Source organism: Bartonella sp. F02, assembly GCF_026929975.1.
GTDB lineage: Bacteria > Pseudomonadota > Alphaproteobacteria > Rhizobiales > Rhizobiaceae > Bartonella.
The window spans coordinates 115343-173013 of record NZ_JANHOK010000004.1; the positions used below are offsets into that span (position 1 = coordinate 115343).

General features: G+C 35.8%; 48 protein-coding genes, 1 tRNA gene and 1 pseudogene (2 of these 50 running past the window's edge). 29 read left to right on the forward strand and 21 right to left on the reverse strand.

Annotated features, from left to right (window positions below; all coding sequences use genetic code 11):
* The 3 genes from carB to NPY00_RS04465 form a co-directional block, all read left to right on the forward strand.
* Positions 1 to 1072, forward strand: partial view of a carbamoyl-phosphate synthase large subunit gene (carB, locus tag NPY00_RS04455; protein WP_269020867.1) — the 3' portion only. Its footprint begins 2414 nt before the window's first position; 1072 of the gene's 3486 nt are visible here — the last part of the coding sequence; its start codon lies off the left edge, out of view; the stop codon is at positions 1070 to 1072.
* 245 nt (positions 1073 to 1317) lie between these two features.
* Positions 1318 to 1527: a cold-shock protein gene (locus tag NPY00_RS04460; protein ID WP_269020868.1), complete on the forward strand. Its 210-nt coding sequence runs from the start codon at positions 1318 to 1320 to the stop codon at positions 1525 to 1527.
* A gap of 666 nt (positions 1528 to 2193) precedes the next feature.
* Positions 2194 to 3396, forward strand: coding sequence for a pyridoxal phosphate-dependent aminotransferase (locus NPY00_RS04465; RefSeq protein ID WP_269020869.1), 1203 nt, complete (start codon positions 2194 to 2196; stop codon positions 3394 to 3396).
* A 604-nt stretch (positions 3397 to 4000) separates the two neighbouring features.
* Here NPY00_RS04465 and NPY00_RS04470 read toward each other — a convergent pair.
* Entirely contained in the window at positions 4001 to 4906 is a 906-nt protein-coding gene (locus NPY00_RS04470) for a LysR family transcriptional regulator (RefSeq protein ID WP_269020870.1), read from the reverse strand.
* 59 nt (positions 4907 to 4965) lie between these two features.
* Positions 4966 to 5919, reverse strand: coding sequence for a thioredoxin-disulfide reductase (trxB, locus tag NPY00_RS04475; protein WP_269020871.1), 954 nt, complete (start codon positions 5917 to 5919; stop codon positions 4966 to 4968).
* A 286-nt stretch (positions 5920 to 6205) separates the two neighbouring features.
* Between trxB and NPY00_RS04480 the strand changes: the two genes are divergently transcribed.
* Positions 6206 to 7600, forward strand: coding sequence for a TrkH family potassium uptake protein (locus tag NPY00_RS04480; protein ID WP_269020942.1), 1395 nt, complete (start codon positions 6206 to 6208; stop codon positions 7598 to 7600).
* Between the two features lie 264 nt (positions 7601 to 7864).
* On the opposite strand, the gene NPY00_RS04485 is transcribed toward NPY00_RS04480, so the two are convergent.
* Together NPY00_RS04485 and greA are read right to left on the reverse strand one after the other, a co-directional pair.
* Positions 7865 to 8923, reverse strand: a complete 1059-nt coding sequence (locus tag NPY00_RS04485) for a glycosyltransferase family 4 protein (protein WP_269020872.1) — start codon at positions 8921 to 8923, stop codon at positions 7865 to 7867.
* Positions 8924 to 8937: 14 nt separating this feature from the next.
* Entirely contained in the window at positions 8938 to 9411 is a 474-nt protein-coding gene (greA, locus tag NPY00_RS04490) for a transcription elongation factor GreA (protein WP_269020873.1), read from the reverse strand.
* A 312-nt stretch (positions 9412 to 9723) separates the two neighbouring features.
* On the opposite strand from greA, the gene NPY00_RS04495 reads away from it, so the two are divergent.
* From NPY00_RS04495 to NPY00_RS04515, 5 genes are all read left to right on the forward strand, one after another.
* The gene (locus NPY00_RS04495) at positions 9724 to 10062 is read left to right on the forward strand and encodes an SH3 domain-containing protein (RefSeq protein WP_269020874.1); all 339 of its coding nucleotides are present in this window, start codon (positions 9724 to 9726) and stop codon (positions 10060 to 10062) included.
* Between the two features lie 324 nt (positions 10063 to 10386).
* On the forward strand, positions 10387 to 12924 hold the full coding sequence (locus NPY00_RS04500) for a hypothetical protein (protein WP_269020875.1): 2538 nt from the start codon (positions 10387 to 10389) through the stop codon (positions 12922 to 12924).
* Positions 12925 to 13537: 613 nt separating this feature from the next.
* Positions 13538 to 15727: an excinuclease ABC subunit UvrB gene (gene uvrB, locus NPY00_RS04505; RefSeq protein WP_442864030.1), complete on the forward strand. Its 2190-nt coding sequence runs from the start codon at positions 13538 to 13540 to the stop codon at positions 15725 to 15727.
* Between the two features lie 641 nt (positions 15728 to 16368).
* A complete protein-coding gene (locus NPY00_RS04510; RefSeq protein ID WP_269020877.1) occupies positions 16369 to 16584 on the forward strand; it encodes a cold-shock protein in 216 nt (71 codons plus the stop codon).
* A 181-nt stretch (positions 16585 to 16765) separates the two neighbouring features.
* A complete protein-coding gene (locus NPY00_RS04515; RefSeq protein WP_269020878.1) occupies positions 16766 to 17308 on the forward strand; it encodes a BA14K family protein in 543 nt (180 codons plus the stop codon).
* Positions 17309 to 17353: 45 nt separating this feature from the next.
* On the opposite strand, the gene NPY00_RS04520 is transcribed toward NPY00_RS04515, so the two are convergent.
* Positions 17354 to 17998, reverse strand: a complete 645-nt coding sequence (locus NPY00_RS04520) for an MBL fold metallo-hydrolase (protein ID WP_269020943.1) — start codon at positions 17996 to 17998, stop codon at positions 17354 to 17356.
* A gap of 154 nt (positions 17999 to 18152) precedes the next feature.
* On the opposite strand from NPY00_RS04520, the gene NPY00_RS04525 reads away from it, so the two are divergent.
* On the forward strand, positions 18153 to 18857 hold the full coding sequence (locus NPY00_RS04525; RefSeq protein WP_269020879.1) for a response regulator: 705 nt from the start codon (positions 18153 to 18155) through the stop codon (positions 18855 to 18857).
* Between the two features lie 52 nt (positions 18858 to 18909).
* Positions 18910 to 20205: an ATP-binding protein gene (locus NPY00_RS04530; protein ID WP_442864029.1), complete on the forward strand. Its 1296-nt coding sequence runs from the start codon at positions 18910 to 18912 to the stop codon at positions 20203 to 20205.
* 31 nt (positions 20206 to 20236) lie between these two features.
* Here NPY00_RS04530 and NPY00_RS04535 read toward each other — a convergent pair whose 3' ends face one another.
* Both NPY00_RS04535 and NPY00_RS04540 read right to left on the reverse strand, forming a co-directional pair.
* Positions 20237 to 20737 (reverse strand): YbjN domain-containing protein, encoded by a 501-nt coding sequence (locus NPY00_RS04535; protein WP_269020880.1) that lies wholly within the window; start codon positions 20735 to 20737, stop codon positions 20237 to 20239.
* Positions 20738 to 21154: 417 nt separating this feature from the next.
* The gene (locus tag NPY00_RS04540) at positions 21155 to 21394 is read right to left on the reverse strand and encodes an accessory factor UbiK family protein (RefSeq protein WP_269020881.1); all 240 of its coding nucleotides are present in this window, start codon (positions 21392 to 21394) and stop codon (positions 21155 to 21157) included.
* Between the two features lie 259 nt (positions 21395 to 21653).
* Here NPY00_RS04540 and lgt point away from each other — a divergent pair, with 259 nt between their 5' ends.
* The 6 genes from lgt to pth all read left to right on the forward strand — a co-directional run bounded on the left by lgt (position 21654) and on the right by pth (position 27294).
* Positions 21654 to 22511, forward strand: a complete 858-nt coding sequence (lgt, locus tag NPY00_RS04545) for a prolipoprotein diacylglyceryl transferase (RefSeq protein WP_269020882.1) — start codon at positions 21654 to 21656, stop codon at positions 22509 to 22511.
* Positions 22511 to 23605: a class I SAM-dependent methyltransferase gene (locus NPY00_RS04550; RefSeq protein ID WP_269020883.1), complete on the forward strand. Its 1095-nt coding sequence runs from the start codon at positions 22511 to 22513 to the stop codon at positions 23603 to 23605. The genes lgt and NPY00_RS04550 overlap by 1 nt, the downstream gene beginning before the upstream one ends.
* Positions 23606 to 23666: 61 nt before the next feature.
* Positions 23667 to 24452, forward strand: coding sequence for a peptidoglycan editing factor PgeF (gene pgeF / locus NPY00_RS04555; protein ID WP_269020884.1), 786 nt, complete (start codon positions 23667 to 23669; stop codon positions 24450 to 24452).
* Positions 24453 to 24571: 119 nt separating this feature from the next.
* Complete coding sequence (locus tag NPY00_RS04560; protein ID WP_269020885.1) at positions 24572 to 25504, forward strand: ribose-phosphate pyrophosphokinase; 933 nt, start codon at positions 24572 to 24574, stop codon at positions 25502 to 25504.
* A 506-nt stretch (positions 25505 to 26010) separates the two neighbouring features.
* Complete coding sequence (locus NPY00_RS04565) at positions 26011 to 26637, forward strand: 50S ribosomal protein L25/general stress protein Ctc (RefSeq protein WP_269020886.1); 627 nt, start codon at positions 26011 to 26013, stop codon at positions 26635 to 26637.
* 78 nt (positions 26638 to 26715) lie between these two features.
* Positions 26716 to 27294 carry an aminoacyl-tRNA hydrolase gene (pth, locus tag NPY00_RS04570; protein ID WP_269020887.1) on the forward strand — a complete coding sequence of 193 codons (579 nt, stop codon included), beginning with the start codon at positions 26716 to 26718 and terminating at the stop codon, positions 27292 to 27294.
* Positions 27295 to 27995: 701 nt separating this feature from the next.
* Here pth and NPY00_RS04575 read toward each other — a convergent pair.
* Positions 27996 to 28694, reverse strand: a pseudogene (locus tag NPY00_RS04575) (L,D-transpeptidase); the annotation flags it as partial.
* A 300-nt stretch (positions 28695 to 28994) separates the two neighbouring features.
* Here NPY00_RS04575 and ychF point away from each other — a divergent pair.
* Positions 28995 to 30098 carry a redox-regulated ATPase YchF gene (ychF, locus tag NPY00_RS04580; RefSeq protein ID WP_269020888.1) on the forward strand — a complete coding sequence of 368 codons (1104 nt, stop codon included), beginning with the start codon at positions 28995 to 28997 and terminating at the stop codon, positions 30096 to 30098.
* 124 nt (positions 30099 to 30222) lie between these two features.
* Here ychF and NPY00_RS04585 read toward each other — a convergent pair whose 3' ends face one another.
* Positions 30223 to 30663, reverse strand: a complete 441-nt coding sequence (locus NPY00_RS04585) for a PRC-barrel domain-containing protein (protein ID WP_269020889.1) — start codon at positions 30661 to 30663, stop codon at positions 30223 to 30225.
* Between the two features lie 733 nt (positions 30664 to 31396).
* Between NPY00_RS04585 and NPY00_RS04590 the strand changes: the two genes are divergently transcribed.
* Positions 31397 to 31861: a tRNA (cytidine(34)-2'-O)-methyltransferase gene (locus NPY00_RS04590; protein WP_269020890.1), complete on the forward strand. Its 465-nt coding sequence runs from the start codon at positions 31397 to 31399 to the stop codon at positions 31859 to 31861.
* Positions 31862 to 31914: 53 nt separating this feature from the next.
* Here the strand turns inward: NPY00_RS04590 and NPY00_RS04595 are convergent, their stop codons facing one another.
* On the reverse strand, positions 31915 to 33168 hold the full coding sequence (locus NPY00_RS04595) for a CCA tRNA nucleotidyltransferase (RefSeq protein ID WP_269020891.1): 1254 nt from the start codon (positions 33166 to 33168) through the stop codon (positions 31915 to 31917).
* Positions 33169 to 33419: 251 nt separating this feature from the next.
* Between NPY00_RS04595 and NPY00_RS04600 the strand changes: the two genes are divergently transcribed.
* From NPY00_RS04600 to NPY00_RS04620, 5 genes are all read left to right on the forward strand, one after another.
* Positions 33420 to 34451: an AAA family ATPase gene (locus NPY00_RS04600; protein ID WP_269020892.1), complete on the forward strand. Its 1032-nt coding sequence runs from the start codon at positions 33420 to 33422 to the stop codon at positions 34449 to 34451.
* Positions 34451 to 35362 (forward strand): DUF58 domain-containing protein, encoded by a 912-nt coding sequence (locus tag NPY00_RS04605; protein WP_269020893.1) that lies wholly within the window; start codon positions 34451 to 34453, stop codon positions 35360 to 35362. Before NPY00_RS04600 ends, NPY00_RS04605 begins: the two co-directional genes overlap by 1 nt.
* Positions 35359 to 38163 carry a DUF4159 domain-containing protein gene (locus tag NPY00_RS04610; RefSeq protein ID WP_269020894.1) on the forward strand — a complete coding sequence of 935 codons (2805 nt, stop codon included), beginning with the start codon at positions 35359 to 35361 and terminating at the stop codon, positions 38161 to 38163. The genes NPY00_RS04605 and NPY00_RS04610 overlap by 4 nt, the downstream gene beginning before the upstream one ends.
* On the forward strand, positions 38163 to 40259 hold the full coding sequence (locus NPY00_RS04615; protein WP_269020895.1) for a glutamine amidotransferase: 2097 nt from the start codon (positions 38163 to 38165) through the stop codon (positions 40257 to 40259). Before NPY00_RS04610 ends, NPY00_RS04615 begins: the two co-directional genes overlap by 1 nt.
* 404 nt (positions 40260 to 40663) lie before the next feature.
* Positions 40664 to 41566 (forward strand): metallophosphoesterase family protein, encoded by a 903-nt coding sequence (locus NPY00_RS04620; protein ID WP_269020896.1) that lies wholly within the window; start codon positions 40664 to 40666, stop codon positions 41564 to 41566.
* A 211-nt stretch (positions 41567 to 41777) separates the two neighbouring features.
* Here NPY00_RS04620 and NPY00_RS04625 read toward each other — a convergent pair whose 3' ends face one another.
* On the reverse strand, positions 41778 to 42686 hold the full coding sequence (locus NPY00_RS04625; RefSeq protein WP_269020897.1) for a cation diffusion facilitator family transporter: 909 nt from the start codon (positions 42684 to 42686) through the stop codon (positions 41778 to 41780).
* 910 nt (positions 42687 to 43596) lie between these two features.
* Positions 43597 to 44823, reverse strand: coding sequence for a tRNA 2-thiouridine(34) synthase MnmA (gene mnmA, locus NPY00_RS04630; protein WP_269020898.1), 1227 nt, complete (start codon positions 44821 to 44823; stop codon positions 43597 to 43599).
* 337 nt (positions 44824 to 45160) lie between these two features.
* On the opposite strand from mnmA, the gene sciP reads away from it, so the two are divergent.
* Positions 45161 to 45436, forward strand: a complete 276-nt coding sequence (gene sciP / locus NPY00_RS04635) for a CtrA inhibitor SciP (protein ID WP_269020899.1) — start codon at positions 45161 to 45163, stop codon at positions 45434 to 45436.
* A gap of 154 nt (positions 45437 to 45590) precedes the next feature.
* Here the strand turns inward: sciP and NPY00_RS04640 are convergent, their stop codons facing one another.
* Positions 45591 to 45977: a flagellar export protein FliJ gene (locus tag NPY00_RS04640; RefSeq protein ID WP_269020900.1), complete on the reverse strand. Its 387-nt coding sequence runs from the start codon at positions 45975 to 45977 to the stop codon at positions 45591 to 45593.
* Between the two features lie 509 nt (positions 45978 to 46486).
* Between NPY00_RS04640 and ctrA the strand changes: the two genes are divergently transcribed.
* Positions 46487 to 47188, forward strand: a complete 702-nt coding sequence (ctrA, locus tag NPY00_RS04645) for a response regulator transcription factor CtrA (RefSeq protein ID WP_269020901.1) — start codon at positions 46487 to 46489, stop codon at positions 47186 to 47188.
* Positions 47189 to 47389: 201 nt separating this feature from the next.
* Here the strand turns inward: ctrA and chpT are convergent, their stop codons facing one another.
* A complete protein-coding gene (gene chpT, locus NPY00_RS04650; RefSeq protein ID WP_269020902.1) occupies positions 47390 to 48028 on the reverse strand; it encodes a histidine phosphotransferase ChpT in 639 nt (212 codons plus the stop codon).
* A 221-nt stretch (positions 48029 to 48249) separates the two neighbouring features.
* On the opposite strand from chpT, the gene NPY00_RS04655 reads away from it, so the two are divergent.
* Positions 48250 to 48846 carry a DUF1134 domain-containing protein gene (locus tag NPY00_RS04655; RefSeq protein WP_269020903.1) on the forward strand — a complete coding sequence of 199 codons (597 nt, stop codon included), beginning with the start codon at positions 48250 to 48252 and terminating at the stop codon, positions 48844 to 48846.
* Between the two features lie 26 nt (positions 48847 to 48872).
* Positions 48873 to 49535, forward strand: coding sequence for a hypothetical protein (locus NPY00_RS04660; protein WP_269020904.1), 663 nt, complete (start codon positions 48873 to 48875; stop codon positions 49533 to 49535).
* 326 nt (positions 49536 to 49861) lie between these two features.
* Here the strand turns inward: NPY00_RS04660 and NPY00_RS04665 are convergent, their stop codons facing one another.
* A complete protein-coding gene (locus NPY00_RS04665) occupies positions 49862 to 50980 on the reverse strand; it encodes a DegT/DnrJ/EryC1/StrS family aminotransferase (RefSeq protein ID WP_269020905.1) in 1119 nt (372 codons plus the stop codon).
* Between the two features lie 52 nt (positions 50981 to 51032).
* Complete coding sequence (locus NPY00_RS04670) at positions 51033 to 51989, reverse strand: Gfo/Idh/MocA family protein (RefSeq protein ID WP_269020906.1); 957 nt, start codon at positions 51987 to 51989, stop codon at positions 51033 to 51035.
* Positions 51990 to 52147: 158 nt separating this feature from the next.
* Here NPY00_RS04670 and NPY00_RS04675 point away from each other — a divergent pair.
* Positions 52148 to 52224, forward strand: a tRNA-Met gene (locus NPY00_RS04675).
* Positions 52225 to 52913: 689 nt separating this feature from the next.
* Here the strand turns inward: NPY00_RS04675 and NPY00_RS04680 are convergent.
* From NPY00_RS04680 to NPY00_RS04700, 5 genes are all read right to left on the reverse strand, one after another.
* Positions 52914 to 53696, reverse strand: coding sequence for an ABC transporter ATP-binding protein (locus NPY00_RS04680; RefSeq protein WP_269020907.1), 783 nt, complete (start codon positions 53694 to 53696; stop codon positions 52914 to 52916).
* Position 53697: 1 nt separating this feature from the next.
* Complete coding sequence (locus tag NPY00_RS04685) at positions 53698 to 54567, reverse strand: ABC transporter ATP-binding protein (protein ID WP_269020908.1); 870 nt, start codon at positions 54565 to 54567, stop codon at positions 53698 to 53700.
* On the reverse strand, positions 54560 to 55489 hold the full coding sequence (locus tag NPY00_RS04690; RefSeq protein ID WP_269020909.1) for an ABC transporter permease: 930 nt from the start codon (positions 55487 to 55489) through the stop codon (positions 54560 to 54562). Before NPY00_RS04690 ends, NPY00_RS04685 begins: the two co-directional genes overlap by 8 nt.
* A 2-nt stretch (positions 55490 to 55491) precedes the next feature.
* Complete coding sequence (locus NPY00_RS04695) at positions 55492 to 56562, reverse strand: ABC transporter permease (protein ID WP_269020910.1); 1071 nt, start codon at positions 56560 to 56562, stop codon at positions 55492 to 55494.
* Between the two features lie 98 nt (positions 56563 to 56660).
* Positions 56661 to 57671, reverse strand: the 3' portion of a protein-coding gene (locus tag NPY00_RS04700; RefSeq protein WP_269020911.1) for an ABC transporter substrate-binding protein. It continues 651 nt past the right edge of the window; the window shows 1011 of its 1662 coding nt (coding positions 652-1662); its start codon lies off the right edge, out of view — the gene reads right to left on this strand; its stop codon occupies positions 56661 to 56663.

Below are 57671 nucleotides of genomic sequence, written 5' to 3' on the forward strand. Positions count from 1 at the left end.
TCCCGAATTGGTATCAGAAGATATCAAAGCGCATTACCCAAATGATAAAACAGCTCAAATCAATACATTGCTCGGGAAAAATCCACTATTATTTGATACCTATCTGACAGAAGCTATTGAAGTAGATGTTGATTGTCTATGTGATGGAGAAGAAACGCTCATCGTTGGTATTATGGAACATATTGAAGAAGCAGGAATCCATTCAGGAGACTCCGCCTGTTCTTTACCGGTGCGTACACTTTCACAGAAAATAGTTGCTGAACTGGAACGGCAAACAAAAGCTTTAGCACAAGCACTCCATGTACGTGGTTTAATGAATGTACAATATGCTATCAAAGATGAAACAATCTATGTTTTAGAAGTAAATCCTCGTGCATCACGTACCGTCCCCTTTGTTGCAAAAGCAATTGGTCAACCCATCGTCAAAATTGCTACACGCATTATGATAGGAGAAAGTCTTCACGAAGCATTGAAAGCCTACGGTGGAGTAGCTCCTATACCAAACAAATCACATATTGCTGTTAAAGAAGCTGTCTTTCCTTTTTCTCGTTTTCCAGGTGTCGATACTCTGCTTGGTCCAGAGATGCGTTCAACTGGTGAAGTAATGGGGTTTGATTACGACTTTGCTCTTGCTTTTGCAAAAGCACAACTTGGAGCTGGTGTCGATCTTCCTCAAGAAGGTACTTTGTTTGTTTCCGTGAAAGATGAAGATAAAAAACGGATTTTAAAACCTGTAAAACGCTTAACAGAGCTTGGGTTTTCAATTTTAGCAACAAATGGAACTCAAAAATTTCTTGCTCAACACGGTATTAAAGCCGAAAAAATCAATAAAGTACTTGAAGGTCATCCACATATTGAAGATGCTATTCGTAATCGCAAAATTCAATTAATTTTTAATACAACAAATACTGCTAGTGCTATTTCAGACTCCAAATCATTACGCCATGCCGCAGTTATGCAAAAAATTCCTTATTATACAACAATTACTGGAGCTGAGGCTGTAACCCACGCCATTCAAGCTTTAAAAACAAAAAAACTTGAAGTGCGTCCACTGCAAAATTACTTTACTTAAATCATGCAACCAAAAATGTTCTTTACTTTATTTACCCATCCTTTTTTTGAGAGAAAAAATCGATTCAGCTTGCATTTCACTAGGAATTATTTTATAGTTCCTCTCGTCGGACTTTTGGTTACGTGACTTTTTTTTCTGTGCGATGTGCACTTTTGACGAAACTTCTCCTACCTAATTTCGATCTACAACTGTATTGGATGCTTAAAGCTCCAATATATAATTATTTTTATATTCAGGAGTTTCCTATGTCGACAGGAATAGTTAAGTGGTTTAATGCAACAAAAGGTTTTGGTTTTATCCAACCGAGTGATGGAAGTGCAGATGTATTTGTTCATATTTCTGCTGTTGAGCGTTCTGGTTTGAACAGCCTAAACGAAGGTCAGAAAGTATCTTATGAGGTTCTTCAAGATCGTCGTTCCGGAAAATTTTCCGCGGGGAATCTTGCTGCTGTTTAAATTTCTTCACTTATCTACTTTACAGAATCTCGCCTTTCTAGGCGAGTTTTTTTTAAAAAAAACAGTTTGTTACTATAAAAATAAATAATTTTCTCCGTATAACGGCTGAAAAATCCCCATATTTTCTATAAAATTTATTGTAATCTCTTACAGCGCTTTTTGATAAAATTACAAAATATCTATAATGCAACAACACATCATTATAGACATTATTGCTATCCTGCTTCTCTCCTCATACAATTCATTTTAATATAAGAATTTTACTCTTATCACAGAATAAATTTATTCAATTCTTTCTGTTACAATTTCACAGAATGAATAAATTGAAAATTTTCTTCCATTTTATACAACATCGATTAAATAATTTTTTGATTGAAAGTTATCTTACAGTCAATAATCACACAAAATCATCTATAAAAGCTGTTCCATCAATTTTTATTATTTTTTGCAAACAAATTGATATCGTCAACATGAAAGCAAGTTCTTTTCACTTTTATTTTCTAAAATCTTCTTTCTCATCAATGCAAAAAAAATTATAAAATCAACGTCTAATATAAGATCTTTCAAAAAATTCCTTGCAGTTTTTTATTGCATACAACATAATTATTTATGAAAATTCTTTGCACATACAATTATTTTCTTATCCTACATTAAGGAGTTTATATTATGGCTTTTATTGCCGACAAGCTTTCTCATATCAAACCTTCTGCAACAATTGCTGTTTCTCAGAAAGCGCGAACTTTGAAAGCTTTAGGTCATAATGTCATTGCTTTAAGTGCTGGAGAGCCAGATTTCGATACACCTGATCATATTAAAGAATCTGCAATTAAAGCTATTCAACGCGGAGAAACAAAATATACTCCTATATCTGGGATTCCAGAATTGCGCCAAGCAATTTCTGCAAAATTTAAACGAGAGAATAACCTCGACTACACACCAGAGCAAATTATCGTAGGAACTGGCGGAAAACAAATCCTTTTTAATGCATTGATGGCAACTTTAAATACAGGAGATGAAGTAATTATTCCTTCTCCTTATTGGGTTAGTTATCCAGAAATGGTAGCCATTAACGGTGGAGTACCTGTTTTCGTAGAAACAAAAACAGAGTTTTCTTATAAACTGCAACCACAGGAATTGGAATCTGCCATTACTCCTAAAACTAAATGGTTTATTTTTAACTCTCCATCAAATCCATCAGGTGCTGCTTATACACATGACGAATTAAAAAAAATCACAGATGTTTTAGTCAAATACCCTCACGTTCATATCCTCTCCGACGACATATATGAACATTTAACCTACGGAGACTTTTCTTTTGTTACCCCAGCACAAGTCGAGCCACTGCTTTATGAGCGTACTTTAACAATGAATGGCGTTTCCAAAGCTTATGCCATGACTGGGTGGCGAATCGGTTATGCAGGTGGACCAAAAGAATTAATTAAAGCTATGGATATCATTCAGGGTCAACAAACGTCTGGCACAAGCTCTATTTCACAATGGGCAGCAGTTGAAGCTCTCAATGGTCCTCAAGATTTTATTATGAAAAATAAAATAATTTTTCAAACACGCCGTGATCTTGTCGTTTCCTTACTGAACCAAGCTCCTGGTCTTCATTGTCCAACACCAGAAGGCGCTTTTTACGTCTATCCTTCTTGTGAAAAACTCATCGGAAAAAAAACGCCTAAAGGTAAAGTTATCACCAATGATGAAGATTTCGTTATTGCACTTCTAGAGGAAGAATCTGTTGCCGTTGTTCATGGATCTGCTTTTGGACTCGGACCAGCATTTCGCATTTCTTATGCAACATCAGAAAAATTACTCGAAGAGGCTTGTTTACGGATCCAGCGCTTTTGCAACAGTTTATCTTAATCACCCTAATTTTGATTCTTATGAGCAGTTTTATATCAAAACGTTTACATGCATGAGAGTAGAATAGAGCATGAATGTTGTATTTTTTGAAAAAAATAACTGTACAAAATTGATATTCTAAAAAACAATCTTCCAAACACTCCATTTTAATGAATGACCATAAAAAAATTGGTAGTTATAGAGATACGAATAAGTAAAATTTTAATACTCTAAAACATATCGATACAGTGCGAATAGAGCCTCTATTTCTTCAAAATATATTAATTTTTAGAAAAAATCATTTATTCTTCACACAATTTTTGAGATTTTTCTTTTGTAATTTTTCATTATATTTCACTTTTTCACCACAATTGGTGTTTAGGGATTCCGGTTTAAACTAAAAAAATACCGGGCAAATGCCCGGTTAAATTGGAAGATCTTTGGAGATAAATTAACTTTTAGACCTTCGAAAGGGAACACTCAAGAAAACGCAATAAAGAGAAACATAATCAAGAGATAGTACCTTATCTCATTTTATAAAAATGAAGACAATAAAAACTTAAGCGTATCTGCTATGCAATAAGTACATGGCTGCTCTCTTATTGTGGCGTAATTTTTAAATCTGTTAAAATGACCATTGGCGTGCTTTTGAAAAAATGTAATCTCTAAAAGCAATGAGTTTCGCTGAATTCTTTAAGGCATTAGAGTAACAAAAGAATGTATCGAAAGAAGGTATATCAATCATATCAGGAAAAAGACGTACAAGTTTCTCATCATTATTCACAATATAATCAGGAAGGACTGCAATACCAAAATCACGTATAAGTGCGTTTTTAATAGAAATAATATTATTGATTTGTAATACAGAAAAACGCAAAGAACTATCTCTTCTTCCAACTTTTTCCAGCCAATTCAAACCAGATAAATGATGTGGAATAGGTTCACCAAATGAAATAATACGATGTGAATCAAGCTCAGACAATTTTTCTGGTTTTCCATATTGTTCAATATAATTTTCTGAAGCATAAACATGCATATGAACTGTAAATAATTTTCTTTGTATAATATCAGGTTGCTGAGGCTGATGTAAACGAACAGCACAGTCCGCATAACGCATTGTTAAATCTACTTCTTCATCGTTCAGCAAAAGTTGAATTTGCATATCAGGATAAAGATTAAGAAATTCTGGCATACGTTCCGCAAGCCATCCTGCTCCCATTCCAAATGTTGAGGTAACACGTAAATGTCCTTTTGGCTTCTCTCGACTTTCATTTAATTGTGAACGAGCATTTTCCAGTTTCATGAGAACATCATGAGCTGTACGATAGAGAATTTCACCCTGCTCTGTTAAAATTAAGCCACGTGCATGACGTTGAAATAAAGGAACACCGACATCCTGTTCTAAAGCTGACACCTGTCGTGAGATAGCTGATTGAGATAAATAAAGTCTTTGAGCAGCACGTGTAAAAGAACCTGCTTCTGCAGCAGCATGAAACACTCTTAGTTTATCCCAATCTAACGGTACAACCACAATTTTTTCTCTAATTTTATATTATTAATGAATCACAAACGTTATTCAAATATTGAGTTTTACATCTGCGAATCTAAAAACCGTTCCGCTTCCAATGCCGCCATGCATCCTCTTCCCGCCGCAGTTACCGCCTGGCGGAACACATCATCCGTCACATCTCCTGCAGCAAAAACACCTGCTACACTTGTTGTCGTTGAATCTGGTGCTGTCCATAAATAACCGTTTGGTTTTTGTTTCAATTGCCCTTCAAAAAGAGAAACAGAGGGATTATGTCCAATGGCAATAAATATTCCATCTGCATTTATTTTAAGCTCTTGACCTGTTTTTACATTTTTAAGACGTGCACCCGTTACAAGAGCACCTCTTGAAGGCTGAGCTGGCAAACCAACGATCTCTTCAACCACATGATCCCAAATAACGCGCACATTATCACGGGCAAACAATCTATTTTGCAAGATTTTTTCCGCTCGAAAATGATCTCGCCGATGAACAACATGTACACTTTTAGCTAAATGCGATAAATACAGTGCCTCTTCAACAGCTGTATTGCCTCCCCCTACAACAACAACATCTTTATCACGATAGAAGAAACCATCACAGGTCGCACAAGCAGAAACACCTCCACCCATAAAGGTCTGTTCACTGTCTAAACCAAGCCAACGCGCTTGTGCTCCTGTTGCAATAATAAGCGCATCACAACAATAATGTGTTCCAGAATCTCCATATAGACTAAAAGGACGTTTTGATAAATCAGCTTTTATAATATTATCATAGATAATTTTCGTCCCCATACGCTCAGCTTGCTTTGCCATTTGTTCCATCAACCATGGACCTTGAATTGGATCAGTAAAACCTGGATAATTTTCAACATCAGTTGTAATCATCAACTGTCCTCCCTGTTGTAATCCAGTAACCAAAACAGGTTCAAGCATTGCTCTCGCCGCATAAATTGATGCGGTATAACCCGCTGGTCCTGAACCAACAATAAGAACACGAATATGCGATTGTGTCATGAGATTCTCTTTATTGATTGCGCATTTTGCATTTTTATTCATCAATTATGAAAGAAGTACAATCCCTAAAAAAGACTGTTTCAACAATTTAAATTATGATGAACATGTACTTTTTTCAAGATTTTCTGAAAGATTGATTGCCAATTGATAACAGCATACTTAATATATACTAGTATATAAAGCTTAATAAACAGAATACGACAACAAACACAAAAGATAGGGAAAAATCATTTTTCAATTTATTACCAATGTCTGTGCACGTTTTGCATTAATCATGGGCATGGCAATGCTTTTGCCGGCTTTTGTAGATTTGCGTGATGGAAGTCAAAATTGGACAATTTTTCTTTATCCTTGTGCCATTACAACTATGTTAGCAACCTTAATTCTTTTAGCAACTAAAGGCGCTACCTGTCGTTTTTCAGCACGGCTCGGTTTTACACTTACTGTTTGTTTGTGGTTAACAGGAAGTATGGTAGGAGCTCTGCCTCTTTATCTTTCTTTACTTCCCATTTCTTTAGCCGGTGCAGTTTTTGAAGCTATCTCAGGGATAACAACAACAGGATCCACAGTCATAACAAATCTTGACCACTTATCCAGAGGCATTTTATTATGGCGCTCCATTATATGCTGGATTGGAGGGATTGGTTTTATTGGTTTAGCTTTATTACTCTTACCCTCATTTCGAGCAGAGGGAATACAACTTTTTCATATGGAGTCATCAGAAAAATCCGCAAAAATATTACCTCGAATCACACAAATTGCCAATGGAATTATCACGGCCTATGTAGGACTAACATTTACCTGCACACTTTCTTATTTTGCTGCCGGCATGACTTTATTTGATTCCATAAATCACGCAATGAGTACAATAGCAACAGCTGGTTTCTCAACGCATGATGCTTCTTTCGGTTATTTCTCTGATAAACCAGCTATTTTGATTGTTGCAACAATTTTTATGCTGCTGTCTTCTCTTCCTTTTATGCTTTACGTTAAACTCGTTCTTCCTGGCCAAGCTAAACGCTCTATTGATCCGCAAGTTATTGTTTTTCTCACGATCGTTTTTCTATTCAGTTCTGCTTTGGCATTATGGTTACGATTTCATGATCATTTAACATCTCACTGGGTTTTTCTTGATGTTATTTTTCATCTTACATCGATCATTAGCACCACTGGCTACAGTGCCGAAGACTATCAGCTGTGGGGTCCTTTTGCGCTTGGTATCTTTTTTATTATTTCTTTTACAGGCGGATGTGCTGGCTCTACTTCTGGAGGCATAAAAATTAACCGTTTGATTATTCTTTGGCGTATTGCGCAAACGAATATGACAAAACTTCTCTCCCCAAATACTGTCGTAAAAGTTCGCTATGATCATTCAAATATATCAAACGATATTGCAAAAGAAGTTTTGCTGTTTGTCTGTCTTTATATGTTTTGTCTTCTTATTGGGACTGCACTTTTACTCACAACTGGTCTTGATTTTACATCGTCCTTTACAGGTGCTTTAACAGCTCTTTCAAATATTGGTCCCGGTTTTGGAGATATTATTGGTCCTGTTGGAAACTTCTCAACAATTAATGATAATGCTTTGTGGATTTTAAGTTTCCTAATGCTTGTTGGGCGTCTCGAAATTCTAACTATATTTGTACTTTTTGTTCCTGCTTTTTGGCGTGAACAATTTTAATATATTATAATTGAAATTTCTGCACTGACTTTATTGAAAACGCATCCGCAGTCTAAAATTTATAAAAAGTACTCAACACAAGAACTTTGACATACACTAAAGTTTTTAGAGTTATAGCTAATTTATCTCATCCAACCAAAACTTTATTTCTATAACATGGCTCTCAAAATGCCTCTACGAGCTAAATATAGAATTCATATAAGAGCTTTAACATTCATCATCACAAATAACGCATAAATAAGAGTTTAAATTGAATCCATAAATTTAAAGTGCTGCACTTGAAAATATTTCTTTATACACATTTCCAATTGCAACTGCTTCTTTTTCTAGAGGGAAATGTGTCCGAACATGAGAATAAGCCTTTTCTCCTGCTTTTAATGTTTTTTCTAAATCGGCAAAATACGGCTCAATGGCTTCAATTAAAGCTGACCCATCTCCTGCTTTCACAACTGTGCCTGTTCCTTCTATAACCAAATCTTCATAAATACCCACATCACTAGCCACAACAGCTGTCTGTGAAGCCATCGCTTCTAATGGTGTTAACCCAAAACCTTCCTCCCGAGAAGGTGCGACATAAAGTGACATACGGCGGTACCACCGGTGTGTATCCAGAATCTCTCCAAGAAAAATAATACGATCACTCAAATCGGAAGCCGTAATCTTTCTACGTAATTTTTTCTCAAAATAACAATGCTGTTCTGTAGTACGACCCGCAATAATCGCTGTCCATTCGGGATAACGCGGCAATAAAGCTATCATTGCATCGACAAATAAATCAGTTCCCTTTGAATAGCGTATACGCCCAAAACATCCTATCGCATATTTTCCTGGAAACCCTGCAGCAGAAAAACAATCATCAGCCGTTTTGGGTGGTGAAAAACGCTCAAGATCTATTCCATGCATAATAACTTCATAAGGAACTTCTAAATAAGCCCCTGTACGTGCACTTGTAGCAATAACCTTATCCATGCGACGAATTAACCACTTTGTAAATGGTTTATGGTGTCGTTGAGATGCTGACGTAAAGACAAGCTTAAGCTTCATTCGCAAAACATCGCGCAAAAAAACCCCACACAGCATCTCAATATTACGCCGCGCATGCCAAATACGAAATGGTTTTCCTATAGGAGCTTTCCAAAGTCCGAAAAGATCCTTAAAAGAGAGAGCCGGAAAATTTTTCGGTAATCCCGGCCCTAAAGTGGATATAGCAACTCCTTGTTTTCTCTGTAACGGAACAAGTTGAATGATTGTAGAAGTAACTCCTGACAAGCGTCTTTTAAAATGAGGAGCAATCACATCCGTTGTCTTTAAAGACATGCGCATAATACTTAAAATACTTAAATATATTGCACTTCAATAATTTCGTAATTATGCGCACCACCCGGTGCATTCACTTCAATAACATCACCCTCTTGTTTACCAATCAGAGCACGTGCAATAGGTGAAGAAATCGAAATCTTACCAATTTTTACATCAGCCTCTTGATCACCAACAATCTGATAAACCTTATTTTCTTCAGTATCTTCATCTAAAAGTTTTATCGTTGCTCCAAACTGAATTCTATCGCCTGAAAGACGTGAAACATTTATGACTTCTGCTCGCGCAATATAATCTTCAAGCTCATTAATTCGTCCTTCATTATAGCTTTGCGCTTCTTTAGCAGCGTGATATTCAGCATTCTCGGAGAGATCTCCATGCGCACGAGCTTCAGAAATTGCTTCAATAATCCTCGGACGCTCTTGCTGTTGACGCCAACGCAGTTCCTCTTTAAGACTTTCAAAACCAGCTGTAGTCATCGGAACTTTTTCCATGATCTGTCCCTTTCTTTCACACGGAAGGCTTTATAAAACATAAAAAACGGCTTCCAAAAATATTTTGGAATCCGGATATTACAATTGCCTCCATTATATAGTACAGAAACCCTATTTTCCATACAAAAATAAAGGAGAATATAGTGTATTCCTTTATTATTTATAAATTGAGATGATATTTTAAATTAAAAACGCACATTTCACTCTCTATAACGCTTCTCTATATCGTAGAGAAAAATTGTATTTTTTGTCATTCTGTTATAACTTACAAGAAAATTGTATGAAAATAGAGAGAAATCCTGTGAGGAAACAGTGAAAAAAATAGCCTATTTTTTTGTATTGCTCTCTCTCTTCTTCGTCACAATAAAAACATATGCTGCAAATGCTATCGTAACAACAAACCTTAATTTTAGAGCAGGACCGAGCACATATTATACACTGCGTGGTTTAATTCCTGCAGGACAATCAGTTCTCGTTCACACTTGCAGTGGGAACTGGTGTCAAATTAGCTATAATACACAAAAAGGTTGGGTATCCGCCCATTATCTTTCGTTTAAAAATAGTCACGAGCTTTATCGAACCTATACATTATCATCATCTTCAGAACCCCTCTTCAACTCTGCATTCATAACAAACAATGATTATAATTAATTTTATCATAAGCGCTTTTTGGACAAGAGCACCATCAAGGTCGCAATTTAAATTTTAGAAAAGATAAAGTATAAAAAGTAATTATTATGCATAGCATATTTTATAATCACAAAAAGTTGAAAAGAAATGGTATATACTTCAATCATTATATCTTTTTGGAATTTTAAAATTTTTAAAGAATATTCACTTCAAATCTTTACAGGGTCAAAGCGCTCACTTATTTTCTTGAATTAGGGTCTTTCTATGTAAATAAATCTCATACGATCGTAAATATAATTGTCCATATAGGTTTTACTGTTTTATTTTTGCACTTAAGATTTTATTATGAATTTTGACTATTTGACTTCATTATTATGCAATAAGTTTCCATCAACATCCGCAATATTAATACTTCTCATTGTAGGTTATAAATATAGAAAACAATGGATATCTTTTCTCTACAACTTCATAAACAAAGATGATGACCGGATAAGGAACTTTACTTGTTTCTTTAAATATCTAGCAATTTCTTACCCTGAAATATTTATTTGGGTAATTCATTCGGTTTTATTTTATCCGAAAGCTAACGGAAAAAACTATCTTTTTTTAAAAAAAATGGTCCTCAAAGTCGCTAAAGAAGTTGGAAAACAAGATGACGCCGATGGTCTTTCCTCTTATTTCATATATCTCGCAGACAAACACCCTGTTGTTTATTTTTATCTCCTTGATAAACATTTTTTTCAATATCATGAAGCAAAACATGACCTATTTTTTAAAGAATGTTTTCTTAAAGCTGCTCAGAAAATAGGAAGTAAATATAGTGAATTTGATGAAGATCCTTTTGTCGCTTATTTAATATATTTTGCTAAAAAAAATTATGAACCGTTTACTGATACATTTCATAGGGTGTTCTTTCTTCAAAAAAATGAGAGTCCAGTTATGGATTTTTTACAAAAAAAATTTGAAAAAGCTGCTTGTGAAGTAAATAATACAAATGATCTAAGGTCATATTTAGTCAATATAGCAAAAGAAAACCCTGAAAAATTTATTGACCTTCTGTTCAATGCTTGTTCTCATAAAGGCCTTCTTCATTCAGCGGCTGAGGAGATAGGCAAAAACTTCTTGCAAGATGTTTTTTTTGAAAAATATGCTCCTATCTTACCTTATTGGAGCATAGCCGAAGATAATGATGACAACAATCATCTTGTCCCTTATTTAATATATTTAGAACACAACAAACCTAAAAAATTTATTGAACTCTTTAATAAAAATAAAACAAAATCCAATTCTTTTTTTGAAAAATTATTTATCGACGCTGTTCAAAAAATAGGAAGAGAATATGGGAAAAAAGATCTTTTCTTTTATATTTCTTTCATCATCACAAGTAACTCTAAAAAATGTTTTGATGAAATTATAAAGGCTTTAGAGAATAAAGAAAACAATGATTCTTTTAAAAATAAGTTAATTGATATTGTTAAAACAAATTTCAAAAACGTAGATGATAAATTTACTGAAAATTTCGATGATTGTTATTACCTACTAGAACAATTTTCAAATTTCCTAGAAGAACAAGAAGATATTTTGCCTATAAATTGTCTATCTTTTGTTGAGGCAATAGAAAAAGAACGTGGTAGAGATGGAATTTCTCCTTATTTTCAGCGTCTTTTGATAAAAACTCAACAAACATTTGCTAACTTTCTTATAGATCTTTTCTCTTGTGAAAAAATTGAGCGATATAAAAACGATGAAAATTTTCTTCATTTTAAACAAGCTATTATTCAAGTCACTAATAAAATTGGCACACAACATATTGATAATTACAGTATAAAAGAAACACAAGATACAAAAGCAAAATATAATAAAGATAGTTTTGTTCCTTATCTAATATATTTAGCACATAAACACTATTCAATTTATTTTTCACTGTTTGAACAAGTCTTAGCACCTCAAAATGGTGCAGAATATGACGAATCGTTAAAGAATGCTCTTGTTGAAGCTGCTAATGAAGTAGGACAATATTTAAAAAAAAGAGAAAATGCTGATAGTGAAGGCGATTGTGTGTCTTACTTTGTACATCATCTTAAAGGTGATTCTCAAAATCTTAAAGGTGATTCTCAACAATTCTTTGAGTTTCTCACAACAACATATTCTCTTCAGGAAATAAAACATACAAAAATGAACAGAATTTGCTCTTTAAGAACAGCTGTTATTCAACAAATTACAAAAGCGAAGACGCAATACGACAAGGATAGTTTTGTTAGCCATTTAGTTTCTGAGGAGAAAAAGAATTCTTTCTATTTTAGCGAATTATTTAGCAAAGTATTTTCACGTATTTTTAATCATCTAGGCACTGAAAATGAATATAATTGTTTTTTAAAAAAATCTCTCCTTGAAACTATTGAGAAAATAGGTAAGGAACATGATCCGAATACCAAAAATGGCTCTGTGTCTTATTTGGCCAACAAAATAGAAAAAGATCCTGAATATTTTGTACGTATTTTAAATTATCAAGACACTGGAAGTAAATATGATCGTCTTTTAAAAAAGTCTCTCCTTGAAGCCATTGAGAAAATAGGTAAGAAATATGATCCGAATACCAAAAATGGCTGTGCATCTTATCTACGACATTATCCACATTTTATGGAGATATTTTTTGATACTTTTTTTCCATCTGAAGCTAAAATAAAATATGATCGTTCTTTACAAAAGATTGTTTTGCAAACGATTTCTGATATGGGAGAGATATGTTATCAGTATGGTTTGTCTGTAGAAACGTTTTCATCAGAAAATCCTGACTCAAATACTTCTGCTCAGGTTCAACTAAATGTGCAAATACCATTCGCTCCGATAAATATCATTCGCTCCGATATCGATTGGAAGTGAAAAACTCTTAAAGTCACAGTTTATCTGAAGTTGCAGTGTATGCAATAAGTATTAAAGCATTTTGTGACTTGTATAACTACTTGAAAACATAAAAAATAGTTGTTCTAAATTGAGTTAATTGATTTCTAAAACCATAAGAATAACAATATCATTCTTGATAATACATTTTTTAAACATCTCGTACCAAAGTGTCATCCTTAAACATGATTTTTTATCTGTAATGTCTCTGATGCCCTATTAAAAAGTTAATGGAGTATATGAAACATCTTTTTTCTTTCGAAAAAACCAAAAATAACTGTGCATCGTTATAAACATGAACGAAGTAAATAGCTTGAAATGATCCCGAGGTTATAAAGGTTGGCTACTATGTATTATATTGCGCAAATCTATACATAAATTCAAGTGAGGTAAAAAAGCCAGTTTACACGTTAGAATTAACTTTTATGAAGAACCTGCATCTTTTTCTTGTCATATTCAAATGACTGTATAAAATATTCTTATAATGTCACAACAAAAATTAAAAAAAACAGCAAAACAAATCTCAAAAACATCGCGCAAAACATTAAAATGTGCTGAGAATGCTCAAAGTGATTCGGCTATGAACCTTAAGAAAATGGCGGAATCTAAAACTTCCTTTGAAACCGAAAAGCTTTCTGAGACAACAAAAAAAGCAAATGCTCTGACAGAAACAGTCGAGAATCTATCTGCCCTTATCTCTGCAGAAAACCCTTTGATCAAAAATGGTGCACTATGGACACCTCATCGCCCCATACACCCCGAGAAATCGGAAGGAGGTATTCCATTTCAAATTAAAACATCCTTTGAGCCTGCTGGAGATCAACCTTCTGCAATTAAAACTCTTCTTGAAGGGATAGAAAACAATGAACATACTCAAGTGCTTTTAGGTGTTACCGGCTCAGGGAAAACCTATACCATGGCCAAAGTTATTGAGAAAACGCAACGTCCTGCTCTCATTCTCGCTCCGAACAAAACTCTGGCGGCACAACTTTATGGAGAGTTTAAAAATTTTTTTCCTCATAATGCTGTTGAGTATTTTGTCTCTTATTATGATTATTATCAGCCCGAAGCTTATGTTGCACGCTCTGATACCTATATTGAAAAAGAATCCTCCATCAATGAACAAATAGATCGCATGCGTCATGCTGCAACACGTGCAGTACTAGAACGAGATGATGTTATCATCGTTGCATCTGTGTCTTGTATATACGGAATTGGTTCAGTAGAAACCTATACGGCTATGACATCTCAAATACACAAAGGAGATAGACTGAACCAGCGACAATTATTAGCTGACTTAGTAACACAGCAATATTACCGACAAGACATCAATTTTGTTCGCGGTTCTTTTCGTGTCCGCGGCGATACAATTGAAATTTTTCCTGCCCATTTTGAAGATCGCGCTTGGCGTATCTCGTTATTCGGTGATGAAGTTGAAAACATTACTGAATTCGACCCTTTAACAGGACAAAAAACAGGGGATCTTCAATCCATTAAAATTTATGCTAATTCGCATTATGTAACACCGCGACCAACCTTAAATCAGGCTATTCAATCAATTAAAAGAGAACTAACACAACGTCTCGACGAGTTAAATGCAGCTGGTCGTCTTTTAGAAGCTCAACGTTTAGAACAACGAACAATCTTTGATTTGGAAATGTTGGAAACGACTGGATCTTGCCATGGCATCGAAAATTATTCGCGATATTTAACAGGAAGAAACCCCGGCGAGCCACCTCCAACCCTATTCGAATATATTCCAAATAATGCTCTTGTTTTTATCGATGAAAGCCATGTTACTATTCCTCAAATCGGTGGTATGTACCGTGGTGACTTTCGACGAAAAGCAACTTTAGCAGAATATGGATTTCGTCTCCCTTCCTGCATGGATAATCGTCCATTACGTTTTGAAGAATGGGATGCTATGCGCCCACAAACGATTGCAGTCTCTGCAACACCAGGATCTTGGGAAATAGAGCAATCATGTGGCATTTTTGCAGAACAAGTCATTCGCCCCACAGGACTTATTGATCCAGAAACAGAAGTGCGCCCAGCACGCACACAAGTTGATGATGTTGTCAACGAAATTCAAAAAACAACCCAAAAAGGCTATCGCACATTAGTGACAGTTCTTACAAAACGAATGGCCGAAGATTTGACAGAATATCTCCATGAACAAGGTATTCGTGTCCGTTATATGCATTCAGATATCGATACATTAGAGCGTATCGAAATCCTTCGAGATTTGAGACTTGGTACTTTTGATGTTTTAATCGGCATTAATTTACTGCGAGAAGGCTTGGATATTCCAGAGTGTGGTTTCGTTGCCATTCTAGATGCTGATAAAGAAGGCTTTTTACGCTCAGAAACCTCACTCATTCAAACCATTGGGCGAGCAGCGCGGAATGTAGATGGTCGTGTTATCCTTTATGCAGATACAATAACTAACTCCATGGAACGCGCCTTACAAGAAACAAAGCGGCGGCGTGAAAAACAAATCGCCTACAATATAAAGCATCATATTACACCAACCAGTATAAAAAAGAATATCGGAGATATTATAAATCCAGTTGATGAAAACAACTCTACTCGCACAACTCAATCTAATTTTAGAGCCCAAAATAATAAAATTGGCAATAATTTAACGAAACATATTCAACATCTTGAAAAATCAATGCGTAAAGCAGCAGCTGATCTTAATTTTGAAGAAGCAGCAAAACTTCGTGATGAAATAAAACATTTGCAAAAAATGGAACTAGAAATTGCCGATAATCCTTTAAGGTAGAACGACAAACATCCAATCAATAGAAATTACAATCAAATTTTTTAAGCTCAATTTTAAGACTGTAAAAACATAAGTCTTTAAAGAATCATCAAAATTTTACCAAAAATATTCTGAGCAAAATACCCCATAAAACAGATATCATTTTTCCAATAAACAATAAAAAAATGAAGATTAACGATGCTCCATCTGCATGTAGATAACAATGATTCCACGGTATTTGGAAAATAGATTTATTTCCTATTCAGCATTTTCAAAACATTTAAAATGACAAAAACTAAAAATACAAAATAAATTATTTTAGTTGTATTTTATGCTCATCATTCCAATAATAGATAAGATATTTTTAAATTTTTTCAAATTTCTAGCTAAAAAGTGACATAATAAAGCAAATTTTATAAAGAAATCTCTTGTAAAATATTATATTTTCAAGCAATCTTGAATCATTTAGACATGTTGAGAACATAAAAAAAACTTCAAAAAGGTTTTATGGATACACTTTATGGATTTTATATGAGAACGATATTAGTGAATAAAGTGTTTTTCGAATATCAAAACTGTCTAAATGATTGTCGCACATATAATGTGTGGCGCAATTTTCTGTAATTCGTCTTTAACCAAGACAAAAAATAAGGAAGTATTCTATGTCTCAAACAGGTGAGGTAAAATTTTTTAATAGCAGTAAAGGTTTTGGTTTTATTAAACCAGATAATGGTGGAGCTGATGTCTTTGTTCACATTTCTGCTCTTCAAGCTTCGGGGCTTTCTGGATTAAATGATGCGCAAAGAGTATCGTTTGATATAGAAGCTGATCGTCGTGGGAAAGGGCTCAAAGCCATCAATATTAGCGTCATGGATTAACGTAGATATTTTGCGTGTTCAATCTTGAATCGTCACTTTATTTCATTGTTTTGATAATTTATTTTCAACCAAATAGCTTTTTTGTTCGTTATATTGCGAATAAAATGTGGAACTGTTCAGGTTATGTTCAGTTTGGCAGATGTAAAGTATGAGTAATATAGACTTATAAGGGAGTATTGCTATGGAAAAATTAATCAAGCGAGCAGTATTATCGACGGTATCAATTATAGGGATTATAGTTCCGTTCAAGACAGCAGTGGCTTATGATGGGTTTGGTGATTATCATCATCAGCGCTTTCAGAGCCATTCGTACCATCATCCTCAAACGCACAGTAGTATTCAACGAAATATTCACCGTGAACAGAGCACACATCACCACTATCATGTTGAGCGTAATACGCATCATCATACCTATAGATATCGTGCATTTCCTGACAATACCGGTGATACTTTAGCAGCAGGAGTACTAGGTTTTGCTGCAGGCGCTCTTTTGGGGAACGCTTTGAAAAAAACTGAACAACCGCAGGTTATTTATCAAGTACAACCACAAAACCAGATCATTTATCAAGCGCCACCAGCAGAAATATATCAATCTCTTTCACAACAACAAATAAATGCTTGGCTTAAATATTGCAGTAACAAATACCGTACATTTAACCCTCAGACAGGAACTTTTCGCGGTCGTGACGGCTTAGATCATTTTTGTTATGCACCACTGAAATAATTTAATGAACAAAAACCTCACTCTAAAGTGAGGTTTTGTGTACAATTAAATTCCTCGAAGAAACGGATTATGTTGCCGCTCATGTCCTATTTGACTTCCTGGTCCGTGACCACAAATAAATCTGACATCATCACCCAGTGGTAAAATCTTCTCTTTAATGGATTTTATCAATTTTTCATAAGAGCATAATGGAAAATCTGTACGTCCAATAGAACCACGAAAGAGCACATCACCCATTAAAGCAAAACGCTCTTTTTCATTGAAATAAATAACATGACCAGGAGTGTGCCCTGGCGTGTGAAAGACGTTAAACACATGTCCAGCACAATCAACGCTGTCTCCATCCTCCAACCATTGATCAGGAACACAAATACGCCCCTCAGGCATACAGTAGTTCTTTGCCATTTTATTCATATCATCCATCACCGGTCTATCATCACGGTGCGAACCAATAATTGGAACATTCAATGCTTCTTTAGCTTGCATGGCCGCACCCACATGGTCAAAATGACCATGCGTAATCCAAATAGTCTCAACCATAACACCCATTTGTTGAATAACTTCTTGAATTTGAGGCCACTCTCCACCAGGATCAACTAAAACACCTTTTTTATTTTCATCATCAAAAAGTAAGGCACAATTTTGTCGAAAAGGTGTAACTGGAATAATTTGAACACTTAGACTCCCCATAGCCACCCCTTTTAAAAAATAAGACATTTTTATATGTCTATAAATACCATTCCTTATTTTCTTATTAAAGCAAAATAACTGACTGCTCGACAGCTGGAAACAACTTATGTAGACTACAGTAATGTAAACCGCATTTATATTAAGGTTTTGAATAATGACCGATGATGTTCAAATTCTATATGATGATGCACCTCACCTTCTCGTTATTGATGATGATACCCGTATTCGCAATCTTTTATCTCAATATCTTATTAAAAATGGATTTCGTGTTACAGTCTCTACCAATGCAGATGAAGCAAGAAGACAACTTGCAAGTTTAGATTTTGATCTTCTTATTGTCGACGTGATGATGCCTGGAGAAAATGGTATTGATCTTACTCTTTCACTTCGTAAAACCAAAAATGTACCCATTTTAATCCTAACAGCTTTGTCAGAAATAGATAATCGGATTCATGGATTAGAAGCAGGCGCCGACGATTATCTTGCTAAACCTTTTGACCCTCGTGAACTTTTACTTCGGATCAATGCCATTTTACGACGTGGATTTTCTCCTAACCAATCCAAAATAGAACAAATTGTTTTTGGTCCTTATACGTTTTCAATTTCACGACGTGAACTTAAAAAAGGAGGCGAAATTATTAAATTAACAGATAAAGAACAAGAAATGATGATCATTTTTGCCGAACATATGGGTGATACAATTCCACGTCATAAATTTGCAAAAAATGATAATGGTACAAGCGAGCGCGCCATTGATGTACAAATTAATCGTCTACGGCGTAAAATCGAAAAAGACCCTGCAGCCCCTATATGGCTCCAAACTGTACGAGGAATCGGTTATAAATTATCAATTGAATAAGCACATAATAGTCAAACCAGCGAAAAAATTGGCTCGATGGTTAACCCAAAAAATGCCAAAGCGACTTTATGCTCGCTCGTTGATTATTATTATTGCCCCTATGGTGCTATTACAGACGGTCATTGGCTACATTTTCATGGAACGTCACTGGCAAATGGTCACTGAGCGTCTCTCAACGGCTGTTGTCCGTGATGTTGCAGCAATCATTGATATTATTGAAACCTACCCACAACAAGATAATTATGAAAATATCAAACGAATTACCCAACAACGCATGGGATTAAATATTTCTATTCTTCCACCCGCTCCTCTTCCTCCTCCGGGACCTAAGCCATTTTTTGCAATCCTTGATTATTTTCTCAGTGAAGAAATCACACGTCAAATTAATCGTCCTTTTTGGATCGATACCGTAGGTGATTCTGATCTTGTCGAAATTCGCATTCACCTTGATCATAATATTTTGCGTGTTTTTGCTATGAGGAGCCAAGCTTATGCTTCTAATACGGCTATTTTTTTAAGCTGGATGGTCGGAACAGCTCTTGTTTTATTGCTCATTGCCATTTACTTTTTGCGAAATCAAATAAAACCTATTCAACAATTAGCTGAAGCTGCTGAAAGTTTTGGGTGCGGTCGTCCTTTACCTAAAGGATTTCAACCACAAGGAGCGGATGAAGTCCGTCGTGCTGGAATCGCTTTTTTACGCATGCGAGAACGGATTGAACGCCAAATAGAACAGCGTACCATGATGCTTTCAGGTGTCAGCCATGATTTAAGAACTATTCTGACACGTTTTAAACTCCAACTGGCATTAACAAGTACTGATTTTGATATGACTCCTCTTGATCAAGATATCAGCGATATGCAAAATATGTTAGAGGATTATCTTGCTTTTGCTCGTGGTGAAGGGAGTGAAAAAGTCAAAAATTTTGATTTAAATACTTTAATGCAGAAATTTTCTACTGAGGCTCATCTTCATAAGCGTCAATTTTCCTACTCCATTGAAGGTCAAACACAAATACAAGTACGCCCCCACGCCTTTACTCGTTTAGTTGGCAATCTTGTGTCAAATGCATTTCATTATGCCAACACTGTCCAACTCACAGCAACATCCCAACAAGAACTTTTTATACTGATCATTGATGATGATGGCCCAGGCATTCACAAAGATATGCGCACAGAAGTATTTAAACCATTTTTTAGACTCGACGAAGCACGCAATCAAGATGCCAGTGGAACAGGTCTTGGACTTTCCATTGCACAAGATATAGCTCATACCCATGGAGGCAATATAGAGTTAGATGACAGCCCACTTGGCGGTCTGCGAGCTATTGTTAAAATCCCTTTATAAAAAACGATACAAAAGAGATTTATCGAATAGTTCAAGCATTCCCCACCGTTTCAAATAAAGTATATTGTAGTGCTTTATAAGCACTTTCACCAGCCCCAGCAACCATCTGAAAAGCAGCATAATGGCTTTCACAAACTTCAAGTGCATAGATCAGTAATGTTTCAACTTGTTTATGAGATGGATGCACACCACCCGACAGAAGGAGGCCTTGCCGATAAATAACTGTATTATCTTTTTGCCAATAATCAAAATGTCCTAATAATAATTTTTCGTTAATTGCTAACAATAAACGATGGAACTCTACCGTTCGAGAATTTTCAAGAGAAAGATCAAATGCACAAGATAAATGAAGTGCTTCTTGTTCTTCCATCCAAGAAAAAGCAAGACGATAATTGGCTTGCGTTCCTTCCACGCAAACGCTAATTTCATCTTCTGCATTTCGTTCAAAGGACCAGTTATATCTATAGGCAATTTGCTCAATAAAATCGACAGGATGCTCTTCTCTTTCTATAGCATTAAAGGCAAGCCTCATTCTCAATCCTCAATATAATAAAAACGTTATCAAGACAGCGCAAGAAAAACCTCATTGCAACAGTGATCCTGTTACAACCAAAGCTTTCGCACAGAATAAATACACATCAAAACATGGACAAAACGCATAACACTAGGAAACAAAATAACCCATGTCTCCCAAAAATAATAAGCTCAATTAAAACAAAACGAATCACTAAGCTTCTTCAGTGTATTGATACTATTTCATAGCACCAGTCCTCTGATGCAGAAAAAATATCTTTTTATAAAAAAAATGTAGGAATTAAATTAACAAAATAATGTAAGATATTTAAAATTAATTATTTTTTAATTTAAAATACTCACATGAAAAATTGGGGATTATTTTTAAAAAATGATAATTTTTCAGTTTAAAACTCTTTAATTTTCTTTTACGGCGTTATTTTTCTAAATCATCAAGACGTTTTTTCAATTCAGCGTTCTCAGCGTGAACTTTAAGAACCATTTCTTTAACCATTTCAAATTCCTCACGCGAAACAAGATCAAGCTTATTTGTGATCTTTTCTGCTTGAGAACGAAAAACAGTTCCTGCTTCTTGTTTTACACCTTGTATAACTCCGACGGCGTCTGTTGCCAATTTCGCTAATTCATCAAGAATACGATTTGATCCATTATGCATAAAATTTTTCCTTTTTATTTTCTGTTATTGATACACACGCGCATTCTCGTGCATCTTCATAACATATAGAGAGTGTATTTGTTCCTGTTACCAACAGAAATTTCATTTCTTATATTTTTTAGGTCTTATCCATAGTAACTCTTATACCACATTAATAATAGGAGTAACTTTTTCTCTTTTACACTTATAACTTGACCCTTTTTTATCCATCTGTCATGTTTTGGTAAACTATAAAATTAATCAATGTGACATACTTTTTATGAATAATTTTCTTTCTTGTCCTGCAATAGCCTTTCCTTCTTTTCTTGATCCTGTCATTATTCATATAGGACCCATTGCACTCCACTGGTATGGACTTGGATATGTTGTTGGTATTCTTTTCTCATGGTGGTATGCTCATAAATTATTGGAAAAAAAATCTCTATGGCAGGCAAACCAGCCTCCTATGAAGAAAGATCAAATAAGTGATTTTGTCATTTGGGCCACTATCGGTATCGTTGTTGGTGGTCGTTTAGGACAAGTTTTTGTGTGGGATCCAGTTTATTATTTTAACCATCCACTTGCCACCATTGCTGTATGGGATGGTGGGATGTCTTTTCATGGAGGATTCATCGGTATTACAATTGCAATGATTTTGTTCGCCAGAAAAAATAATATTCGTATCTGGGCCATGTTTGATATAATTGCTGCAGGAGCTCCTATTGGTATAGGCATTGTGCGAATATGCAATTTCATTAATCAAGAATTATGGGGAAATGTTACCTCTGTTCCGTGGGCCGTTTGTTTTCAAAGCGATCCTCAATATCTGCCACGTCACCCAAGTCAACTTTACGAAGCATTTCTGGAAGGATTTTTTCTTTTTATCATCTTGCTTATTGCTATTTTTGCTTTCAAATTATTAAAACGTTCTGGTGCTGTAACAGGAATATTTGTAACAAGTTACGGGATCGCACGCAGTATTTCAGAATTGTTCCGAATGCCTCAAGAAGACCCAGAATGGTTTTTAGCTCTTTTTCATAACACTGGTCTTACTTATGGCATGACTTTATCTTTTCCTATGATCTTATTTGGTTTATATGCACTTCTTCGTGCACTCAAACAGCATGTTCCAAAATAATGACCACTTTAAAAGAGAACATTAAAAACATTATTGCTCTTAATGGATCAATAACGGTCAACCAATACATGTCTCTAGTACTTACAGACCCTCAATTTGGGTATTATCAAACACAAAACCCCTTTGGGAGAAATGGTGATTTTATTACAGCACCTGAAGTCAGCCAATTATTTGGAGAAATGATTGGTATTTGGCTGATAACAAGCTGGAAAGCTCAAAATTGTCCCCAACCTTTTATTTTAGCAGAAATAGGTCCAGGACGCGGAACTCTTATGGATGATGTTTTACGAACACTTCAAAAACTGTGTGTAAAAGCATTTAATGCCGCTGAAATTTTTCTTATTGAAACAAGCCAACGTCTTGTACAGGAACAAAAAAAACGGTTATCATCCTATAAAAAGAAAATCCATAACTTTGATAGTTTTGATCTATTACCTTCAAAACCTCTCTTCTTAATTGCCAATGAATTATTCGATGCACTTCCGATCCATCAATATATAAAAATCGACGGGATATGGAGAGAACGCTGTATTACACTTGATAAAAAAGGTAATTTTACCTTTACAGTTGACCAGCGCAAACTGCCTTCTGATGCTTTTCCTCTTCACTGCGCTTTAGCTCCTGAAGAAACAATTTTAGAACATTCACCTTTAAGAAATCAATTAATGCAACAAATTAGCAAACATTTAGTGCAAACAAATGGTTCTGCTTTACTGATTGATTATGGTTCTTCCGAGTTAGCATTTGGAGATACACTGCAAGCTCTCTCTAAGCACAAATTTCGTGATATTTTTGCAGCTCCTGGAGAAGATGATTTAACCTCACATGTTGATTTTTTTTCTTTAAAGAAAATAGCTCTTCAACAAGGCTGTTTTGCTGAAATTCTGGAACAGGGAGATTTTCTTTTAAAAATGGGGATTCTTGAGCGTGCAGGACAGCTTGGGTGTCATAAAGATTCTGTGATTCAAAACAAAATATGTCAAGACGTCGAACGATTAATCAGCCCCCATCAAATGGGGACGCTTTTTAAAGTTCTGCACATAAGCCATCAATCGACTCCCCTTGCTCAACTTTTAACGATGAATAATCCCTAAAAAATGACCATTTCATAAGGTACTATTTTCATAGCCAATACTTTAAACGGACGCTATTTCTATGAAATCTATTCTAAATCCTATCCTTGCACAGGATCTTTCTGCCTTACTACCGTATGGAATAAAACACGGTTTCTTTACACGCCAAGGAGGCGTTTCAACTAATCTTTATCAAAGTCTGAATATCAGCAAAGGATCCCATGATAATCCTCAACATGTTGTGCAAAATCGTACCTTCATTGCTCATTATTTTGGCATCGAACCGGAAAACTTAATCACTGTTAATCAAACTCACTCCTGTAAAGTTGTGCTAGTTGATCGCACGTTTGTTGGCTCTCCTCCTCAAGCTGATGCGATCGTTACAACAACAAAAGATCTCGCCATAGGCGTTCTTACAGCAGATTGTGGTCCTGTTCTTTTTGCAGATCCCAAAACAGGTGTCATCGGTGTTGCTCATGCTGGTTGGCGAGGAAGTTTAAATGGTATTCTAGAAAAGACAATTGTCGTTATGGAAAAACAAGGAGCTAAACGACAATCAATTAGAGCAGTACTTGGACCCTGTATTGGTCCTTGCCACTATGAAATCACACATGAATTTTATGACCAATTTATTGATCGTCAAAGTCGATTTAAAAAATTTTTTATCAAAACAAATAAAATAAACCATTTTAACTTTAATCTATGGGCGTTCATTATGGATCAATTAAAACAAGCAGGAGTTATTGCGTCTTGCTTAGAGCTTTGTACCTATAAACATGAGCAGCATTTTTTTTCTTATCGTCGTGCAATCCATAGCAATGAACCAGATTACGGTCGGCAAATCTCTGCTCTCATGTTAACAAAATGAAAAATAATTCTTCCATTTCAAAAATGAAACTGTGAAGCTTTTGTAATTCTTTCTTGCAATCTTATAGCAAAAAGTTAAAAACCGTATCTCATCTATGGTGATTACTCAGAGGCTCTATCATGAAACTTTTCTGCGGCAATTCTAATCCACTTCTTGCTAAAGCTGTTGCAAAATATTTGGATATTCCTTTAGGTGCAGCAACAGTAAAGCGTTTCGCTGATCAAGAAATCTTTGTGGAATTACATGAAAATGTCCGCGGAGAAGATGTTTTTATTTTGCAGTCTTCATCCTATCCAGCAAACGACCATTTGATGGAACTACTTATCATGATTGATGCTCTTCGTCGCTCTTCAGCACGTCGCATTACAGCTGTTATTCCTTATTTTGGTTATGCACGTCAGGATCGTAAACCTGGACCACGAACTCCTATTTCTGCAAAACTCGTGGCAAACCTCATTACAGAGGCGGGAGCTCATCGCGTTTTAACTTTAGATCTTCATGCAGGACAAATCCAAGGTTTCTTTGATATTCCGACAGATAATCTCTATGCTGTTCCTGTTATTTCTCGCGATATCAAAATGCATCATTCTCTTGAAAATGTTATCGTTGTTTCACCTGACGTTGGTGGAGTTGTTCGCGCGCGATCTTTAGCTAAACGGTTAAATAGTTTGCTTGCCATCGTCGACAAACGCCGTGAACAACCAGGCGAATCGGAAGTGATGAATATTATTGGAGATGTCACTGGAAAAGATTGCTTTTTGCTTGATGATATTGTTGATTCCGGTGGAACCTTGTGTAATGCAGCAAGTGCTCTTCTCGAACATGGAGCCAAGAGTGTTACAGCCTATATTACGCATGGTGTTCTTTCTGGAAACGCAGTAGAACGCATTACCAATTCCAAATTGAAAGAATTGATCATTACCGACTCCATTATGCCAACAAAAGCCATTGAACAAGCTCATAATATTCGTGTGTTAACAATCGCTGATTTAATCGGAGAAGCGATTGCAAGAACAGCTGCAGAACAATCTGTTTCAAGTTTATTTGATTAAATATATCTTTTGAAGACCTCAGTACTTTTCATTCTCGATAAAGATCAATCAATACAATCATTGATCGAAAATAGAATGTAAGAGTGAATAACAATAACTTATTAGCGTGCAATTTATATTGCAAAACGAATAAAACATGCACGTAAAACTAAAGAATACGTTCGATCAAAACACGTTGACCCTTCAACAAAATTAAAAATAGTCTGGAGTAACAATCATTGGCTTTTAAAACCATCAATATTTCCAATAAGTGATAGTCTATTATCGTAAATAAAATATTTCAATTCACACCACGCTTATACATCTTTTCAACGTTAGAAATCATTGATTTTTTCTCCAACACTTGCATCTCTAAAAAGTTTGAATTATAGAAAAGCCTCTGCGTAGACACCCTTGGAGGCAACGCAGAATGAGGAATTGCGCTTTACAGCGTATATCTTCATATTCATGCAAAAACTATAATGGTTTTTGATGAATCTCCAATTTATACATAAGGACTTAAAATTATGAGCAAGAGCTACACTCTTAAGGCCGAAATACGTGAACGGGTTGGTAAGGGGTCCGCCCGTGAACTTCGTCGCAATGGCCTCATTCCAGCGATCATCTACGGTGACAAACAATCCCCTTTGGCAATTTCAGTTCCCTATAAAGAAATCTTTTACAAAATTCACGCTGGTGGATTTCGTACCACTGTGATGACAATTGAAATTGGTAAACAAAAAATTCAAGTTCTCCCAAAAAGTTATCAACTGGATCCAGTGCGTGACTTTCCTGTACACGTAGATTTCTTGCGTATTTCAGCCAAATCGGTTGTGCATGTAAATATTCCTGTGCATTTCTCTAATGAAGATATGGCTCCTGGTATTAAACAAGGGGGTGTTTTAAATATTGTTCGTCACGAAATTGAATTAACGGCACCGGCAAATGCTATCCCTGAAGCAATTGAAATTGATCTGTCCGGTTATTCTATTGGTGATACTATTCATATTTCAGCAGTAAAATTGCCAGAAAATGTTTTCCCAGTCATTCAAGATAGAGACTTTACCATTGCAACCATAGCTGCTCCTGCTGGTGCAGATACAAACAATGAAGAGTCTGAACAAGAAAACGGTGAAGACAATACAAAAAATTGATGGATTTTAATCCATGTAGGTGGGAAAAACTTCCCACCTCTTTTAAAATGCTTTTCTAATTCTTTACTAAGGGAACGCATGTTACTTATTGCTGGTCTTGGTAACCCTGGTCTACACTACCAAAATAATCGTCATAATATTGGATTTATGGCTATTGATGTACTTCATCAATTTTTCTCTTTTCCTCTATGGTCAAAAAAATTTCAAGCGGAAACCTCTCAGAGTCTTATACATGGAGAAAAGGTTCTTCTTATAAAACCGCAAACCTTCATGAATTTATCTGGCCAAGCTATTAATGAAGCGTTGCGATTTTATAAATTAGACTTAAATAATTTGATTGTCATTCACGATGAACTCGATTTACCAACTGGAAAAGTACGTATAAAAACTGGTGGAGGAAGTAATGGGCACAATGGTATAAAATCGATTAGTACACATTGTGGAGACAATTATCGCCGTATACGTTTAGGAATTGGACGCCCCAGTTCTAAGGAATTGGTTCATCAGCATGTTTTAGGCAATTTTACGCAATCCGATCAAGAATGGCTTTCTCCTTTATTGAGTACAATCGCACATAATATTGCGGCACTCATCGAAGGAGATAATAATCATTTTATGAACAAAATTTCATTAGCCATGAAAAACAAGGATTCATAATCGCGCATCTTTTCTTTTCAGCGTAAAAACTTTTATCATATCTGAATCAATGATGCTTTTGAAAGCATCAAAAACTGAAAAATGTTGGGAAATCTAATAGAAGAAAGATCTCCCAACGGTAGAGTTTTTAGAATTTAAAATAATTCGTCTTGATCAACAACTGACGATCTACGATTAATAACCGGCGGATTGCGCTTAACAACTGGTTGTTGATTATTGGCTGCTGGCTTATCAATTTTCGGTTGTTGGTGATTAACCGTTGCAGCTGGTTTCTCAGTTTTCAATCGTTGCTGATTGATCGCCGCTGCTGGTTTATCAATTTTCGGTTGTTGGCGATTAACCGTTGCAGCTGGTTTCTCAGCCTGCAATCGTTGCTGATTGATCGCCGCTGCTGGTTTATCAATTTTCGGTTGTTGGCGATTAACCACTGCAGCTGGTTTCTCAGTTTTCAATCGTTGCTGATTGATCGCCGCTGCCGGTTTATCAATTTTCGGTTGTTGGCGACTAACCGTTGCAGCTGGTTTCTCAGTTTTCAATCGTTGCTGATTGATCGCCACTGCCGGTTTATCAATGTTCGATTGTTGGCGATTAACCACTGCAGCTAGTTTTTCAGCCTGCAATCGTTGCGGAATAACAGCTGATGCCAGCTTATTAACAGTTTTTTGTTGCTGGAAGCCTATTGATGATTGATAGTCTGTTATTGATGGCTGACTTAAATTACTCGATGTATCCGTATTATTTTGTAAAACAACCACACGTGAACCATTTGGAACGCGATTATAAAGATCCATAACATCCTGATTAAGCATACGAATACATCCACTGGAAACAGCTTGACCTATCGACCATGCTTCATTTGAACCGTGGATTCGAAAAAGCGTGTCCTTACCATTTTTGAAAAGGTACAATGCTCTAGAACCCAATGGATTTTCGGGTCCAGGCTCCATTCCGTTTCCTAAATGCCCATAACGTTCTGGCTCACGTGCCATCATCGCTGCAGTCGGTCTCCAATGAGGCCACCGGCGTTTATATTGGACAACTCCAACGCCTTCAAATTCTAAGCCTTCTTTTCCAACTCCAATACCATAACGGAGAGCCTTTCCATTTTCTCCCACAAGATAAAGAAAACGATTTTGTGTATCTACAACCAAAGTCCCTGGAGCATAATCCGTTTTATAATCAACCTGTTGACGCCAATATTTTGGATCGATCGTTGAAAGATCAATTGCAGGTAATGGATAAGGCTCATCTGTCACAGCTTCATATAAAGCCTGAACTTCCGGTGGAACATGATGTCCTTGCTGAAAGAAACCAAGCGGCAAATCTGGATGATGAGTAGCGCAACCAACCAAAATGAAAGGTGCGGCCACTAAAAAAGCACGAGGAGACAAAAATCTCATATCTTCTCCGATTATTTTATTGCATACATTCTCATATTACGAAACATTTAGTTTACCATTAACATTGATTTATGACTTCACTATTCCTAAAATGAGCGCAATAATAAAAACATGAAGTAATAAATAACTTTAGAGTATAATAGATTTATAATGTATAAAAGGTAAAAATATAATTATTATTTATCTATTTTTTTCACATAATTACAACAACTCAAGACTAGAACTCTTATCAAAACCTGTTATAAAAACACCAATATTTTGCCAATCATCAATAAATTACAATCAATAGAAAGAAAGCCTATGGGTTTCAAATGCGGTATTGTAGGACTGCCCAATGTTGGAAAGTCAACTCTTTTTAATGCATTAACAAAGACAGCTTCAGCACAAGCTGCAAATTATCCTTTTTGCACGATCGAACCAAATACTGGTGAAGTTGCGGTTCCAGACCTGAGAATGAAACAAATTGCTTCTATTGCTGGTTCAAAAGAAATCATTCCAACACGGATCAATTTTGTTGATATCGCTGGTCTTGTCCGTGGAGCATCAAAAGGTGAAGGTTTAGGGAATAAATTTTTGGCAAATATTCGTGAAGTCGATGCAATTGTTCACGTTTTGCGGTGTTTTGAAAATGATGACATTACTCACGTAGAAGGACGCATTGATCCTATTTCAGATGCAACAACTGTTGAAACAGAACTTATGCTTGCAGACCTTGAAAGTCTTGAGCGACGGATCATACAAATTCGTAAACGTGCAATAGGAAAAGAGAAAGAAGCTTTGGCAGTTCTTCCTATGATGGAAGCCGCCTTAGAATTACTACAAAAAGGAAAACCTGTAAGATTATTGCTTGAGAATATTTCGTCTGATGAACGTAACATCTTAAACAGTTTAAATCTTTTAACCTCTAAACCTGTGCTTTATATATGCAATGTCAATGAAAATGATGCCGCTCACGGTAATGAGTTGACCAAAACTGTTGAGAAAATGGCTATAGAACAAAGTGCACAAAGTATTATTATTTCCGCTGCTATTGAAGCTGAAATTACTCAACTCAATGATGAAGAAGCAACAGAATATCTCAATGCTCTTGGTCTTGTAGAACCAAGTCTCAATAGACTCATTCGTACTGGTTACCATCTGCTTGATTTAATCACTTACTTCACTTGTGGTCCTAAAGAAACACGAGCTTGGACCATTGTTCGCGGGACAAAAGCACCTCAAGCAGCAGGTGTCATTCACTCAGATTTTGAACGTGGATTTATTCGTGCTCAAACTATTAGCTATGACGACTTTCTTGCCTTTGGTGGAGAAAATGGAGCAAAAGAAGCAGGAAAAGCGCGAGATGAAGGAAAAGAATATATCGTCCAAGATGGTGATATCATACTCTTTAAGCATAATACTTGAAGCATCCTTTTTATATAAGCTCATCATTTTTTTGAATTGAAAATATTTTTTGCTTCATAACAAGACACTAAAAAACAGCCGCATATTGATAGGCAGCTGTTTTTTTAGTTATTGGAAACAAAAATTAGCGTCCCCAGCGATTTTCATATTTAAATTCTGGTGCTGTTTTCAAAGAATCTTTTGTTACATTGATAATAATTTTCCATTTGCCATAATCATTTGTCATTTGGATCGTTTCAGGAGAAACAACTACATAACGTTCTCCAATGCCGAGAAAACCACCAACACCAATGACAATCCCTTTAACTGTATTTTCACGCAAAATCATATCTCTGACTTCACCAATACTTTCATTTTCTATATTATAGACAGTTGAGCCAATAAGACTTGAAGCAACAAAATCAGAGGCAGAAGGAATAACATAGCGCACGGACATATCTGAACCAACCTGTACAACACCCATTGACGAAATCGTTTCAGGCTTAGAAGACACTGCAAAAGATTGAGCAGAAACTGTAGAAATCATCAAGACTGACATAAGAGCGGTAAAAGAAATTTTCTTCATTGTAAATATCTCCGTTTTTACTTTACAAGCTCTCAATGCGTAATGATGAGATTTGTTCCTTATGTATTTCAGAGATTGGTTATTTTACTTTATTTTTTCTTTCAATTATCTATTTTTTCTTTCAATATACTCTATAAAACTCCTAAAATTTGTTTTTTATACTTTTAAGAAATATCTCTAAGATAATATAAAAAAACCAAAGTCTTTAAATAGTTTTTAAGTATAAGTGAGACACATAGAATAAACGTGAGAATGTATTACCAATATAATATCTAATTATTTTTGGCATTTCATCATCATAAAAAACAACAATATCTTTTGACGGAATAATTATAGAGAGAGTAAAAGTTTTACAGAATAAGAATTATCATACTAATTTTTGCTTATCTTATTTATATTTCCTGATATTGTTTTATATCGTATTATAAAAATCTTTGTCGTATAAACTCATGAATTAGCTTCTATATTTGCAGTAAGAGCAAACACAATAAAAAAACAACAACGAATGACCATGCCAAAGTGCTTTTAAAATTCATCTTTTTATATTACGAAATGATCTCTCTTCATATCGATGGAGCAAGAAGCTTTCATGTGCATATAATGGTATGTTTTGTTCGAACTACAAAAAAAGAAAACGAAAGAAATAAATCACAGCATTTTGAAAGATCTATTTTGAATGATAACGCCACACCTTCTTTACAAGTCGGTATATAAAGACCATACTATGTGACCTATGGGACTTCATATCGCTCTTTTTCAGCCGGATATTGCTGGTAATACTGGAACAATTCTACGCCTTAGCGCATGCTTTGGTTTGCATGTGCATATTATTGAACCTGCAGGCTTTGATCTATCAGATCGCAATTTGAAACGTGCTGGGATGGATTATCTCGAGCGTGCTTCGTTGGAACGCCACCTTGATTGGCAGCATTTTATTGATGTCATGAAACATTATCATCGCCGTATTTTGCTTCTAAGCACAAAAGCAAAAATATGTTACACAAATATGCACTATCAAAAAAATGATGTTTTACTCTTTGGTCGAGAATCAGCAGGTGTTCCCGATTATGTTCATGAAACCGTTGATTACGCATTGACAATTCCCATGAAACAACATGCTCGCTCTTTAAATCTTGCAATGAGCGTTGCTATGACAACAGGAGAAGCTCTTCGTCAAATTGGTTACGATACAATTTAAAAATAAAAAGAAATCAAAGAAAGATATCTCTTTCAACAATCAAAAAATGGATATTATTTCTCAATTTTCTCTAATAGCACATGACGATCAATTAAAAACCCGCTTTCAATCCATATAGTTTCCAATTCTTTAAGCTTTTGTCCTAAAGCTACCCCTTTAGTGAAACCTTTTTCAATCAAATCATGACCTTTAATGGGAAAAGTTGGAATCTGCCATTTTTGAGCGAGTTGATAAAGCCTGAGATAATGTTCTGCTTTTTCTAAATTTTCACCTATTTCAAAAGAACCTGCACGTGCAGCTGACAAAGACAAAGATAATTGATCTAAAACAGGTTGCTGACCACAACGATAAATCAATTTTTTTAAAGAAAGATCTGAACAGTTTTGATGAATAACTTCCAATTCTGCCCATTCTTTTAACCGTATTTTTTCCTTATTGGAAAAATGTAAACGACAAGCCATATCACAAAGCCGCTTAGAATCAGGAGGAAGAATACTTTCTAACCGCAGCAATGGATCTATCGCCCAACCAAGGTCGCTTTCCAATTTTACAAGTGAGTGGATAGCATCAATACCCCATTTTTCTGTTTCAGGGAAAATAAGCGTTAAAATACCACTTTGACGCATCCATAACAGAGCACGTGTTGGATTTGGAGCACAAAAGATTTTTTTCATTTCTTCCCAAACACGCTCTGGTGAAAGTTTTTGTAATCCTTGTTTTAAACAAACACACGCCTTGAGTCCTTGAGCATCGGGGCGACCTCCTCCATACCACGCAAAAAAACGAAAAAAACGCAAAATACGCAAATAATCTTCACGAATACGTTCCTCTGCTATACCAATAAATCGCACCGTTCGACTTGCAATATCACTTAACCCCTCCACATAATCATAAAGGCGTCCATCTGCATCACAATAAAGCGCATTAATGGTAAAGTCCCGTCGCTCCGCATCTTTTGTCCAATCACGACTAAAAGCAACCTTTGCATGACGACCGTCAGTTTCAATATCAGAACGAAGTGTTGTCACTTCATAAAAATGCGCTCCAGCAACAACTGTCACGGTTCCAAAATCAATTCCCGTAGGAATCGTCTTAAACCCTGCTTCTTTTGCACGTTCTATAATTTGTTGTGGCAAACAGGTTGTAGCAATATCAATATCACTAATAGGTTTGCCTAAGAGCTGATTACGGACTGCCCCACCAACAACACGCGCCTCTTCTCCATGCAAAGAAAGAATATGAAGAAGTGTTTGAAGATGCTCATTACACAACCAATCAACTTGTTTAAAATTTTGCGTTATGCTCACCCCTTCAACCTTTCAAACAAATTTTTGCGATCACTTCTAACAAGGTGTTCCATAGCATAACACTTTGTACCACATTTCTTAAAAGTCACAACCTTTCTTCTGTAAAGTTGAAAGGTACTATTTTTAGACAAAGAATAAAAAAATGTCTCATCACGCTTCTTTTCTTTTCATTTTCTGTTACAAATTACCAAATATTGACTATCGTTATAAAAGAAACCATTATTTTGCGACAAATGCCTTAAGGAAAACATATGAGTCAAAATGATCCATCATCCCATTCTGCCAAAAAGGCTAAAACTAATGGCAATATTAAATCGATCATTGATGAAATCGATAAAGCACATGAAGAATTGTATGCTCTCCAACAAGAAATTAATAAAGTTATTTTTGGCCAAAATGACGTAATCGAGTATGCCTTAACAACCATTTTAGCCAGTGGTCACGCTCTTCTCGTTGGTGTTCCTGGGCTTGCTAAAACGCGTCTTGTTGAAACATTAGGAACCGTCTTAGGTCTTGATGCAAAGCGTATTCAATTCACGCCCGATTTAATGCCATCAGATATTATAGGTTCTGAAGTTATAGACTCCGACAAAAATGGAAAACGTTCTTTCCGTTATATTCAAGGTCCTATTTTCACTCAACTGCTTATGGCTGATGAAATCAATCGTGCCTCTCCTCGTACACAATCCGCTCTCTTGCAAGCCATGCAAGAACATCATGTTACTGTTGCTGGAACACGCTACAATCTACCTCAGCCTTTTCATGTTCTTGCAACTCAAAATCCTCTTGAACAAGAAGGAACTTATCCACTTCCTGAAGCACAACTCGATCGCTTTTTGATGCAAATTGATATTGATTATCCTGATCTTACAACAGAAAAACGCATTATTTTAGAAACAACCAGTGAAAAAAAACAAATTGCAAAATCTATTTTGTCTCCTAAAAAATTACAAAAAATCCAAAAAATTATCCGCAAAATGCCTATCTCTGAAAGTGTTGTTGAAGCAATCTTAAAACTTGTCCGTTCGGCTCGCCCTCATAATGACAACTCGCTAGCAAATACTTATATCGCTTGGGGTCCTGGCCCACGTGCATCACAAGCACTTTCACTTTGCGCGCGTGCACGTGCTCTTTACCACGGACGTCTAGCACCTTCACTCGATGATATTCAAGTATTAGCACAACCCATATTGCAACATCGCATGTCTCTCAATTTTTCAGCGCGCGCTGAAGGAATAACAATAAAAGATATTATCAATAATCTCGTGAAAGATGCTCTCTAATGGCCATCGGCAAAAAAGTTAATCAAAAACAACCGCTCTCACTTGCCACACTGCTACCACAAAATATAGCTGATATGCCGCATCTTTTGCTTCAAGCGCGCTTCATTGCCAATACATTCATTACTGGGAAACACGCCCAACACAAACATGGACATGGAGAAAATTTTTGGCAATTTCGCCCCTATACTCAAGGAGAATCCTGCAGCCGCATTGATTGGCGTCGCTCAGCACGTGATGAAAATATTTATCTTCGCGAACACGAATGGGAAATAACACAAACCATTTGGATTTGGCCTGATCAAAGTGTTTCAATGCACTATTGTTCACGCTTTTCAAAAATCTCTAAAGGCAATTATGCCATTATTCTTACTCTTGCACTCACAACAATTCTTGCTCATAACGGTGAACGTATCGCCATTCCGCAGTTAATGGCTCCTTCTGCTGCATCCAATATAACAGAGCGTGTTGCTTTGGCTTTAACAAATGATCAGAATAAAAATCCATTTCCAGATTTTTCCGCTATTCCACGCTTTTCACATGTTATAATTATCAGTGATTTTCTTGATCATTCAGAAAAAATTATCCAACATCTAACAACTTTAATCGCAAAACAAATCAATGTCCATCTAATTGAAATCGCTGATCCTGCAGAGGAAAATTTTCCTTACACGGGTCGAACAGAGTTTTTTGATCCTGAAACGAAAAAAAAACTCGTTTTAGGAAAAGCAGAAAACCTTCGAGAATCTTATTGCAAACTATATCAGACAAGAAGACAAGATTTAAAAGACTTTTGCTCACGTCAAGGATGGACATATCACGTTAGTACAACCGATCGCTCCTTAACAGAAACTATTTTACAGCTTAAAAACAAACTGGACATTTCAACACATCATACAAGGAGATTCTCTTGAGCTTTGGGGTACCTTTACTTTTGCTGGGTCTTTTCACTCTACCAATCATTTGGTGGCTCTTGAAAGTAACACCTCCAGCACCTCGTAAAGAACTTTTTCCTCCATTGCGCCTATTGTTGAAACAAACCGACCAACAAGAAACAGCTCATCATACTCCTTGGTGGCTGTTACTCTTAAGATTAACCATAGCTGCACTCATTATTATTGCTTTGGCACGTCCAACGTGGAATGCAAAATCGATTGTGCTCTCCGGATCACAACCGCTTGTACTGATTATCGATAATGGTTGGGCATCTGCCGAAGAATGGAAAAAACGCATTTCTGTTGCGGACTCTCTTCTTGCACAAGCAGAAAAATACAATAAAAACATCTATCTAATTGCAACAGCAGAAAATGATATCCAAGAAATTAATCCTCTTCCTGCCACCGTCATAAGGCAACGCATAATGCATTTGCGTCCTCAGCCATGGCCTGTCAACCGCGTTCATGCATTCCAAAAGCTGATTGAAAAAACAAATGGAACACCTCTTGATATTGCTTATTTGAGTGATGGTTTACAAACCAATGAAGATGACCAAGCTTTTGCTCTCATTGAACAATTAAAACCTCAAACATTCCTATGGTATTCAGCGGATATCTCTCATTTAATCGGGATAACAAACATAGAAAATAATCACGGAGATATGGCAGCACGTCTCATCCGAGCAACAACAGACGGGGAAACAGAAATAACTGTGAGCCTCTATGATTTTAAAAATCAATTGCTTGGACATTTTAAAACAAATTTCCATGAGAAAGAAAAAACCGCTCTTATTCCGTTTGATATACCACTTGAATTACGCCATGATATTGCATGGATTAAAATTGATCACCACGACAATGCTGCTACAACTTTCTTAGTTGATAACCATCATAAAATAAATCGCGTTGCTCTTCTCTCGCCCAATATCAATGAAATGGTACAACCCTTACTTTCCCCATTTTATTACGTTATCAAAGCATTACAAAATCATGCACAACTTATTACAGCAGGAGGAAGTGAGCTTTCCGCAGATATTGACCATTTACTTAAACAAAACCCCTCTATCTTTATTATGGGTGATGTTGTTAATCTATCGAAAGAAATAGAAAACAAATTATCTGATTTTGTGAGTAAAGGTGGAATACTCATTCGTTTTGCTGGAGAAAATCTAAGTTCCGCAGAGCATCATGATAGTTTACTACCTGTACCATTGCGTCATGGGAAACGGACATTGGGAAGTATTATGTCATGGTCTCAACCACAAAAACTCGCACCTTTTACAAAAGAGAGTTTTTTCTTTGATCTTCCTTTTCCAGAAGATATCACTGTTTCACACCAAATCTTAGCTGAACCAAACTCAGATCTTTTTGATAAGACATGGCTCAGCCTTGCTGATGGGACTCCTCTTATCACAGCAAAACACTCTGGAAAAGGAACACTTATTTTTATTCATGTTGCGCCCGATCCAACGTGGTCAACTCTCCCACTCTCGGGATTTTTTGCCCAAATGTTGCAAAAACTTATCATGCTCAGTACTTATAAAGATATATCGTCACCAATACATGCAAAAACAGAAACAATACAATCTCCTTGGCAGACATTAACGGCACATGGTCAACTGCAAACACCTCCTTCTCATGCTATTCCACTCACCCTTGATGCACAAAACCCTCCTCTTCCATCATATCAGACACCCCCAGGATTTTACGGTTCTAAAAATAATCTTTATGCATTAAACCTCTTAAATCCTTCATCGAACTTCACAAAGCAATCATCATTGCCAACTTCTTTAAGTGAAAATCCTTTATCTTATGATATACAAGAAAAACATCTTGCAGGAATTTTTCTAGGATTAGCCAGTTTACTCTTTGCTCTTGATAGTTTCTTAGCATTATGGATGGGAGGATTTTTTGCGCTCAATCGACGAAAAAGCATATTTGTTTCTCTTCCCTTTATAGCAATCTTCATTGCTTTTTGTGCCTATATATCAACCAACCATGCACAAGCGAACAATCAATCGGACGACAATATAGTGCAAGCAGCAAGTTCTACACATCTTGCGTATGTCATAACAAATAATCCTGACATTGATAACACCAGCAAAAGCGGATTAAAAATGCTCAGTCAATTTATTGCAGCGCGTACAATGCTTACACCTGGCTCCGTAAAAGGGCTTAATCTCGATAAAGATGAGCTTTCTTTTTATCCTCTCATTTACTGGCCAATTGACGCTGATGCACCTCTACCAACCCCAAAAAGCCTTGAAAAAATAAATGCTTTCATGAAACACGGAGGCACAATATTATTCGATACTCGTGATCAAATGCATGCTCATCTTAATCTTGATGAAACTACAACTCCTGAAACACAAAAATTACGTGCAATATTAGATGGATTAAATATTCCAGCAATAGAACCAGCCTCAGCAGATCACGTTGTCTCTCGTTCTTTTTACATTATGCCTGATTTCCCAGGACTTTACCGTGGTTCACCTTTATGGGTTGAATCATCTTCAACAAATAAAAAAAATAAAAAATATCTTTCTGCCGGAGACAATGTTAGTGCTCTGCTCATCACAGCTAATAATTTTGCTGCTGCTTGGGCATTAGATGAAAAAGGCTCTTGGAAATACCCTCTTATCCCTAATGATCCCATGCAACGTTTATGGGCATTTCGTGCAGGATTGAACATTATCATGTATACGCTTACAGGAAACTATAAAGCCGATCAGGTTCATGTTCCAGCAATGTTAGAGCGTTTTAACAGAGAGAAAAGATAATGATACAATCTCTCTCTTTCCAACCTCTTCTCCCAACTTTTTGGCTTCTTGCCTTAGGAGGATTTTCTGTCTTTTTTATCATTATAAGCCTCATAACACGACGTCGTGGTGCTTTATTGCGCCTTATAGCACTTGCCTCACTTCTTCTTGCGCTCTTAAACCCAATGATCACAAAAGAACAACGTGAACCCGTCAAAAGCATTGTAGGAATTGTTATTGATCACAGTGAAAGTCAAACTTTTGGAACACGTGGAGATGACAATGATAAAGCACAAACATACTTAGCTAATGAACTCGTTCACTATCCACAATTTGAACCACGTTTTATTGAAGCTGGAAAACTTGCGAATAACCGATATACATCTTCAACCAATTTATTTCAGACCCTTAAACAAGCCATCGCTGATGTTCCACCTTCGCGTTATGCAGGAACAATTTTAGTTACTGATGGCCAAGTTCATGACACCCCTTCAGAATCCGATCTTAGCAATCAAGCACCCATCAATGCTCTTATAACAGGAAGACAAAACGAATTCGATCGCCAAGTAAAATTCGTTTCTCCTCCACGATTTGCTCTTATTAATAAACCACAAATGCTTTCTATTTTAGTGGAAGACACAGGAAAGCGTCCAGAATCTATTCCCGAACAAGCAAATATTACAGTCAGTATGAATGGAGAAGAAATCGGTCAGTATTCCGTGACACCTGGTGTTATTTTTCAAACTGAGATCACTCTTTCTCATGCTGAAAAAAACATCATTCAAGTTACAACTGACACACACGAAGGTGAACTCAGCTTCAATAACAACCATGCTATAACAATTATTGAAGGAATCCGAGAAAATTTACGCGTTCTTCTTATTTCAGGAGCGCCCTATAACGGTGAACGAACATGGCGTGATCTTTTAAAAAGTGATCTCAATACCGACCTCATTCACTTTACTATTTTACGTCCTCCTGAAAAAGCAGACAACACACCTGTCAACCAACTATCACTTGTCGTATTCCCTACAACAAAACTTTTTGTTGAGGAAATTAGTAATTTTGATCTCATTATTCTTGATGGTTACCAACATTCCAATGTGCTTCCATTGATTTATTATGATTATATCACCCAGTATGTACAAAAAGGTGGCGCTCTCTTAATGGTAACAGGGCCAGAGTTTACAGGAGAACATTCATTAGCTAAAACTCCTTTGATAAGTGTTTTACCCGCGTTACCAAATGGTGCTATTATTCAAAAACCGTTTCGCCCTACGCTTACAAAAGAAGGCCAGCGTCACCCTGTTACGCGAGATCTTGAAACTTCTACGCATCCAGCATCTCAATGGGGTCGATGGTTACGACAGATCGTCATTCATCACACAGGAGAAAGCACCACTCTTATGAAAGGAGCAAATGAACAGCCTTTGTTGCTTCTTTCTCGCATAGGAAAAGGACGCGTGGGCATGCTGCTTTCAGACGAAAGTTGGCTTTGGGCACGAGGTTTTGAAGGGGGAGGACCATATGCCGCTCTCTATCGTCGAATTTCTCATTGGCTCATGAAAGAACCTGCTCTTGAAGAAGAAAATTTGAGCGCAACAAGTGACCATAGACGTTTAACAATTCGTCAACAAACATTGAAAGATCATCCTGAACCTGTTGAAATCATTTTTCCTTCAGGAAAACACGAAAATATCACGCTTTCCAAAGAGAAAGAAGGCATATTTGTAGCAACAATAAATACTGATGAAACAGGACTATTTACTATCCGTAATAGAAATCAAACAATCTTTTTTCCTTTAGGTGGACTTGATAATCTTGAATTTTCGGATTTAATTTCAACTGAAGAAAAACTCATGCCAATCAGTAAACGTACTGGTGGTCATATCACGCGTTTACACCGTGACAATAAAGAAGATTTTCAATTCCCTCCCATCAAACTCATTCAGCCGCAAACAAAACAAACATCTTCCCACGCTCCTTCAATTATTCTAAAAGAAGCAACAGAAACCCGTTTGATCAATGCTTTTCATTTTCCAATTTTTTCTGGATTTTTTGCACTATGTGCCTGCCTTTCACTGCTCTGTAGTATGTGGTACCGTGAAAGCCATTAAAAAATAACATTCAATTCTAAGAAAAATTATCTTAATTGAACTAGGAATATAGTGTCCAAATCGTACAATATGAAAGAAAACTGAATGCTAATATTTTGTTTTGTCTCAAAAGAAAACAGTATAAAATAAATAGAATTAAACGGAATGCGATTTACATGGAATATATCAATATTCGTTGTTGTAAATAATAGTAACTAATTTTTTAGCAATTATTATTGATTATTTCCATCTTTTATCTATTTTTTTAAGGATTTTCCTGCCATATTCTCTGTAAACAACATAAAATTGTCTTAAATATCTCTCTAAGATTATATAATAAAACTGTTTTTCACTGAATCATTTTCTATAATCTTTAAGAGTGAATTCATTTATTTGCTTTTATTGTACTCATTATTTCCAACGCTATGGGAACATCTATGTTTTATCTTGCTCATATATCAGATGTGCATCTTTCACCTTTACCAGAACCTTCATTTTATGAACTTCTTGGAAAACGTTTAACCGGCTATATTAACTGGAAAAAAAAACGTAAAAACCAAATAACGACAGGCGTTTTAGATACTTTAATGCACGCACTAAAAATGAAAAATCCAGACCATCTTGTGATTTCTGGTGATATCGTTAATCTTTCTCTGGATAAAGAATTTGAACAAGCGCGCAACTGGTTATTGACCCAAGGTAAACCTCAAAATATTTCTTTAACTTTTGGAAACCATGATGCTTACGTTCGTGGAGCGTTTCAAAAAGCCTGCACCTTTTTTCAACCTTGGATAGAAGGTGATGAACCACAAAGAAATAATCTTCCTTTTCCTTACATGCGTACTCGTAACAATGTCGCGATTATAAGTGTTTCATCAGCTATTGCTACGCCACCATTCTTTGCTACTGGTTATTTTGACCGTATTCAAGCACGAACTTTATCTCGACTTTTAAATGAAGCAGCAACACATGATCTTTTTCGAATTGTCGTGATACACCATCCTCCTTTTCATCACGCAACGCCTTGGTATAAAAAATTATGGGGGATAGAGCGTTTTTTAAATGTTATTAAAAATCATGGTTGTGAACTTATTCTCCACGGACATACTCATTTATCAACATTAAACATCATTGAAGGAAAGCTAGGTAAAGTTCCCGTTATTGGTGTCGCTTCTGCTTCACAAGCTTTTGGTGGGAAAAAAACACCTGCAAGCTTTAATTTATTCGCAATCGACCGTTTATATCATAAATGGCATTGTCAGTTACAACGTCATCATATTATCAATCCCAATAATGAAATAATGTGTACTGAAACGATTAACTTTTAGCATCTTAATAAAAACATTTTACTGTCAAATGTAGATGCAACTGTCAAAAAATATAATCTCTAATAAAAGTAACTTCCAAAACGAACATCACTTCCAATAGTCATGTCTCATTAGAAAAATCATTCGACAAGTACAATAAAATAGAGATTTTAAATAGATTAATGCTGCAAAACATTGATTCAATAAGAACTGCACCATCATTAAAATCCTTTCAGACAAAAGGAATAGCCGTTGTCCCAAGAGGTAACTTAGCTTCATCTTCAGGCTCTACATGAATAGTAATCCGCGTATTATCAAATTCAGATTCAAGAACACCTTCAATTTTATTGCAAATTTTATGTGCTTCTCCCACTTGCATCGTTGCTGGAACAACCAAATGAAATTCTATAAAAATAACTCTTCCTGCAACACGCGTACGCAAATCATGTACTTCAATTGCACCACATGCATTGGCTGAAATAAGATCACGGATCCGTATCGTTTCATTTAATTCGACTCCAACATCCATTAAACCTTGAACAGCACTATTAATTACTTTCCATCCTTGTAAAAGAATATTAAAAGCAACAATAATCGCTAAAATCGGATCTAAAATAGTCCATCCACTCACAAAAGCAGAAATCAAACCAATTAAAATACCAAATGACGTAACAACATCGGCCATTAAATGCATGCCATCAGCTTTAAGAGCTGGAGAACGATGAATTTTTCCCTGTTTAACCAGAAGAATACCCCACAAATAATTGATTATACTCGCTGTAAGGTGAAATCCAATCCATACGCCTGGGGGATGAGATAATTCAGAGGTTGAAAGAGACATCCAAGCTTCTCTCAAAATCATAATAGCAGCAAGAATAATCAGCACACCTTCAAAAATAGCAGCAAAATACTCTGCCTTATGATGTCCAAAAGGATGATTGTGATCTGCTGGCTTCATACTGATTTTTACAGCCCACCATGCCGTTAATGCGGCCAGAATATTAACAATCGATTCCAACGCATCAGAATAAAGTGCAACCGAACCCGTAATGTAATAGGCCCAATATTTTAAACTAAAAACAAGACAAGCAATTAAAATAGATAAGATTGTCAATTTTTGTATTTTTATTTTTGTATCCATAATCACCACAATCTTTGTTATTACAATGAATGCTAAATATTTTAATCCAATCTCTACAGAATAACCGACATGTTTTCTTTTTTTCCCGTAAGATCGCAGGAGATTTTAGGATGAAACAAAGCAATATCACCATCGACTATAGACTATTCGAATCATTTGCAATATTGCTTTTACACAACACACTACAACACGATAATAATTCTGATATAACCCAACAAAAAATAAGCAATTTAAAACTGCATTGTAGCTCTAATTCTTATAATCAAAAAACATTCTTAGTGTTAAAATAATTTTTTCTCTTAACAATCATCAATATTTTAAAACATTGAGCACACTTTTTTATCCCTAGGTTCATAAAACCAGAATCTGTGTGGTTATCTTGAAAAAAATGTAAGATCTTTGTTTCCATAAAAAAAGAACCTGGGCATTGGGGACCCAGATTCTCTTCCCTTAATTAATAAGGACATACAGGCTTAGGAAATAGCGGGGACCTAAAACCCTGTACCCGACACGAAAACAATACATTGTGCCGCATTCGGTATCTTATTTATATACCTATGGTTGTATATTGTCAACAATATTCTACCTTAGGTTTAAAAATTTTTATCTTTGCACTTATACGGGATCATAAATAAGACAATAAAAAATTTACTTTCCATGACACGATGAATTAATGTTAAGTCAAAGATATTATTTTACATAAAGCACTAGCTACAGTCGCAGCGCACAAGCTTTAAAGCAACGTAAAATATGAATTCATTGGTTTCCACTCTGCAACCATTCAAAGCAGAAAATAGAATAAAATAACTTGTGCCCATTTTATAAAAAAAAGAATAGTATTCTTGCTTATATTGCACAAAATTCACAAGATTTCTCTCTATCTATATCTTATGATTTTGATAATTTTAAATTACAATACACCCTTTTCTAATTTTGATTCAAAAACAGAAAATTTTGTTTCCAAGTTACACAAAACGCGCTTCAACATTGCTTCAGCATGAGCAGTCCGCTCTGAGCATTTGATAAACCCACCACCAAGAATACGAGCTCCATGACTATTGTCATTATAAAAAACACATGCTTGACCAGGAGCCACTCCACTTTCACTTTCCAGCAAGTCAACAAAAAACTCCCCTTCCTGATAATGCAACCGAGCAGAACGCGGAGGGCGCGTTGAGCGAATCTTTACAGCAACTTCAATCCCTTCAACAGGGAAATTATCTAACACCTCATCACCAAGCCAATTCACATCACGTAAAAAAAGCTTATGTGTTTCTAACATCTCACGTGGACCAACAATAACACGTGAATTCTCAACATCAATATACACCACATAAAGCGCTTCACCCGTTGCAACTCCAATACCACGGCGTTGACCAACAGTATAATGAACAACTCCTGAATGTTTTCCTAAAACTTTCCCATTAATATGCACAATTGTCCCGGGATTAGCTGCTTCTGGCCGTAATTTTGTAATAATGTCAGAATATTTTCCTTGGGGAACAAAGCAAATATCTTGGCTGTCATGTTTATTTGCAACAGTAAAGCCCATTTCTGCTGCAAGTTCGCGAACACGTGCTTTAGGCAAATCACCCAGTGGAAAACGCAAATAATCAATTTGCTCTTGCGTTGTCGCAAAAAGAAAATAACTTTGATCACGATCTGCATCAAGAGGACGAAACAGTACACGATGCGAACCATGTAAACGGCTTCGAATATAATGACCCGTCGCCAAAGCGTCTGCCTTTAATTCACGTGCAGTCGCCAATAAATCAGCAAATTTAACAGTTTGATTGCAAGCCACACATGGGATAGGCGTTTCTCCATGTGCATAACTCTCTGTAAAAGGATTAATCACAGCTTCTTGAAATCGTTTTTCATAATCGAGAACATAATGAGGGATATCTAATGTCTCTGCAACACGACGTGCATCTTCAATATCCTGTCCTGCACAACATGATCCTACACGATGCGTCGCAGTGCCATGATCATAAAGCTGTAATGTAATTCCAACCACATCATAGCCTTCTTTTTTCAAAAGACCCGCAACAACCGATGAATCAACTCCGCCAGACATTGCAACAACAATGCGAGAATTCTCCGGCTTTCCGGGTAAATCAAGGCTATTCAAAAACATATACTTATTCTCTGTTTCAATTGATTAATACTTAAGTACATTGGATATTTTCATGCACGCAATCTATTTTTATTATATTGTTTTTTTACCATTCCTACAACTAATGACAGAATCTTTTTAAAGAAGTCGTTTAAAAAAAGATTTACAAAATTAAAATTAAAAATATTTTTCTATTTTTTACAAAAAACTATAAAAAAGAATAATATATTGTTTTATTTTTTACTCCATGTTTTACATTTTAAAAAATTTTATTAATTTTTTTCTCATAAATTTAGCTCTTTTTTAAAATTCATGTTTTATAAATGCGGTAGGTTCTTGAATAAAAGTAGAGAATATAATGAATAATTTTACAAAGACACAAATAAAATATGTTATTGGGCCAGATGGAAGTCCACTTACGCTCGCCGATTTGCCACCACCAACAACAAAACGTTGGGTTATTCGCCGAAAAGCTGAAGTTGTTGCAGCTGTCAGAGGTGGATTACTCAGTCTTGAGGAAGCGTGTCAACGTTATACTTTGACTGTAGAAGAATTTCTGTCGTGGCAAAGTTCAATCGATGAACATGGGTTAGCTGGATTACGGACAACGAGAATTCAAAATTATAGGCATTAAGAGCTATAAGTGATAATCTTTATATGCAAAGCCTATTTTAAAGAGCTTAATTAAATAATATTTTTCAAAATAACCAGACTTAACCTTAAGTCTGGTTATTTTTGATATAGATGATAAATTATTTCAATAAATAATAATCAATCAACAGAACATATTATCCAGTCATTGAACGAGATTGTATTGTAGTGCTATCCTTTTCCATTGCCGAAGAATCTTCTCGTTTTTCAAGAGCTTGAGCATATTGAAGCTCTGTATCAAGTTCATGTAAATCAATTTCAGCGTTTGTTTTTTGAATCCGTAACTCACGAATTGAATTCATGAGATTATCGCGCCTTTGTCGCACCGCTCGAGCAAAAGGAGAATAAGCAAAATGGTTAATGTCACTATTTCCAGATTTACGTTCTTCATAATCAATTTGCACTTCTAGATCTGACGCCATTCGCTCAAACTCTGCAATCATCATCTGAAGTTGTGCAATTTCACGACGCTTTTCACGTGCTTGAAACATTTTTAACCGCACCATACTCTCTCGTGACTTCATACTTTTTACTCCTTAATTACGCTAAAAAAACGCATTCGCACTATGACACGAATCCTCAAACACCATTTCACCAAAAAGCAGACTGTTTCTTCTCACTTTAAAAGATATAGCTCGCTTTGCTTTTCTCTAGGAAAGTCACAAACACAACCTCATATGAAAAGAAGCAATCATTTTTTCACTGTTTTTCTCCACATAAAAGAAAGAAGCTTAAAGCTCGGTAAATAAATATTGCAATTTTATATGAAAAAAGCGATTAAAGAGAATCTACCATAAAATTTTTAAAAATAATTTCATTAACCTCTTCCAAAGATAACAATATTTTGTTAACCACTATCTAAGATAGTGGGGAAAAGCAGCAGTGATTGTTGCGCGTACTGCTGAACTATTCGTGAACACTTTGTGATGAGTGTTTGATTTTGAGTCATTTTTTATCAACAGTAGTTTTGCGAACTGTTGTAAAAATGGAATAGCTCCACTTGATTCGGGAGGAGCTGAGTGAGGAATTTAAGATGCGCGTATTATTGATCGAGGATGATAAAACAACAACTCAAAGTATTGAATTGATGTTAAAATCAGAAAATTTTAACGTCTATATTACTGATCTGGGTGAAGAAGGTGTCGATTTAGGAAAGCTTTATGATTATGACATCATTTTACTTGATCTGAATTTACCTGATATGTCAGGCTATGATGTCTTACGAACCCTACGATTGGCAAAAATTAAAACCCCTATTCTTATTCTTTCTGGAATGGGAGGGATTGAAGATAAAGTGCGTGGTTTTGGTTTTGGTGCTGATGATTATATGACAAAGCCTTTCCACAAGGATGAACTGATTGCGCGGATTTACGCTGTCGTACGTCGTTCTAAAGGTCATGCGCAATCAGTGATTGTTACGGGTGATCTTACCGTTAATCTTGATGCTAAAACCGTTGAAATTGCGGGGAAACCTGTCCATTTGACAGGCAAAGAATATCAAATGTTAGAACTGCTATCCCTGCGCAAAGGTACAACATTAACAAAAGAAATGTTTTTAAATCATCTCTATGGCGGAATGGATGAGCCAGAACTTAAAATTATTGATGTCTTTATTTGCAAGCTACGAAAAAAATTAGACGCTGTATCTGCTGGTGTCAACTATATCGATACAGTTTGGGGACGCGGGTACGTGTTACGTGATCCTGTCGAAAGTGATATCCGTAAAACAGCCTAAAAAATAAAAATACACTCTCTCAAGTCTCGGATGTAAAGGCCGAGACTTTTTTTATATTCTATACAATAAAAGACCTCATATCAAAAGAGCCTTTATGTCTGAATAAAAACTCCTGTTGGATAAAGAAAGCCTAAAACCATCAAATATTGAGAGAAAAAACTTCTTTTTCAATACAATTTAAATATCTTTTCTTTATAATGTTCAAAGGTTTTTCGTACTTTCTAAAATAACATGATCATCCCTTTCATGAATACTAATTTTCATAGATGTTTCTTCAGAAAGCAGCACTGTGTAATAGAATTGGATCATATGAGCATCGATCAGTTCTTCTGGCACTTTTCCATTACATAAATCAATAAAGTGAGAAGGAATACGCAGTGTTTTACCGCAAACTTCAAATCGAAAAGAGCGCTTATCTTGCTCCTGTAAAATCATTACAATGATTTCACCACCACGAGAAACCATTGCGTTAGCAATCAATAACAAATTAAGCAAAAGTTTAACTTCGTCTTTTGGTAAAAGAAAAGAAGGAGCTTGCCATTTCAAAGTTGCTTTTTCTTCTGCCATATATTGTTGAGCAATCTCTTCAGCAAAACGTGTTTCTATTTGACACCCAATTCCCCCTGCAGAACCAAAAGCCAATCGTGCAAATTGTAAACGAACAGAAGCGTTCACCGCAGACAAACGCACTAATTGCAAAACATCTTCATCAATTCCCCCCTCATCATAAAGCTCCATTGCATTTTGAATAGCTCCAATAGGTGAAATCAAATCATGACAAATGCGGCTACAAAGCAAAGCAGCAAGATCTGTTGATTTCAAAGAAACAGCTAATGCCATAATAATAGGTCACTCCTTGAACTTTAAAATTAAGACTCAGTTTTGCGTGAAAATTTTTAACATACAACGCATATAAGAAAATTGAACAATTACGTTAAAAATTTCTTTTTAAAAATAAATTTTAAGGATTTAGATAACATTAGACCCTATTTTCTATTTGAATGGAACAAAAATCTTACTAAAGTCTTCTTATGAGCAATTCATATAAAGGGGAAAATATCATGCGTCTCTCTCTTGTATCACGCTGGTTTATAAATAGCATATTTTTAATGTTTTTTTTATTCACAACAATAAAAATTGCAAACGCTCAAATTCAATCTATAGAGCAAAACAATCAACATTATTCTTTGCAAGAAATTATCGATTCCGGTCATAATTTTTTCGGAAAAACTGCAGGCGGAATAGCAACTGCAATTGAAAATATCTTTTCAAAATACGGTTATCCAAATGCCTATGTTTTGGGAGAAGAAGCTTCCGGCGCATTTTTTGCTGGATTAACTTACGGAGAAGGACAAGCATTTACAAAAAATTATGGTCAGTACAGAGTCTTCTGGCAAGGACCTTCTATAGGTTTTGATTTAGGAGGCCAAGGTTCTCGTTTAATGATCTTAGTTTATGACCTTGATCATATAAATAATCTATGGGGGCGCTATGGAGGGATTTCCGGTTCAGCCTACTTTGTTGCAGGTGTCGGTTTCCATGTTCTTAAACGCAATAATGTCTTATTGATTCCAATTCGTACAGGAATTGGTGCACGCGTCGGTATTAATATGGGATATTTAAAATTAACTCCGAAACCAACATGGAATCCTTTTTAAAAAATTCATTTGGAAAATAAGAAATTATGTTCATCCAATCAATTCTATTCTTTATTCTTGGAGTTGCTTTTACCTGTTGGTTATTGTTGCTTGTCTTTCCTATTATTTGGCATAGAATGCTTCACTTTGCGCACAAATTTGCTGCAGAAAAAATTCCATCATCCCTCACTGAAATACAAGAGAATTACGATTTTCTTTGTGCACAACATGCTGTGGAATTAGTGCGCAATGAACAAAAATATGTTTCTTTACAAAAAAAATATGCGCGACAAAAAATACAATTCAGTCAAATTAAAGAACAGCTTTATCAGTTACTCCCTCTTGAACAACAAACGTCTTATATTGACGATGAAATAAAAGCTCTTCCTGAAGAAACTAAACAGAACACTTCTGCGACAGATATATTCATAATGGAAATAAACGCTATGCGTGAAAAAATAGCACACTACCGGAAACGTTTACAAAAAATTCAAATAAGTGAGCTTAAATCTTCTCTCAATCATCAAATTTTACATGAATTACAGGAAGAAGCAAAAGAATTAGCCACAACACTCACAGCTCAAATAGCGCTAAAAGAAGGGAAAGATTCACCCATAAATGCATTAATAAAAAACTCTCAAAGTAAAAATGATCTTGCATCTCGCATTCGAAAAAAAACAACTCGAGCCAAAAAAAGTTCTTCTAAGTAAGATTGTATCTATCATAAAAGAATTTTGAGAGTAAAAATCAGAATAAATAACTATTCATACCCCCTTTATTATCCATAATAAACAAGGAGTTATTATGAATATGCTTGGCTCGAGCGATGATCACATCTCAAAATAAAATAAAGGATCATTCAACTATTGAAAAACAAATTTATAAAATTGATAAAACCTTAATCATCTTACCTTAATCATCTTGAAGAGAATAACTTTCAACACACCTGATCAAATAATGAATTCTTTTAATACAACATTTCATATGATCACAAAAAATGATGGTTCAACTGAACTTCAAGGATATCAATCCCAACTTAAGCATGATAAAAATCTCTTATTTTCTCAATAATAGTATCTTGATCATTTGGCAACAAATAGGGATACATCGGTAAACTTAAAACACAGTTTCCTAAATTTTCCGACACAGAAAGAGACCCTTTCACATAAGGAAAATTTTTATAAGCTTCCTGTAAATGCAACGGAGTATTATAATAAATCATTGTAGGAATAGAAGATTCTTGTAGATACGCTTTTAGTTGATCACGATTTTCAACTTTAATAGTATATTGCGCATAAGCACAACGATCCTCTTCCCCTACCTCTGGAACGATTACAACATCTTTTAAGCCATCAAAATAACGTTGAGCAATAGCTGTGCGTTTTTCTATCTCATCTTCAAAAATAACAAGCTTTTCTAATAAAATAGCGGCTTGAATTGTATCTAATCGTGAATTTAAACCAATCCGCACATTGTCATATTGATTTTTTCCCTTACCATGAAACAAAATTGAACGGAGAAGCAACGCTAAGTCATCATCGTTAGTCATCATGGCGCCTCCATCACCATAACACCCAAGTGGCTTTGCTGGATAAAAACTTGTTGCTGCAACGTCTCCAAATGCTCCACACATAGTGTGACCAGATCTCCCCCCCATAGACTGAGCTGCATCTTCGATAACAAAAAGATTCTCTTTTGCTGCTACAGTAGCGATTTTAGAAAAATCAGCCGGTAATCCAAATAAATCAACAGCAATAACGGCCTTTGGTTTGAGACGCCCCTCTTGTTTAATCATCTCAATGGCTTCGCAAAGTTTATCACTATCCATATTAAATGTATCGGGCAGAACATCCACAAAGACAGGTTCTGCTCCTACTAAAGCAACAACTTCTGCTGTTGCCGAAAATGTAAAACTAGGACAAAAAACAGCATCTCCTGGACCAATATTTTTAGCCATCAGAGGCATCTTTAATGCATCAGTACCATTAGCACATGCAACAACGTGCTTAACACCAAGATAATCTGCTAACTGTTCCTCAAATTCTGTTACTTTTGGTCCTAAAATATACTGACCACTTTCTAGCACACGCAAAACCGCAGCATTAATTTTGTCTTTAATACGTGTACGCTGTGCTCCAAGGTCAACAAACTGCATAATAACTCCAATAAATAATCACAATAATACGAAAATGCTTCCTCATCTCTTTCTATGGACCAGAACTAGTACTTGCAGCAGTTAAAATCCGTAGAACAGCTACAGCCTCATTACCATTGGTACGAGGTGATTGACGCGTCTTAATACAATGAAGAAAATGCTGCAATTCATGAGTAAGCGGCAAACTTTCACAAAGGTCAAGATAATTTAACTTATCTGTACTAAAAGCCCATTCTTTATGTTCCTGCCAAACAGAAAAACGATGAAACGCTAATTTACGACTCCAAGGCTCCATATCATTAAAAATAAGCATCGCTTTTGTACCAACAACTGTTAAACGTCTTTCTCGATAAGGACTAAAGCGTGATGCAAAAAGATGACTCCGGATACCATTGGGAAACGTCATATGAATATGTGAAAAATCAGAAAGCTGATCAAGAATGGCAGTTCCTTCTCCACGAACATCAGAAGGTTCACACCCTGTCAAAGCTAAAATCATTGAGAGATCATGAGGGGCAAGATCCCATAATGCATCACTTTGTGTATGAAATTTGCCAAAACCTAATCGATGAGAATAGATATAACGGACATGACCTAATTCCCCTTTTTCCACTAACTCATACATTTTTTCAAAAGCAGGATGGAACCGCAAAATATGACCAACCATCAAAATTTGCTTATATTCATCAGCAATACGAATTTGATGTTCCGCATCAGCCACATTCAAAGCTATCGGTTTTTCAACCAAAACATCTTTGCCATTTTTAAGAGCACGAAGTGCATTTTCTGTATGAAATTGTGGGGGTAAAGCCAACACCACTGCATCAATATCTGTTCGCTCAAAAAGATCATTAGGTGCAATAGATTCTACCCCATGCGCATTTGCAAAATGCGCTGCACGATTACCATCAATATCCGAAACAGCTCTTAAAGCTCCAAGACTCTGAAGAGTCCGTATATGATTTTCACCCCAATAACCACATCCTAAAACTGCTATACGTGGCACCATTTTTTATGCCTTACCTTGTCAAATTCATATAAAATTACATTTTGACCTACTCCATATCGAGTATGAAATAGAATGACAAGAGAAAAGCTTAAAAAGGATGCTTGACATCTTACTATTCTACCCCTTATATCCCGTTCAAGAGATTGTTGCACGATTTTGGCGGAGTAGCTCAGTAGGTTAGAGCAGAGGAATCATAATCCTTGTGTCGGGGGTTCAAATCCCTCCTCCGCTACCAGGTTTTTTTGTATCCTTTTTAATTTTTATCCCTTTTTTAAAAAGTCAGCTTTAAAAAGTCAGCGTATAATTCACACTGCTATCATAATCAGTTACAATAGAGACAATAGCGTCTACAAATTTCATAAATAATTTAAGAAAATCTACAATAAAATATCTCTTTAATTAAACGCTATTTAATCTAAAAATACACTCTTACCTTAGAAAATACTTACGTTTTACATTAATATTTTTAGTTTATTCATTCTAAGTTTAATGTTTGAAAATAAAAACTCCCGCGCAGTTTTCTTTTTTGCTTACTGTTTTCTTTTAAAAACATAACTTTACAATTTTATACACGTAAAATCACGCATAACAGAGACATCATAAATGCTGAAATATTTCTTGCATGAAATAAAGGATAATTACTGCAATCACACTTACTAAAGCAACGTACAATTGATTCATCAGTTTACTTAATGGATGAAAAACTTCCAATTTCCATAATAAAAGTTTCTATCAATAGAATCAATGTAAAAAATATAAAAACAACGATGCCTATAATTAAATAAAAAACTCGTTTAATCAGACTTTAAAAAGAAAAATAAATAAAATTGTGTATCACAGTGTAAATGATATCACCAACTGCATAAATATCCATAAAACTAATCTTCAATAAAGATACGTTTCTTATTTCTTCATAGAAATGATTTAAACTCTATCTTCCTGAGAAAGACAAGATTGAATACTTGCCGCAAAAAACATCTTTGTATAATCAGTTTTTGCATGGAACTGACGCAAATCATCATTACTTAACTCTTCAAGAATAACTCCTTGATGCATAATGCCAACACGATCACAAATATGCGCGACAACAGGCAAATCATGAGAGACCATCAGATAAGTAAGTTGTTTTTTTTCTCTCAATGCTTTTAACAAATTCAAAATTTCAGCTTGTACCGACACATCTAACGCAGATGTCGGCTCATCCAACAATAAAACCTCTGGCTCAATAATCAAGGCGCGAGCAAGAGCAATACGCTGACGCTGCCCTCCAGACAATTCATGCGGATAACGATAAAGAAATGAAGGATCTAAACCAACAGAATTCAAGGCATCTTTCACGCGTTCTTTTTTATTGTCCATACCGTGTATCGTAAGAGATTCGGTCAAAACAGTATGAACTGTCTTTCTCGGATGAAGTGAAGCATAAGGATCCTGAAAAACCATCTGAATGCGACGTAAAAAAGCTTTATTTCTTTTCCGAGGAATTTCTTCTCCTCCAAAGAAAATATGCCCATTCTCATGGAGAATAAGACCAACCAATGTATTTAAAATAGTTGACTTTCCGCATCCAGATTCACCAATTAAACCATAAGCTTCACCTTTTTTAATGCAAAAATTGACATTTTTAACAACTTGTACCGCTTCATGCCCTTGCCCAAAACTTACAGATAAATCAGAGACCTCAATAATATTTTCACGTTTGGTCATGCTAAGCTCTTTCTACACCATTAACAATCATAGGATCATGTAACCAATCAGAGTTTCTTTCAGAAACAGCTAAAACATCAACAGGATTGTCAAGTCTTGGCAAGCTAGCAAGCAAAGACTTAGTGTAGGGATGACAGGCCTGAGACAAATCACATGCAGGTAATTCTTCTAAGATACGACCAGAATACATGACTAAAATACGATCACAAAAATTTGCCACTACATTTAAATCATGACTAATGAAAATAAGACTTGTTCCAGCTTTTGTTACAAGTTCATCTAAGATTGCTAACACTTGAGATCTCACTGTAACATCGAGTGCAGATGTCGGTTCATCTGCAATAATTAAATCAGGCTTTGGAATCAACATCATAGCAATCATAATTCTTTGCCCCATTCCGCCTGATATTTCATGAGGAAACAATCGCATAACACGTTCAGGGTCACGGATATTTACAGATTCCAACATAGAAACAGCTTTATCCCAAGCATCCGCTTTTGACGCATCATAATGGACACGATAAGCTTCCATAATCTGTGCTCCAATCCGGATCAGTGGATTCAGCGAATATTTTGGATCTTGTAAAATCATCGAAATACGTTTTCCTCGAATAGAGCGCATTTGAGTTTCACTTGCCGTCAACAAATCAATATCATGAAATCGCATTTTTTTAGCTTTAACAACCGCTGAACGAGGGCTTAGCTTTAAAATTGCACGTCCCGTTGTCGACTTTCCAGATCCTGACTCGCCAACAATTCCAACTTTTTCTTTTCCCACAGTAAAACTAACACCACGAACGGCTTCAAACATACCCTGCACTGAAGGAAAACCAATGCACAAATCTTCTATTTCTAATAACTTTTTATCCATTACGCGGATCCAATATATCACGAAGTCCATCGCCCAAAAGATTGAAAGCAAGACTTGCAAACAATATCGCACAGCCTGGTATTGCCGCCAACCACCAACTTGTCATCATAAACTCACGCCCCGTTGAAAGCATGACACCCCATTCAGGACTTGGTGGTTGAGCACCTAATCCTAAAAAACCAAGACCTGCAGCTGTTAAAATAATCCCCGACATATTTAATGTTAACCGAACAACGACCGAAGGAATACACATCGGTGCAATATGAAACAAAATAATGCGCCAAGAAGATGCCCCTTGCAATAAAACTGCTGAAACATAATCAGATGAACGGATCATCAAGGTTTCAGCACGAGCTAAACGCGCTATAGGTGGCCATGCTGCAAGCGAAATTGCAATGGCCGCATTTTCTATACCAGGTCCTAAAGCTGCTGAAAAAGCAAGAGCTAAAATCAAACCAGGAAAAGCAAGAAAAATATCGACAATACGCATTAAGACAACATCAACCCATCCGCCGACATAACCCGATACAGCTCCAACAACCAATCCTATAGGCCCCACAATAATCGTCGTTAAAAAAACGATATAAAGAGTAATACGTGTTCCAAAAATTAATCGGCTAAAAATATCACGGCCTAATTCATCTGTTCCAAAATAATGCAACATAGAGGGCGGCTGCAATCGATTGGCGAGATCATTACTAATAACATCATGGGAAATAATCCAAGGAGAAAAAATCGCACACAAAATAATAATAAAGATAATAATCGCACCAAAGAGGGCAGAAAAATTATGAGAAAACTTAACCAATGAATGATAAAATTTCTGCATATTAGCTTGAAAAACTGACTGTGGAATAGATCCATTCAACCAATATTTCAAAGAAAACGACGATGGTCGTTCATTATGATGAATTACTGCCATGTTCAACGTGTCCTTGGATCAAAAATGCGATAAAGTAAATCGGAGAATAAATTAATTGAAACGAAAATGCATCCTGTAAGCAACGTACATCCTACAACTGCATTCATATCACCTGCCATAAGCGCATTAACCAAATAACGTCCAAAACCAGGCCAAGAAAAAATTGTTTCCGTCAAAACAGCACCTTCTAATAAAAAAGCATAAGAAAGAGCAACAATAGTAATAACCTGAACCGCTATATTACGAAAAGCATGCCCCCAGACCGTACGCATCCAAGATAATCCTTTAACACGTGCCGTAATAATATATTCTTGATTTAACTGTTCAATCATAAATCCGCGTGTCATACGGCTAATATAAGCCATAGCGCCAAATGCTAAAATTAAAGCAGGCAGAATAATATGACTCAGAGCATTCCCAAAAACTTCCCATTCGCCCTGCAATGCAGAATCTAAAAGAAAAAATCCTGTTTTTGATTCAAAAGAATACTCATAAATAAAATCAATACGCCCCGGACCACCAACCCAGCCGAGTTTAGCATAAAACACTAATAATGACATCAACCCAAGCCAAAAAGACGGTGTTGAATAACTAATCAATGTAAAAACACGAACAAAATAATCAATAAATGAATTGCGATACATTGCCGCAAAAACACCTAATGGAATACCAAAACTCGTACTAATAATAATAGCGATTGTAGCAAGTTCTAACGTTGCAGGAAATACACGTTTAATATCCATTAAAACAGGCTGCCCTGAAGTTAAAGAATCTCCGAAATCAAACAAAAAAACATTTTTAAGATAACTCCAATATTGGACAATTAGTGGCCGATCGAGACCCAATTTATGGAACATGACGTCATAAGCTTCCTGCGTAATATTATCACCAAGAATAGCAAGAACAGGATCTAAAGGGAGAAGACGACCAATAAAAAAAGTAACCGTTATCAAACCCAGCAAAGTAATAAAAACTGAAACGAGTAACTTAAATGTCTTGAAAAAAAAGACCCAAAAATACCAATTCTTCTGCTCTTGCGATACAGAACCATTCTGGAAAAAGGATAAATTCATTACAATGATTTCCTACACACTTATGAAGCATAAGTCTGAACGCTACTCTGAAATAGAAGAAAAAAGTCGCAATCAGACGGAATATATTAACTTTTAGTTTATTCTGATTGCTCGTACTTTTCTAACTTATCATAATAAATGTTAAAGCTATTCCAAACCCAATTTTTAACTGCAGGCCCGACACCAATAGTATGATATGTCTGGAATAAATAGGTGGCAGGACCATGTTTAAGCATATAACGCTGTAAATCACGATACTGTTCAAGACGCTTACTTTCATCTTTCTCAAATAAAGCATCCATCACCATCTTATTAGCTTTTTCATCATAATAACCCATCCGCCAAGCTAAATATGTTTTTTGCTTTTGAGTAAATGTTGGGTCAGGGTTAAAAACATTTCGTAATGAAGGTGGATGAGCATCCGGTTCTGTTGTATTCCACCCCATAATAGAAACATCATAGTTTCCACTACGATTACGACTTAATAACTGAACCTGTGCCATTCTTTCAATAGCAAGATCAATACCAATTTTTCGCGCATTTTCTTGAATAGACTGCGCAACAGTTAACATATAAGGAAGCGTACCAATTATAAAATTAGCTTTAAAACCATGTGGATATCCCGCTTCGGTAATTAATTGTTTCGCTTTTTCAAGATCAAGTTTAAAGGGCATACCTTCTTCTTCATCCAAAGCACCAGGAACCCCTAATGGAATATAACTAGCTCGAGGAACGGCAACCCCTTTTAAAACAGTTTGTCCAAGATTTTCATAATCAACTAAATAACGAAATGCTAACCGAACTTTTTCGTGAGACAAAATCTTATTTTTGTTATTTAAAGCCAAATAAATCGATTGAGGCCGTAAAATACGATTAATTTTAGCTACCCCTCCTTGCGCCTCAATGGCCAAAACATCTTCTGCAGAAAGATCTCGCGCAATATCAACATCACCTTTTTCTAAAAGAAGTCTTTGACTCGCCGATTCAGCCACATGACGGATCAAAATCCGTTGAACTTTTGGTGCCTCACCCCAATAATTCTGAGTTGCTTGTAAAATAACTTGATCACTAGGTCTCCAACTCACCAACTTATAAGGACCAACACAAGC

Coding starts and splice junctions, on each gene's coding strand:
- sciP (WP_269020899.1), top strand. CDS start 45,161: ATGAATAATTTTACAAAGACACAAATAAAATATGTTATTGGGCCAGAT.
- NPY00_RS04640 (WP_269020900.1), bottom strand. CDS start 45,977: ATGAAGTCACGAGAGAGTATGGTGCGGTTAAAAATGTTTCAAGCACGT.
- ctrA (WP_269020901.1), top strand. CDS start 46,487: ATGCGCGTATTATTGATCGAGGATGATAAAACAACAACTCAAAGTATT.
- trxB (WP_269020871.1), bottom strand. CDS start 5,919: ATGACACAATCGCATATTCGTGTTCTTATTGTTGGTTCAGGACCAGCG.
- NPY00_RS04485 (WP_269020872.1), bottom strand. CDS start 8,923: ATGCGCATGTCTTTAAAGACAACGGATGTGATTGCTCCTCATTTTAAA.
- lgt (WP_269020882.1), top strand. CDS start 21,654: ATGAATAATTTTCTTTCTTGTCCTGCAATAGCCTTTCCTTCTTTTCTT.
- NPY00_RS04480 (WP_269020942.1), top strand. CDS start 6,206: ATGCTTTTGCCGGCTTTTGTAGATTTGCGTGATGGAAGTCAAAATTGG.
- mnmA (WP_269020898.1), bottom strand. CDS start 44,823: ATGTTTTTGAATAGCCTTGATTTACCCGGAAAGCCGGAGAATTCTCGC.
- NPY00_RS04460 (WP_269020868.1), top strand. CDS start 1,318: ATGTCGACAGGAATAGTTAAGTGGTTTAATGCAACAAAAGGTTTTGGT.
- NPY00_RS04525 (WP_269020879.1), top strand. CDS start 18,153: ATGACCGATGATGTTCAAATTCTATATGATGATGCACCTCACCTTCTC.
- NPY00_RS04510 (WP_269020877.1), top strand. CDS start 16,369: ATGTCTCAAACAGGTGAGGTAAAATTTTTTAATAGCAGTAAAGGTTTT.
- NPY00_RS04600 (WP_269020892.1), top strand. CDS start 33,420: ATGAGTCAAAATGATCCATCATCCCATTCTGCCAAAAAGGCTAAAACT.
- pgeF (WP_269020884.1), top strand. CDS start 23,667: ATGAAATCTATTCTAAATCCTATCCTTGCACAGGATCTTTCTGCCTTA.
- NPY00_RS04680 (WP_269020907.1), bottom strand. CDS start 53,696: ATGACCAAACGTGAAAATATTATTGAGGTCTCTGATTTATCTGTAAGT.
- NPY00_RS04560 (WP_269020885.1), top strand. CDS start 24,572: ATGAAACTTTTCTGCGGCAATTCTAATCCACTTCTTGCTAAAGCTGTT.
- NPY00_RS04500 (WP_269020875.1), top strand. CDS start 10,387: ATGAATTTTGACTATTTGACTTCATTATTATGCAATAAGTTTCCATCA.
- NPY00_RS04540 (WP_269020881.1), bottom strand. CDS start 21,394: ATGCATAATGGATCAAATCGTATTCTTGATGAATTAGCGAAATTGGCA.
- NPY00_RS04535 (WP_269020880.1), bottom strand. CDS start 20,737: ATGAGGCTTGCCTTTAATGCTATAGAAAGAGAAGAGCATCCTGTCGAT.
- NPY00_RS04685 (WP_269020908.1), bottom strand. CDS start 54,567: ATGGATAAAAAGTTATTAGAAATAGAAGATTTGTGCATTGGTTTTCCT.
- greA (WP_269020873.1), bottom strand. CDS start 9,411: ATGGAAAAAGTTCCGATGACTACAGCTGGTTTTGAAAGTCTTAAAGAG.
- NPY00_RS04605 (WP_269020893.1), top strand. CDS start 34,451: ATGGCCATCGGCAAAAAAGTTAATCAAAAACAACCGCTCTCACTTGCC.
- NPY00_RS04590 (WP_269020890.1), top strand. CDS start 31,397: ATGGGACTTCATATCGCTCTTTTTCAGCCGGATATTGCTGGTAATACT.
- NPY00_RS04655 (WP_269020903.1), top strand. CDS start 48,250: ATGCGTCTCTCTCTTGTATCACGCTGGTTTATAAATAGCATATTTTTA.
- NPY00_RS04665 (WP_269020905.1), bottom strand. CDS start 50,980: ATGCAGTTTGTTGACCTTGGAGCACAGCGTACACGTATTAAAGACAAA.
- NPY00_RS04585 (WP_269020889.1), bottom strand. CDS start 30,663: ATGAAGAAAATTTCTTTTACCGCTCTTATGTCAGTCTTGATGATTTCT.
- NPY00_RS04530 (WP_442864029.1), top strand. CDS start 18,910: ATGCCAAAGCGACTTTATGCTCGCTCGTTGATTATTATTATTGCCCCT.
- NPY00_RS04520 (WP_269020943.1), bottom strand. CDS start 17,998: ATGGGGAGTCTAAGTGTTCAAATTATTCCAGTTACACCTTTTCGACAA.
- NPY00_RS04515 (WP_269020878.1), top strand. CDS start 16,766: ATGGAAAAATTAATCAAGCGAGCAGTATTATCGACGGTATCAATTATA.
- uvrB (WP_442864030.1), top strand. CDS start 13,538: ATGGCGGAATCTAAAACTTCCTTTGAAACCGAAAAGCTTTCTGAGACA.
- pth (WP_269020887.1), top strand. CDS start 26,716: ATGTTACTTATTGCTGGTCTTGGTAACCCTGGTCTACACTACCAAAAT.
- NPY00_RS04550 (WP_269020883.1), top strand. CDS start 22,511: ATGACCACTTTAAAAGAGAACATTAAAAACATTATTGCTCTTAATGGA.
- NPY00_RS04695 (WP_269020910.1), bottom strand. CDS start 56,562: ATGAATTTATCCTTTTTCCAGAATGGTTCTGTATCGCAAGAGCAGAAG.
- NPY00_RS04670 (WP_269020906.1), bottom strand. CDS start 51,989: ATGGTGCCACGTATAGCAGTTTTAGGATGTGGTTATTGGGGTGAAAAT.
- NPY00_RS04615 (WP_269020895.1), top strand. CDS start 38,163: ATGATACAATCTCTCTCTTTCCAACCTCTTCTCCCAACTTTTTGGCTT.
- NPY00_RS04465 (WP_269020869.1), top strand. CDS start 2,194: ATGGCTTTTATTGCCGACAAGCTTTCTCATATCAAACCTTCTGCAACA.
- chpT (WP_269020902.1), bottom strand. CDS start 48,028: ATGGCATTAGCTGTTTCTTTGAAATCAACAGATCTTGCTGCTTTGCTT.
- ychF (WP_269020888.1), top strand. CDS start 28,995: ATGGGTTTCAAATGCGGTATTGTAGGACTGCCCAATGTTGGAAAGTCA.
- NPY00_RS04620 (WP_269020896.1), top strand. CDS start 40,664: ATGGGAACATCTATGTTTTATCTTGCTCATATATCAGATGTGCATCTT.
- NPY00_RS04625 (WP_269020897.1), bottom strand. CDS start 42,686: ATGGATACAAAAATAAAAATACAAAAATTGACAATCTTATCTATTTTA.
- NPY00_RS04660 (WP_269020904.1), top strand. CDS start 48,873: ATGTTCATCCAATCAATTCTATTCTTTATTCTTGGAGTTGCTTTTACC.
- NPY00_RS04690 (WP_269020909.1), bottom strand. CDS start 55,489: ATGGCAGTAATTCATCATAATGAACGACCATCGTCGTTTTCTTTGAAA.
- NPY00_RS04565 (WP_269020886.1), top strand. CDS start 26,011: ATGAGCAAGAGCTACACTCTTAAGGCCGAAATACGTGAACGGGTTGGT.